Raw genomic sequence first — 57,671 nt, 5'->3', positions numbered from 1 at the left:
ATCCTCGGCGGGGACGAGCAGGCGGTGCTGATCGGGCACGACTTCGGCGCGGCCACCGCGTGGGGGGCGGTGGTGCAGGAACCACAGCGCTGGTCCCGACTGGTCGCCTGTGACGTGCCACCGTTCCAGTTCTTCGGTGAGTACCTGCTGGACCCTCGCGGCATCAACATCCAGGCCCACTTCTGGTTCTTCCAGATGGCCGCCGCCGACGAGCTGGTCGCTGCCAACGACCTGGCGTTCCTGGAGTTCATGCTGCACAAGTACTCGCGCGACGGCTACGACGTGACGCAGGATCTGGCCGACGTTCGGGCCTCACTCGGCACCCCGGAGAACCTACGCGCCGCACTCGGGATGTACCGCACCAATTTCCCCGCTCAGACGTTCGGCAGCCCCGAGTGGGCGGCCCGTCACGAAGCACTGTGGGGAGCCCTGCCGACCCAGCCGACGTTGAACATCTTCGGCGTCCAGGACGTCGCGTTCGCGATGGACGAGGCCAAGCTCGCCCGGATCGTCGAGGCGCTCCCGAAGGGGTCGGCCGGTGCGCTGGTCCCCGACTCCCGCCACGTTCCGCTCACCGAACAGCCCGAGATCACCAACGGCCACATCATGCACTTTCTTGCCGAGACCGCGTGACCGGGGCCGGCCGGGCCGGGAGGGCCCATCCCGCCCGGCCGGAAGCTGTTGGTACCCCCGCGATAGGTACCACTGGCACTGTCATACTGAGTCTCATGAATCCGCTGGGCGAGTTTCTCCGTTCGCGACGCGGCGCCCTCCGGCCGCTCGACGCCGGCCTGATCCGCTACGGCGAACGCAGACGCGTCCCCGGACTCCGCCGCGAGGAGCTGGCCCAGCTCGCCGGCGTCAGCGTCTCCTACTACACCCGGCTGGAACAGGGCCAAGCCAACAACGTCTCCGACGAGGTCCTCCACGCGATCGCCCGGGCGTTGCGGCTCGACGGCGACGAGCGGGAACACCTGTTCACATTGGCCCGACCCGGCCGCGACGTCCCTACCCGCCCCGGCCGGGCCACGACGGATCCTCCGGTACTGCATCAGATGCTGGCGATGATGCCGGACGTGCCGGCGATGGTGCTCACTCCCGCGACCGAGGTGCACACCTGGAACCCGCTCGGCCACGCCCTGCTCGCCTGGCATCTCGATCGGGCACCCAACATGAGCAGAGCGGTTTTCCTCGACCCACGGACACGCGACCTCTACGCGGACTGGCCGACCAAGGCCCGCTCCGTGGTGGCCTACCTGCGGATGGCCACCGGCAGGTACCCGCACGACGCGCAGGTCGTCGGCCTGGTCGAGGAGCTGTTGTCGCTCTGCCCCGAGTTCACAGAGATGTGGGCCGAGCATTCCGTCAGCACCTGCGAGACGATGAAACTCGACCTGGTCCACCCGGTGGTCGGGCCACTGACGGTCGACCAGTGCACGCTGCGGCTGGAAGAAGATCCGGCCCTGATGCTGGCTACGTTCACCGTCGAGGCCGGTTCGCCGTCGGCAACGGCACTTCGCATGCTGGCTGGCCTGCCCCGACGACCCGCCGCGCCGATGCCCGTACCCCGGCGCGGCCTCACCGTACGGTAGACCGCCGTGGCGCCATGCCCACGGAAGGTCATACGCGCCGGCAGCCGGTCCCCGACAACGGCGGTGACGCCACATCGGGAACCGGCTACCACAGCAACGGAGCGGCGCCCACCGCCCGTTGTCACTGCTTCTCGGCCTCCGCCGGCTGACGCCGCGTGGGCCCGTCGTGCCTGACCTGCCGGACCTCGAACTTGTCCATACCGGTCCACCAGTTCTCACCCGGGCCGGAACCCTGATCGGCCTCGTACCGGTCGTGGTGTCGCCACCAGTCCCACGGATGCGACAGCCCCTCCTCCTGCCGGCCAAGCGGGGTGACGTCCAGATAGTTGTAGGTGTTGATGAACACCTCGCCGCCCCGGTCGAACACCGAGCTGGCGTGGAAGATCCTCTCGCCGTCGCGAATGAAGGAACTAACCGCCGGCAGCTCACCCTTTTCCATGGTGACGTTGAAGTCGTAGTTGAATTCACTGCCATACGACGAGACCCAGGGAATGTGTGTCCAACCCATGCGCGCCTTGAACCGCTCGATCTTCTCCAACGGAGCGCGGGCGATCATGACGAAGGACGTGTCCCGGGCGTGCATGTGCGACAGGTGCCCGACGTTGTCAGCCTGCATCGAGCAGCCGGCGCAGCCCTCCTCCCACTGTGGATCGAACATGAAGTGCCGGACGACCAGCTGACGCCGGCCCTGGAACAGGTCGAGCAGCGTCACCTCGCCGGTAGGCGAGTCGAAGACGTACCTCTTCTCGACCGGGACCACGGGCATCGACCGCCGCGCGGCGCTGAGCTGGTCACGGGCGCGGGTCAGCGCCTTCTCCTCCTCCAGCAGCCGCTCCCGGGCGGCCTTCCATTCCTCACGCGAGACGATCTGCGGAAAACTCATCGTTCCTCCCTCTGGGGTCACCGGCCAGCTGAAGGGAGGCCGGGCGGCACCTGCGACTCTGGCACGGGGCCGATCAGCAGACTTCTCCGTTCGTGCCCTGTGCGATCCAGCGATCCGGCAGTCACAACGGCAATCCGGAAGAGGAATCGGCGCCCGGTCTGTGACAGCGTCAGTGGCGTTTGACCGACAGATTCCCGGTCGATCCGGTCACCTCTCGAGGAGGACACGTGTCCACGACCACCGAAGTACCCACCCGCGAGGAGTTGGTCCGGCGCGCCGCGGATCTCGTGCCGTTGCTACGCAAGCACGCGGCGTGGCAGGAGGAGAGCCGCCGCCTCCACGACGAGACGGTCATGGCGATCGAGGACGCCGGCCTGTTCCGGCTCCGTACCCCTCGTCGTTACGGCGGCTACGAGGTGGACGCACGCACACTGGTGGCGGTCGCCACCGAGCTGGGCCGCGGCGACGCCAGCACGGCCTGGGTCACGTCTGTGCTGTGGATCCCCACCTGGCTCGCGGGGCTGTTCCCCGACGAGGCCCAGGACGAGGTCTTCGTCGCCCCTGACGCGCGGGTGTGCGGAACCAACAGTATCGGCGGTACGGCCGTTCCCGCCGAAGGCGGAGTCGTCGTCAAGGGCAGCTGGCACTTCATCAGCGGGGCGCACCATGCCCAATGGCAGGAGATCGCTGTCGTGCTGCTGCGACCGGACGTAGAACCGGAGCCGATCATGGCGTTGGTGCCGATCGAGAGCCTTGAGATCGTCGATGACTGGTACACCACCGGCCTGACCGCCACCGGCAGTGTCACCACTGCCCTGCAGGACGTGTTCGTGCCGAACAGCCATGTCATTCCGATGAGCGCGGCGATGATTCCACAGGGCCTGTCCATCGGTAACGCGAACTCGCCGGTGTGGCGTACCCCGGTGGCGTTGACAGCTGCCGCCTCGGGTGTGGGCGCGGCGGTCGGGGTGGCGATGGCCGCCCGGGACGAGTTCTTCGACCGGCTCCCCGGCCGGAAGATCACCTACACCGAGTACGAGGAACAGGCCGAGGCACCGATCACGCACCTCCAGGTCGGCACCGCTCTGATGAAGATCGACCAGGCAGAGTTCCACGCCTATCGTGCCGCCGACACGGTCGACGCCAAGGCGGCCAGCGGCGCCGAGTGGACGATGGAGGAACGGGCGCGAGTGCGGGCCGACCAAGGCTGGGCGGTCCGGCTGGCGAAGGAGGCGGTGGGCATCTTCGCCGCAGCCAGTGGTGGCACCTCCATCTACCGCGACGTGCCGATCCAACGGATCGCCCGGGACATCAACGCCATGAGTCTGCACGGGCTCCTCAACCCCGACACCAACACCGAACTGTACGGCCGGGTCGTCTGCGGCCTGCCGCCGAACACCCTCTTCGTCTAGACCCGCACACCGACTCGGCGGGTCGCCCGGCACACCCCCCGGCCGGGCGACCCGCCGCACCCGTCGCGGGGTCGGCACGGGCAGGTGTCGACACCCGTACCGCGGAAGGAGCACCATGAACTACACGGACATCGTGCACCTGGTCAACACTGACCCGGTAGCTCAGATCCTGATCGAGTCGCCGGTGGCGATGCGGTTGGGGTATGTGGGACTGGACGGGCACCCGCGCACCGTACCCGTCGCCTACCTCTGGAACGGCAAGGCGTTCGTCTTCGCCAGCCCCACGACCGCCTACAAGGTCAGGGCGATCGCGGCGCACCCGCAGGTGTCCTTCAGCGTCGACACCTACTCGGCCGAGGTCCGTGACAAGGTCGTGGCGAGACTCGGGCCGACGGTCAGCGCCTACACCCCCGTCGTCATGCTGGTGCGCGGCACAGCGTCGATCGAGGTCCGGCCTGGCGTTCCGGACGAGCACGTCCAGGCGTCGTGGCGGATGTTCGCGGACAAGAGCCTGGCGCCGGGTTGGGAACAGCAGAAGCGTGCGCACACCACGGACATGGCGCTGATCACGATCATCCCGACTCACGTCACGCTGTGCGACTTCGTGACACGCTTCCCCCCGCCGGTAGAGGTCAACGCCCCCGCCCACGATCCCGCCCACGGTGCGAACGACAGTTGCAGCCGAACGTCGAGGGCAAATTCGGCGGTGTCATCCACTACGACCGGCGCCGACCGCAATCGCGGCTACTGACGGCCGCGCGACCAGAGGAGCGAGCACGTGACCGATCTGGCAGCCACCGCCGACCGCCTCCGGTCGATGCACGTACGCGGCAACCCACTCGTTATCATCAATGCCTGGGACGTCGCCAGCGCCCAGCGCGTCGTGGCGGCCGGCTGCCGCGTCGTGGCGACCTCCAGCGCGGCGATCGCCGCGTCCATGGGGTTGCCGGACGACGCGTCATTCCCCGTACCAGCCATGTTCGAGACACTCGGACGTATCGCCGACGCTGTCGAGGTCCCGGTGAGCGCCGACCTGCTCGACGGATACGGCCTCGACTCGGCCGAACTCGTCGACCGCCTCCTCGCCTCCGGCGTGGTCGGTTGCAACCTTGAAGACTCCGACCACAGCCGGCCCGGCAAGATGCTCGACCCCGTTGACGCCGCCCGGCGGCTCAGGGCGGTGCGGGTCGCAGCCACCCGAGCCGGGGTCGACATCGTGATCAACGCTCGCGTGGACACCTACCTGCACCGTGGCCCCGGCGCCACCGACGACGTCCTGGAGCGCGGGCACCGCTACCTGGAGGCCGGCGCCGATTGTGTCTACCCGATCCGGCTGCGGGACCCCGCCGTCGTCGGCGACCTCGTCGAGCAACTCGACGCCCCGATCAACGCCAATCCGGGCGGCGGTGCGACCGTCCCCGATCTGGCGGCGGCCGGGGCCAGCCGCCTCTCCATCGGCCCGATGGCGTTTCACTCCAGCCTCGCCGCACTGGACCGCACTGCCGCTGACCTGCTGACTCCCACCGTCGCTGGGTAAGATACCAGCTGGATCGCCGGCCCACGGCGATTGGCCTGCCCGCGTGGTGGTCCCGGCCGCCACCGTCACCGACCGGAACTGACGGTCCATGGCGGACACATGGTCCCACCGGCGCTCGCCGTTGTGACCGGGTCGATCACGTCCGGATGGCTCTGCCCTCGCCGACCTGGGCCGAACACCGCCGCGTACGCCGCCTGTAAGGAACTCGTAAGGCCGCCCGGGCGGCGACCGGGCTAGCATCCGCTCATGCTCGGCATCCGTACCGCCCCTGCCGTCGCCGCCCTCGCCGCGGCCGTCCTCGCCCTGACCGCCTGCGGTGACACAGCGCCGCCCGCCGCCCCGAAGAGCACGACTGCCGGGCCGAGCGCGGCGGCTCAGCCGACACCGTCGGGTCCCGCCGCGTCGACGGCGAGCACCGGCGAACAGACGATCCCGCAGACGCTCTCGTTCAGTGCCCGGACTGTCGACGGTGACAGCTTCGCGGGAAGCACCCTCGTCGGCAAGCCGGCGGTGTTGTGGTTCTGGGCGGCCTGGTGTAGCCGGTGCCGTGCGGTGGCCGGCGAGGTCGCCGCTGTGCAGCAGGACAACGCAGACCGGGTCAACGTGATCGGCGTGGCCGGGCTCGGCAGCGGCGACGAGGCGATGAGACGGTTCGCGGAGCAGACCGGGATCGACCGCTTCCCCAACCTGGCCGACGACGACGGTCAGGTGTTCCGCCGCTTCGAGGTGACCAGCCAGGAGCAGTATGTGCTGCTCGACTCCGCCGGCACTGTCGTGCACTCGGGACCGCTGTCGCAGCAGGACCTGCGCAAGCGGGTCACCGGTCTGAGCTGACCATGACAGACACTCCGTACGGCCTCGCTGTCGGGGCCGGGCTGTTGGCTGCGGTCAACCCCTGTGGCTTCGCACTGCTACCGGCGTACCTGTCGATGCTGGTGCTGGGTGACGAGCCGTCAGCCGAGCGGGACGCGCTTGCCTCCGTCGGTCGGGCGGTGGCGTTGACCGGTGCCATGACGCTCGGGTTCGTCGCGGTGTTCGGCGCGTTCGGGCTGCTCGCTGCCCCCGCGGCGGACGCGGTCGCCCGGCACCTGCCCTGGGTGTCGATCCTCATCGGGCTCGCCCTGGTGGCTGCCGGTGGTTGGCTACTGGCGGGGCGCCAGTTGCCCACCTTCACGCCGAAACTGGCCACCGGGCCGGAGGTCCGCCGACGGTTCGGCTCGATGGTGCTGTTCGGTGCGGCCTACGCGATCGCTTCGCTCGGATGCACCATCGGCCCGTTCCTCGCCGTCGTGGTCGCCGCGTTCCGCGCCGGATCCGCCCTGTCCGGCGTCGCCCTGTTCGTGGCGTACGCCTTCGGTATGGGGCTTGCGGTGGGGGCAGCCGCGCTGGCCGTCGCGCTGGCGCGTGAGTCGCTGGTGCGCCGCGCCCGCCGGGCTTACTCGCTGCTCGGGCGGGTCGCTGGGCTGCTGCTGGTCATCACCGGCGGATACGTGGCCTGGTACGGCTGGTACGAGGTGCGGACGTTCTCCGGTCGCGGTGCTGTGGACGACCCGATCATCGAAGCAGCCGGTACCGTCCAGACAGCGGTCAGCACTCGGCTGGCAGAGCTGGGGCCGTGGACGGTCGCAACGGTGGTGCTGACGCTGCTCGCCCTGGCCGTAGGGATCACCCTGTGGCGCCGGCATCGGCGGGGCCGTTGAGGAACGCCCACATTGTGTCGTGTACATGGTCGGCATGAGTCTTGACTTGAACAGGTCTCTGGCCGGTGCTGTGGTCACTCCCGCCGCGCGGCTGATCCTGCTGAGCGGCTGATCCTGCTGAGCGGCCAACTCGTCGCCGCTGAGCCAGGCATCGGCTTTCCTGCTGGTGAGGCCGGCATGGTAGGCGTTCTCCGAGACTGTCGCGCCCGGTGCCTTCCCGTCGAGATCCTGCACCACGATGCCTTGGTGATCGCAGCCCGGGTCGTCGTGCGCCCCGAACCGGTCGCCGGCTGGCGACCGGCCCAGCGCAACGGAGAGCCGTACGTGTACCCGGTTCGATGGCGGCACCGGGTCGTTCGGTTCGCCGGAGGTGTTCGAGGCCCTGACCGATGACGAAGCCCGGGAGGACCTGATCGCCGCTTCCCCCACTTGAGGCAGACGGACGCTACCTGACCTGGTCTGGCTGTACCACCGACGGCGACATCGCCTGTTTCCTCACCGACTTCGGCGACCTGGAGCACCAGGCACGGCACTGAACTGCTTAAACCACCCTCGGTACCCTGCTCGGATTGGGCGGGGCGTAGGCGGAAGGGAGCCGACTAGGCCCACGGTCAGCGGATCAGCAGGCCGATCTCCGGCGAGCCCGGCACGCCTGACCCGCCGAGCGCGCGAGCCGCCATCCCCGATTCGTCCGCCAGTTCCTCCAGACTCAGCGTCGCCCAGTCGTAGGTGTCCTCCACGGTCCTGACGACTTCGCCGCCGGACAGCACTTTCCAGGTTGTCCGCCAGCGCATGAGCTTGGGTGCAGCCACGTCGGCCGAAGTCCACCATTCGTAGGTCTGGGTGCCGATCGTCTCGCGGAGCATGCGGATGGGCGGTAGTGGGCGGGCTTCGTGCCCGCCCATCAGTTCGACGGCCACCGGCGCTCCCACCGGTAGGCGGCTACGTAGCACTTCCCACAGGCGGCCCCGATCGGCGGTGTCCAGGTGGCCGAGTACGCCGAAGATGACGGCGGTGCTGATTTGCTCGGGCAACCGCAAGTCGGGTGCCTGATCAGCGACAACTGTGACCCGCCTGCGCAGGTCGGGATCGTTCAGCACCCGACTGGTCAGGATCGCGCGCATGGGGGCGGAGGGCTCGACGGCCAGGATGGTGGCGGTGCGCAGCCGGTTCGCGATGAGTTCGGTCAGCCGGCCGGTGCCGGCGCCGATCTCGACGACCGGTCCATGCGACGGTTCGACGGACCGTAACGCCGTCACCAACGGGCCGGAGCTGGTCCGGACGTGCCGCTGCGCGACCATGTCGTAGAACTCTGCCGAGGTGCTGTAGAAGTCGGTAGCCATGTGTTGCTCCTCGATCCGATCAGGGGGTGCTGGGCCAGGCATTGAGCGCCGGTAGGCCGAGCCGGGATAGCACCGCCGCGACGACCTCCCGGCGCCGCGGCGTGAGGAAGAAGTGGTCGCCGGGGAACGTGGACACGGTGGAACGGCCGCTGGTCACGGCCGCCCAGCCGGCACCGTCTGCGGCGCTGCATTCAGGGTCGGCATCGCCGACGAGCACCATGATCGGGCAATCCAGCGGTGGTGCGGGCTGCGCGACGTAGGTCTCCGACAGCCGGTAATCGTTGCGGACCACGCTCAGCACGGCACGGCGCAGGTCCGGATCCGCGAGCACCTCCGCTGGCGTCCCGCCCAGGCGCCGCAGCTCTGCGATGAGCACGTCGTCGTCTCCGCGATGCACCTCACCTCGGCGCGGTTCGGTCGGCGACTGCCGTGCACAGGGAACCAGTAGATCCGGACCCGGCTGCCCTCGGCGCCGGAGCTCCTGCGCCACCTCATAGGCGACGGCTGCTCCCATGCTGTGCCCGAGCAGCACGTACGGCCGGCGAAGCCCCTGAGACATCAGTTCGTCGGTGAGCAGCCGAACCAGGTCTGGCATCCGGTCGATCAGTGGTTCACCGAACCGGGACTCCCGTCCCGGGTACTGCAGTACGTGCAAGTCGACGTACGGCGGCATGACCGCACGCCACGGGCGGAAGGCGCTCGCACTTCCACCGGCGTGCGGGAAGCAGATCAGGCGATGCATAAATTTCCATTTCCAGGCAGCATTAAATTGCCCTTCGGGCCGTTCGCGAATGGTGCGTAATTCGTTTTTCAGCGGTAGACTGTGACCTCCAGTAAGGAAAGGTTGGAAATTCCATGGAAGAGGCAAGGGCATTTCCGATGCCCCGCTCCTGCCCTTTTTCGGCACCGGCGAAATACGCTGATCTGCGCGCCGAGGGGGCGGCTTCCCGCGTGGTGCTGCCGACCGGCAGACACGCCTGGGTGGTCACCGGCTACGCCGACGTACGCGCACTGCTGGCCGACCGGCGAATCAGCGCAGACGTACGGCGCCCCAACTTCCCGGCACTGGCCGAGGGTGAGCAGGAGGTGGGCGCACGAACCCGACCGTTCATCCGGATGGATCCGCCGGAGCACACCGCCCACCGGCGGATGCTGCTGCCGGAGATGACCGTGCGGAAGGCCCGTGGGATGCGACGGTCGGTGCAACGCATCGCCGATGAACGGGTGGACGAGTTGCTGCGGCACGGACCGCCGGTCGATCTGCTGCCCCAGTACGCACACACCGTCTCCAGTACGGTCATGTGCGAGATGATCGGCGTGCGCCGGGCCGACCCGTTCTTCCGTCGCATCACCGGGGCGCTGGGGTCTCAGCAGATCGGTGGCGGCGCCAGCGACGCCGGCAGCGCCACCGAGGGCCTCGACGCGCTGTTCGAGGTGTTCGACGACCTGGTCAGCGAGCGCGAACGCGACCTGGGCGAGGACCTGCTCAGCCGGCTTATCGCCGATCAGCTGCACACCGGCGCGGTGACCCGCGACGACCTGCTCGCCACCGTGGCGATCACCGTCGTGGCGGGCCGGGAGACGACCACCAACATGATCGGTCTCAGTGTGCTGGCGTTGCTCGACGACAATCGGCGGCTGTGGAAGGAGCTCGACGCCGACCCCACCCTGATGCCGGCCGCTGTCGAGGAGCTGCTGCGCGCGCTGTCGGTCGGTGACTCCATCGCGTTGCGGACCGCGACGGAGGACATCGCGGTCGGCGACGTCGTGATCCCGGCCGGCGACGGGGTGATCCCACTCCTGGCCGGCGCCAATCACGACCCGTCCGTGTTTCCTGAGCCGTCGGTCATCGATTTTCGGCGGGCCGGCCGTACTCACATAGGCTTCGGATACGGAATTCATCAGTGCGTTGGGCAGAATCTCGCCCGGGTCGAGTTGCAGATCGCTCTTGGCACGCTGATCGACCGCGTTCCCGGTATGCATCTGGACGCGGCGTTGTCCGAGATCGCTTTCAAACACGACGGGATCGCATACGGCCCGGTCCGGGTGCCGGTCACGTGGTGAGTGGGACACGCAGCACCGCGGCGTAGGGCAGGCCGTCGAGTGGCTCGCAGGTGAGGCCGGCCTCGGCCGCGACCTGCTCGACGGTCAGGGTGCGCCACAGGTACGAGTCACGGACCTCCCGCTGCATCTCGCCGTCCCGAAAGACCCGCCAGGCCGTGTCCAGCCGCATCCGGTCGGTGCCGACCGGCTCGCCCGACATCCACCACTCGTAACGCTGGGCGCCGAGTGTCCGGGTGGCCAGCCGCACCGGTGCCATCGCCACCGGCGTCGTGAGGCCCATCAACTCCACCACGATCGGCGCGCCGGGCGTCAGCCGCTTGACCAGTGACAGCAGGAGCTCGTTCCGGGCGTCGGCGTCCAGATGACCGAGTACGCCGCACAGCACCGCCGCCGACAGCCGGTGCGGCAGCGGCAGTTCCTCGGCGCTCGCCGCGACCACCGTCACCCGATCCCGCAGAGCGGGGATGCTGTCGACGCGGCTGGTCAGCACGGCGCGCATTGCCGGGTCCGGCTCGCTGGCCAGAACGGTAGCCGCCGGAAAGGCCCGTGCCACCACCTCGGTGATCAATCCGGTTCCTGCTCCGATGTCGACGATCGGACCATCGGCCACATCGATCCCGGCCAGAGCGGCAACGACCGCAGGGCCGCTGCGCCCGGCATGCTCGCGGGCAGCCAGGTCGAAGAACTCCGCTGAAGCGGTGTAGCCGGAGGCAGCCGGCTCCGGGTTGCCCAGCCGGTCGGCGGTCAGCGGCACGGGCCTCGGCGGGTTGATCAGCTCAGGTGGCCCCAGCAGGGCAGCGAGGTCACGCCACCAGCCCGCCATGGCCAGGTCCGGTTGCCCGCCGCGCAGCGGGTCCGTACCGGCGTTGACGGCCGCCGCGAACTCGGTGAGCGCCGAGCCTATCGCGTCGGGCCACAAATGTTCGAAGGCTTGCAGGTACGTCGGCTGCCGGGCCGCCCCGAGCACCGAAGTGGTGGGCAGGTCCAACGCCGGGTCGGTCACCACGAGCCTACCCTCGGCGTCCCGCGGCGCATGCAGGCGAGGACTCCACAACACCGGGCCGTGCGTGTCGGCCAGGGTCAGCACCCCCGCGTCGCTGCCGAGCGAGATGCGGTGCCAGAACAGGGCGTGATTGTCGCGATCGACCGGGTCGAGCTGGTTCTGCACACGCATCGTGAGCGGAACCCCGGCCAGCTCACCGTGCAGGGTACGGAGCGGCGCCGAGTCCGACACCGGTGAGAACCGGCGAGGACGGGCCGCGCCCAGCGCCCTCACGAGGATGTCTGCCATGGGCTGCAGCACATGCACCGCCGAGGCGGCGTCGGCGAACAGCAGGGCGCGTTGCTCTCGCAATCGGGCGGCGGCGCTCAGGAACGTGCGTACGGCGGGCAGGTGCCGGTAGTGGGTGTTGACGCGGTACTGCACTCCGCCGGCCCGCGCAACCCGCAGGCAGGCCGCGATCTCGTCGGGATGCGCGGGGTGCTCCTGCAACACGTGCACACCCCGCGCCAGGAGCGCTTGCGCGATGTCGGTCCCCGGACCTCCGCTCACCGCCCCCGGCACGACCACACACGCCACCTGGATGTCATCGGGAAGCAGGTCGACCGCGGTGTACGACGGCACGCCCAGGGAACGCGCGTACTCGGTGGAGTACGTGCTCCCAGTCGACAACACTCCGGCGAGTTCGAAGCCGGGGTGCTGCCGGATCGCCCGGACGTAGAACCGCCCGAAGTTCGTGCCACCCACGATGGCCCGCAGCCGTGTCACAGGACACCCTCGTCGACATCGTCGAGGACGGTGATGTCCGCAGCACCGGTCCGGTTGATCTCCTCGACCGCCCAGCCCGGATCGAGGACGTCTCCGCCGAAGTGCAGCCCAGCGGGGAGTTCGCCGTCGACGACGGCCCGGACCGCCAGCACACCGACCGCGGCGGTGAGCCGGTAGCTGGAGCCGGTCGAGACGACGGCCGTGTGCTCACCACCCGGCCCGCCCAGAGTGAACCTCATGCGGTAGTACGGATCCCGGCCAGCCAGATCCACGTCACCGGCCGTGACGATCCGCTGCACCAGGTCACCGCGTCCCTGCGCAGCAAGCGAGGGCAGCTGCGCGAACAGGGCCCGGACCCGTGGTCCGGGATACACGTTGAAGAAATCGAGTTCGTCGAGCCTCAGCATGACCGCCAGCCGTTCGGACTCGGCGGTCAGGATCGGCTGCAGCATCGCCCGGTCGGGGAAGTCGGGCAGCTGCTCGTCCTCGATGGTGCGCAGCACCCGCAGCGCCCGCCGGCCGTTCCGCCACGCCGCCAGTGGCCTGCCGAACGGTTCGCCGTACGCCCCGCCCACGGAGAGCGAGAGCAGGATCTCCTCGGCCACGGTCGGGGTGCATTTCTCCAACCCGCCGGCAAGACACACCAGACGGTCGCCGTCCGGCCAACGGGCCGCCAGCCACCGAGGGACCAGAGCTGACAATCCCGGCAGCGCGCCGGCGGACAGCACCACCGTCGCATCCCCGGTGACCGCCCCCGCCGCGGTCAGTCTCTCGTGGACCGGGTCGTCACCGCCCACGTCCACGTAGTGCGCGCCGGCGGCCAGGGCGGCCAGGGCCATCCGTTCCTGCAGCGCGTACGTCGGCCCCGCGCAGTTGAGCAGCACGGTCAGCCCGGCACAGAACTCCTTCAGAGAACCGGCGTCGTTCACGTCGACCGTCCGCACCTCACCATCAGCAGCGGACAACGCTGAGGTACGCCGGGCGCCGAGGCGCAGCGGGCCGGTGCCGCTGTCCCGCAACGCCCGTACCGCCTGCCGTCCCACTGCGCCGGAGGCGCCCAGTACGCCGATCATGCGTTGTCCAGCCCGTCGACGAGCTGGGTCAGGTGACCGAAGACCGTCGAGACATGCGTACCGGTCATGCAGGTGAAGTGCTGGCCGGGGATATCGCGACTGGACAGGTCACCCAGGCACAATTTCGCCCAGTGCTCGGTGATGGTCGCCGCGCTTCCCGGGAACGGATACGCACCGTTGTGCCGCAGGAACGTGATGTCCCCGGCGTACGGCTCGGTCTTGTGCCTACTCAGCGCGAAGATGCTCTGCTGGTAGGTACGGAGGGTACGCAGCAGGCCCTCCGGCTCGTACGACCCGGACAGGTCCGGCGGCAGCGCCTCGACCATCCGCGCCACCCGCCGCATGCGCGGCACGCTCTCCAGCGCCGCGAAGGCGGCGGCCACGTCCGCGAACTCGCCCTCCAGGTCTGCCAGGGAACCGTTGGCGATGGCGCCGGGTGAGGCTGCGAGCACCGCTCCGGCGGCCGCACCGACCCGCGCCTCGTCGGTGGGAAACCCGATCGTCGCCAGGTCCATACCCATCATCAGCGCGAAGCTGTACTCCGACAGCAGGTCGTCGTCGATGCGGAAACTCGGACTGTGACTGGAGATGACGGTCAGGCTACGCACCACGGCGCCGAACTCGGCCAGGCCGCGGGCCACCTCGGTGGCGATGATTCCACCGACGCAGTAGCCGACCACGTCGAACTCCCGCGCCCCGGTGTCGAGCAGTGCCGTGGCGTACTGGGCGGCCAGCCGGTCGACGAGGCCGTCCGGGTCGGCGTTGAGGAACTCGTCCAGGGCCGGGATCTCCAGTCCCAGCAGCCCGTTGCGGCCTCCGGCACGGCGGATCTCGGTGATCAGTGGCCGATACGGCAGCAGCGTTCCCGTGCCGGCATGGACCAGCACCGTCACCGGTCCGGACAGCTCATCGATGAGCCGGACCACCGGAGACACGATGTCCTGGCCTCCCGCCGCCCCGCTGGCCGCGTTGTCCCGCAGATAGGCGGCCAGCCCCGCGACGGTCGGCGTGCGCAGCAGGTGGCGCAGCACGATCTCCCACTCAAGGTCCCAGTCGCCGGGCAGGCCGTCGAGTCCCTCCCGTAGTTGCCCGACGAGACGGGCCACCAGTAGTGAGTCGCCGCCCAGCGCGAACAGGTCGTCATGACGGCCTACCCGCTCGATGCCGAGCAGTTCCTGCCACAGCTGGGCGAGGCGGATCTCCAGCTCGTCCACCGGCTGCTCGTCCGCCTGCGGTGCGGTGCCGCCCGGGGCCAGCCAGGACAGCAGTGCGGCACGGTCGACCTTGCCGTTGGCGGTCGTCGGCAGGGCGTCGACCACCTGCCACACCGCCGGCACCATGTACTCCGGCAGGCGCTCCACGGCGTGGCGGGTGAGCGCGGCCAGGTCGACGGGCGACCTGTCAGCCTTGAGACGTACGGCGAACAGTCGCTGCCCGGCACGGGCCAGCGGTTCATCGTCTGCCGGCAGTTGGGCGACGACCTCACCACCCACACCGTGCAACGCATCGATCCACTGAGCGGCGTGGAGGAACGACTGGCCGGCGGCTGCACGGGCGTCGGTGAACGGCCCGGCGTGCTCGGCCAGGAACTCGGTGGAGATGCGCACCGGCGGTGAGGCGTCGTCGGTGTTCTCCACGATGAGCAGCCATCCGCCCGGCGCCACCAGTTCCCGCAGCCTGGCCAGGGCCGCGTCGACGTCGGCGCTGTTGTTGAGCACCGAGGCGCAGATCACGACGTCGGCGGAGCCCGGCTGGAATCCCTGCTGTCGTAGCTCCCCGTCGAGGTCCAGGGTCACGAACCGAGCGTCGTCGCCGAGAAGGTTCCGCGAGGCAGCCAGTCGCAGGGGCGAACTGTCGGTGCACACGTAGTCGATGTCGTGTCCGGCGAGCGCGGGCAGCAGTTCGGCCGCCGCACCACCACCACCGCGGACACCCACCTCCACGATGCGGAGGGTTCCGGAGTGCGCGTCCGCCAACGCCCGGACGGTGTCGGTCAGGGTGCCGTGGAGCACCCGGGAGACAGCGTTCCCGCGGTACGCATCCTCGAGCGCCTCGGGCGACAGCAAGGCGTCGACCTCGATCTCGGCACGCAGCAGTGGCAGCAGTTGCTCGGAGCAGGCGCGGACCGCGCCGAACAGGGCGTGGCTCCAGCCGCACTCCTTCTCCAGTACCTCGGCCCGGTCCCACGCGGTGGTGAGCTCGCCGTCGGACGGTACCGGGCCGGCCGGGACAGCCGCGACCCAGCGATGCACCAGACGGCGGTGCCGTTCATGCACCCCGAGGTCGTCGCAGAGCTGGTCGGCGGAGCCCGTCCGGCCCGCCACGATCCTTGCCACCGACATCAGCGCGGCCCGGTGGAAAGCGTCGTAGAAGGCCACGAGTCGCTCGGTGTCGTCGTTGGGCACCGTCAGCCGCAGCGCCGCCGTGACTGCCGCCGGCACCGGAGCAGGCGGGATCCGGGCCGGTTCGACGAAGGCGGCCAGCCGGCGGAGCGCGGCCGGCGCGACCGCGCCGGACTCGCCCTCGACCACGACCGCGCTCGCACCAACCGCCGGTACGGCGTCGAGGACCGCCTGAATCTCTCCGAGTTCGATGCGGTAGCCACGGATCTTCACCTGGTGGTCGGCCCGGCCGAGGAACTCGATGATCCCGTCCGGCCGGTACCGGCCCAGGTCACCGGTGCGGTAGAGCCGCCGTCCGTCCGGGTGGGTCACGAACCGCTCGGCGGTGCGCTGCGGATCACCGAGATACCCGTCGGCGAGTCCGAGACCGCCGATGTACAGCTCGCCGACGACGTGCTCCGGGCAGGGGCGCATCGCGGAGTCCAGTACATCGAACGTCTGGTTGAGCAACGGGGTGCCGTAGGGGATGCTCCCCCACCCGGGATCCACCTCCCCGATCGGGAAATGGATCGACCAGATCGACGCCTCGGTGGCGCCGCCCAGTGAGTGAATCTCCAGCCCGGGCAGAAGCGCCCTGATCTGGCCGGGCAGTTGCAGCCCAATCCAGTCGCCGGACAGCATCGCCAGCCGCAGGCTCGGCAACCGGTCCGGGGTGCTGCTCAGGTAGTCGTACAGCATTTGCAGCTGGCTGGGCACGGAATTCCACAGCGTGATGCCTTCGGCGGCCACCGTCTCGGCCCACGCGGAAGGATCGCCGCGCCGGGCCGGATCGGGCAGGACGACTGTGCCACCGGCAGCGAGCACACCGAAGATGTCGTACACGGACAGGTCGAAACCCAGCTGTGCCAGCGCGAGGACCCGGTCGCCGGATCCGACGGCGAAACGGTGGTTGATGTCAGCGATGGTGTTCAGCGCGGCGCGATGGCTGATCATCACGCCCTTCGGCGTGCCGGTGGACCCGGAGGTGTAGATGACGTACGCCAGATCGGCCGGATCGGTGACCGGGGCGGGAAGCGGGGCGCCGGTCGGCGGCAGGGTGTCCACTGCGATCGGCTGGACCTCGGCAGGCAGTTCCAGTGCGGCGGTAAGCCGGCTCTGCGTCAGCGTGACGCGGACCGCCGCGTCACGCAGGATCGCCTGCCGGCGTAGCGGTGGCTGGGTCAGGTCCACCGGCAGGTACGCGCCGCCGGCGAGCAGGACACCGAGCACTCCGGCGACCTGTTCCCAGCCTTTCTCCATGGTCACCGCGATGAGGTCGCCGGGGCCGATGCCGTGCGCGTCCAGTGCCTGTGCCACCACCGCGGCACGGTCGAGCAGTTCCCGGTACGTCAGCGACGCGTCAGCCGAACGGACGGCGACCGCGTCCGGCGTTCGCGCTGCCGTCGCCACCACGGCGTCGGTGAGCAGCCCTGCCGGTGCCGGTGCCTCGGTCGCGTTGACCTTGGCACGCACCCGTGCGGTGCGCGTCGGCAGCCGAACCGCGGCCGGTGCCGTCCAGGTCGCCTCGTCCGCGAGCGTACGGACCAGGACGACGAACGCCTCGAACATGTCGGTGGCGGTGTCACCTGCAAGGACTCCGTCGCGCACGTCCCAGCTCAGCGACAGCCCACCGGCACGTTCCATCACCTGGCAGTCAAGCCACACCTGTGGTGTGCGGCTGACGGCGTGCCGAACGGCAGCCCGAGTCTGCCGGGTGGTCGCCGAGCCCAGAGTGCTGGTGAACACCACGGGCATCAGGACGGTCTCCGACTCGCTGCGCCGGGTCAGCTCGGCCAGCACGTCGCTACCTGCGAACAAGGGGTGCGCCAGGTCCTCCAGGAGGGTGCCGTTGATCTCACGGACCCGGTCGGCAAACGGGCGAGCCGTAGTCAGATCGACCTCGAGCAACTCCACTGCGGTGAAGTCGCCGACGAGACGGCCGACATCCGGATGCAACGGCAGCCGGTCGAACACCGGCACGTTGAGCAGGAACCGGGGGTTGCGGCTCCACCGGCCGACCACCTCCGCGTACGCCGTGAGTACGGCCGAAGACACCGAAACGCCGTGTGCGGCCGCCCGGTCTCTGATGGCCGCCCAGGTCGGCGGGTCTATCGCCGCCGCCAGGTGCGCGAAGGTCGCCGGTCCGTACGGGTCGCCGGTGACCGGCAGGTCAGGTGCTTGCGGCAGGGCGTCGATGCGGCTCAGCCAGTAGTCACGGTCGCGGGCGTACGCGGCGGTCTGCCGCTGTCCGCGCCGGGCCAGGACGTAGTCACGGAAGGTCGCATCGAGGGTCGGCAGTTGCTCACCGTGGTATAGGTCCTCCACCTCGGCCAGCACCCGCTGCAGGCTCGCGTAGTCGACGACGAGCAGGTCGACGGAAAGGTGCAGGAGCAGTTCGGTGTCGGTGACGGTGACGCGCACCTCGTGCAGTGGCCAACGGTCGGTGACCGCGACGTGCTCACCCAGTTCGCGGCGCACCCTGTCGACGGCGGCGCCGACGAGGGCGCTGTCCTGCCCCCGCAGATCCACGACGGGAATGTCCGGCGTCGCGGGTTCGGCGAGGACCTGCTGATACCCGTCGCGGTGCACGATCGCACGCAGCATGTCGTGGCGCCGCACGACGGCGTGCCATGCGGCGACGAGCCGTTCGGCGTCGGTGCCGGCCGGAAAGGCCATCTCCACGTAGGTCTGGCAGGGCACGTTGCCGTACGGGTACGCGCCGGTGCGCCCGATCAGGTAGGCGCCCTGGATGTCGGTGAGCGGGAAGGGCTCGTGCCGGTTCTCCGGATCCGGCGTCAGCACGGACCTGTCCCGCTGGTCGCGCAACGCGGCGAGGACAGCTTCCTTGTGGGTCCGCAGCAGGGCTTTACGTTCGTCGGTCAGCGCGCCCTGCACGGCACGGAAGCGCAGCTGACCGTCTTCTTCCCAGAGCCGGATGCCCTTCGCAGCGAGGTCGGCGATGAGGGTGCTGGCGTTCATATGGTCCCGGTCTCCAGAGGGTTCTCGGTGCGGACGTGTGCGATGTGGGCGGCCAGGGCGGCTGTGGTCGGTGCGGACAGGAACAGACGGACGGGGATGTCGACGGCGAAGGCCTCGTTGACTGCCGCTACCAGGCGCAGGGCCAGCAGGCTGTCGCCGCCGACGGTGAAGAAGTTGGCGGTACGGTCGATGACCGGCTCACCGACCTGTTCGGCCCAGAGCCGGGCGACATCGGCCTCGATCGGCCCTTCCGGCGGGCGCACCGGCTCGGCGTCGCCGTCGGCCCGCCCGCTCAGCGCGGCCCGGTCTACCTTGCCGTTCGGGGTCAGCGGCAGCGCGTCGATCCGGGCGATCCGGTGCGGGATGGCGTGCGCTGGCAGGCGGTCGGCGAGATGGGCGGCGAGACCGTCCAGCGGGCCGTCGGCGACAACGAATGCGTGCAACCGGCGGGTGCCCCGGCCTCCGGGAGCCAGCACCACCACGTCGCTCACCGGGCCGTACGCGCGGAAGGTCGCCTCGATCTCACCGAGTTCGACGCGGTGCCCACCGATCTTGACCTGGTGATCGGCCCGTCCGAGGAACTCGAGCGTGCCGTCGCTCCAGTAGCGGCCCCGGTCTCCGGTGCGATACCAGCGGGTGCCGTCCGCGGTGACGAACCGTTGCACGGTGCGCTCCGGGTCGCCGTGGTAGCCGACAGCCACCCCGGCCCCGCCGATCCACAACTCACCGGCAACCAGGTCTGGGCAGTCCTGTCCGAAGTCGTCGACCACGCGGTAGCGCTGGTTGGTCAACGGTAGCCCGTACGGTATGGACGTCCAGTGCGCCGGCACCTGCTCGACCTCGTAGGCGTTGGACCAGATGGACGCCTCGGTGGCGCCGCCCAGCGCGGTGAACCGGCAGCCGGGCACCCGGTCGCGTAGCCGGCCGGGCAGGTCGACACCGACCCAGTCGCCGGACACCAGCACCGCCCGCAGCCCGCTGATCCCCTTGTCCGGGGCGTCCGGCTGCTCGGCTGCGGTGAGCAGCATGTCCAGCAGGACCGGCGCCGAGTTCCACAGCGTGACCGGATGCTCGACGGCCAGCTCCAGCCAGGCGGCCGGGTCCCGGCGGTCGGCGTCAGCCGGCAGCACCAGTGCTCCGCCGGCGCCGAGCAGTCCGAAGATGTCGTAGACGGACAGGTCGAAGTCGAGCGCGGAGACCGCGAGAACCCGGTCGCCCGGCCCGACCCGCCAGCGGGAGTTCACGTCGGCGACGGTGTTGAGCGCGGACTCGTGGGTGATCGCCACCGCCTTGGGTTCACCGGTCGACCCCGACGTGAAGATCAGGTAGGCCAGCTCGCCGGGGGACCGCTCGACGGGCCTCGGCAGTGGCGTGTGTGCCCGTGCGGCCGCGACATCGACGTCGTCGCCTATCACCGCGCGCACGCCGGCGACGTGGTGCATCCGCGCACGGCGTAGCGCCGGCTGATCCACGCCGATCGGCACGTAGACACCACCCGCGGCGAGCACACCGAGCACGGCGGCGATCTGGTCGGGACCCTTCGGCAATGTCACCCCGACGGTGTCACCGGGAAGCACGCCACGGTCGGCCAGTGCCCCGGCGATACGCAGCGCCGCGTCGGCCAGTTCTCCCCGGGAGAGGCGGCCACCGTGCCACAGCAGCGCCTCGGCCTCTGGTTCCTCGGTGGCCAGGGCGAAGAAGCGATCGTGCAGCAGGCCCGCCGGAAGGTCGCCGGCGGTGGCGTTGACGGTGCGGCGCACCGCGGCTTGGCTCTCGGGCAGCACCAGCGGCGGCGGAGCGGTCCAGTCCGCGTCGGCCAGCCGGTCCACCAGCGTGGTGTAGGCGCCGAACATGGCGTCGAGAACCCCGGGAGCGAAGAGCTCCTCGACGGCGTCCCAGGAAATCTGTAGACGTCCGTCGGCTTCGATGACCTGGTTGTCGAGCAGCACCTGGGGTGACTGGGAAACTCCTTGGACCTGCTCCCCGAAGGCCGGGGACAGCAGGGTACCGGCGTCGTCGCCGACACCGATCGCGCTGGTGAAGATGACTGGGACGCCCGTACCGACCGATCCGGTACGCCGGGCCAGTTCCCGCATCAGCCAGCCCGCGGTGACCGCGCGGTGGTCCAGGTCCTCGCCCATCGTGCGCTGGAGGCGCTCGGCTAGGTCCAGGAAGGAGTCGCTGTCCGCTCGACGGTGCCCGATGAGGGACAAGGAGGTGAAGTCGCCGATGACCCGGTCGATGTGCGGGTGCAAGGGCAGCCGGTTGAACAGGGTGAGGGTGACCGCGACGGCGGGCTGACCGCTCCAGGCCCGCAGGATCTCGGTGTAGCAGGCCAGCAGAACGGTGGACGGGGTGACCCCGTGCCGGCGGGCTTTCTGCCGGATCGCCTGCCAGCGGTCGCCGTCGAGCACACGCCGGCGCCGGGTGAACCGGGGCCGCAGCAGCATGGCCGGGTCGCCCGCGAGGGGAAGCGCCGGTGCCGGCGGAAGATCGTCGAGCCGCCGGGACCAGTGTTTCCGGGAGCGTTCCACCGCCTCCGGGCTGGGCTCGGCGGCCCGCACGTAGTCGCGGAACGACACGTCGATCGCGGGCAGGCGCGTACCCGGATCGGTGTAGAGGACGTCCAGCTCCCGGTAGAGAAGCATGATGGACAGGGCGTCGAACACGACGTAGTCGAGCCCGACGGCGATCCGGGTCCGCCGGTGTCCGCCGTCCTGATACCGCACCGCGCGCACGTCGAACAGCGGCCAGCGGGTCACGTCGAGCCGCTGGTGCGACATGTCCTCGTAGAGTCGCGCCAGCTCGTCCGCGCCGTCACCGGCGGCGTCCACCACGGCCACGGTGAACTCTGGTACGGACGGCAGGATCCGTTGCCGGCCGTCGTCGTCGAAGACCGCGCGCAGCATCTCGTGCCGATCGATGAGTGTGCGCCAGGCGTTCTGGAAGCGTGTGAGGTCGACGTCGACGCCGTCGAACTCGGTGTAGTGGTAGGTGCCCACGCCCCCCAGGGACAGCCTTTCGTCGCGGCCGATCAGGTAGGCGGTCTGCACATCGGTGGCGGGGAACGGCTCGTACCGGTGCGTGAGGTCGGCGACCAGCCGGCCGTCCTCGGCGGCGTCCTGGCCGGTCAGCGTGGCGGCGAAGTCCCGCAGTACCGGAGCGGTGAACAGGGCCGCGACCCGTGCACCACCGATGCCCCGCTCCCGGAGCCGGCTCACCAGCCGGGTCGCCAGCAGGGAGTCACCGCCGAGAGCGAAGAAGGAGTCGGCGCGGCCGACTTTCTCGGTGCCCAGCAGCTCGGCCCACACCTCGGCGACCAGACGTTCCCGGTCGTCGCGCGGCGGGTCGACCGGTGCGGGCGCGGCCACCGTCGCGGCGAACGTGGCTGCGACCGCGGCCCGGTCGAGTTTGCCGTTGGCGGTCAATGGCATGTCGTCGGCGACGATCAGGTGCTCGGGCACCATGTAGACCGCGAGCCGGTCGGCCAGCCACTGCCTCAGCGCGGCCGGTTCCAACACGGTACCGCCGGTCGCCACGTACAGGCCCAGTTGCCGGGTGGCACCGGTCATCACGGTCGCCACGGCGTGCTTGACCGCGGGATGGGCGTCGGCGGTGGCTTCGATCTCGCCGAGTTCGATACGGTGGCCACGAATCTTCACCTGGTGGTCGGCGCGGCCGAGGAACTCGAGCAGACCGTCGCCATGGAACCGGGCCCGGTCGCCGGTGCGGTACCAGCGTCGGCCGTCGTACTGGACGAACTTCTCCGCGGTGCGCCCCGGATCGCCCCGGTAGCCGTGCGCGACACCGGGTCCGCTGACCCACAGTTCACCGGGAACGAAGTCGGGGCGGTCACGGGCCCGGTCGTCTGCCACCCGCAGGCGCATGTTGCGCAGCGGTCCGCCGTACGGGATGGAGCGCCACGCCGGGTCGACGTCACCGACCTCGAAGACCGTGGAGTGGATGGCCGCCTCGGTCATGCCGCCCAGCGCAGCGAACCGGGCTCCGGGTACGAGTGCACGAAGCCGGGCAGGCTGGTCCAGGCCCACCCAATCGCCACCCAGCATCACCAGGCGCAGGCTCGGCGGCAGGCCCTCGTCGGCCGCCGCGGTCACCAGCATGTCGAGCAACGCTGGTACGCAGCTGACGACGGTGACCTGGTGAGCGCGGATCAGCTCGGCCCAGCGGTGCGCGTCGCGGCGCCCCGGTTCATCCACGACGACGACCGATCCACCGGTTCCCAGCAGTGCGAACATGTCGTACGCCGACAGGTCGAAGTCCAAGGAGGACAAGGCGATCGTGCGGTCGGCGTGGCCGACGTCGAACACGTCGGCGACCGCGTCGAGGGTGTTGACGACGGCGCGGTGCGGAACCTCCACGCCCTTGGGCTCACCGGTCGATCCGGACGTGAAGATGACGTACGCACAGGTCTCCGGGTCGGCACCGGTGACCTCGGCCGGCGCTTCCCCTGCGGCGTGGCCGACGTCGACCACCGGCGGCCCGTCGTCCAGCAACTGGTGGGCGCCGTCGGTCAGCACGGCGGAGACCGCGGCGAGGCGGTACAGCCGCTGCTGACGGGCCGGCGGATGGTCGACGCCCACGGGTACGTAGGTGGCGCCGGTCGCGAGCACACCGAGCACCGCCACGATCTGTGCGTTGCCTTTGGGCAGGGTGATGGCGACGCTGTCGCCCGGTGTCACTCCGTGGCGGCGCAGCAGGGCGCTGACGCGGCGGGCGGCGGTGGCGAGTTGCCCGTACGTCATGTCGCCGTCGTGTCCCCCGAGCAGCGCCACCCGGTCGGGGTGCCGCTCGGCCCACGCGAAGAAGCGGCCGTGCAGGGTGTCGACGGGCACCTCGTCGCCGGTGTCGTTGATACGTTCCCGCACGGCGAGCTGCGCGGCCGGGATGAGTTGCCCGACCGGTCTCGTCCAGACGTCCGGGTGGTGGAGCAGGTCGTCGACCAGTGTCGTGTACGCCGTGAAAGCGGCCTGCACCACTGCGGGTTCGAAAACGTCACACCGGACGTCCCAGTTGAGCAGCAGGCCGCCGTCGAGTTCGGTGACCTGGGCGTCGAGCCATACCTGCGGGCCCTGCGAAATGATCCAGACCGGTTTGCCGAAGCGGCTCTGCACCTGTTCGTCGTAGATCTCACCCAGCCCCAGTGCGCTGGTGTAGACGACCGGGGCGAGTACCGGGCTGCCGTCGCCGAGTCGTGACAGGTCTCGTAGCACCTCGACACCGGGGTACGCGCCGTGGGTGATCGCCTGGCGCAGCGTGCCCTGCAGCCGGTGTGCCTGCTCGGCGAAGGGCAACGCCTCGGTGACGTCGACGTCGAGCAGGACGGAGCTGCTGAAGTCGCCGACCAGACCCGCCGCCCCGGGGATACCGAGGTCACGATCGAACAGCGGCAGGTTGAGCAGGAAGCGTTGCTGGCCGCTCCAGCCGGCGAGCACTTCGGCGAAAACCGTGGCCAGCACCGCGGCGGCGGTGAGCGAATGCTGCCGGGCCAGTTCGCTCAGCCGGGCACGTCCCTCTGGCGAGATCGTGTGGTGCCATCGGGCGGTGCGGTGGTACGGCGGGTTCGCGGAGTCCGGGTGCAGCGCCGCGATCCTGGTGGGAAGTTCAGGTGCCCGGCTCAGTTCGGGCAGTCGCCGCCGCCACCACTCCTGGGCCACCGCGCGGTCACCGGCGCGCTGGGCGGTGCGACGTGCCAGGTATTCGGCGTAGCTGCCGACGACAGCCGGCAGCGTGGTGTCCGGTGCGTCGTAGAAGTGCCGGAGGTCGTTCATGAGCAACCGCAGACTCGCCGCGTCTGCCGCGATCATGTCCAGGTCGATGTGCAGACGGGTGGCGCCGTCGGGTAGCAGGGACAACTCGACGATGAGGACCTCACCGTCCTCGACCCGCATCCGCCGGTGGGTACCGGTCTCGCGCAGCTGGTCGAGCCGGATCCGTACTTCGTCGTCGCCGAGCGTACGCAGATCGTGCACGACTAGGTCGTCGGTGGTCTCGGCGGGCGGCCGGATCCGTTGGGTTCCGTCGTCGAGAATGAGTGTGCGCAGCATGGCGTGGCGTCGCCGCAGCAGGGTGAGCGCGGCGCGCAGCCGGTCGGGCGCTACCGCGTGACCGTCGAACTCGACGTAGAAGTGCGCCCCGACTCCGCCCAGCGGCTGGCCGTCCTGGCGTCCGATCCAGTAGGCGTGCTGCATGAGACCGAGTGGGAAGCGTTCGTCGTCGACCGGCGAGGCGGCGGCCGGCTCGGCGGCGGCCGGTGTGGTCGCTTCGGTGGTGAGTAGACGGTGCCAGGCGCCGACGGTCGGTGTCTCGGCGAGGGTGTCGAACCCGACGTCCAGGCCGAGCCTGCGCCAGGCGGACGTGAGTTTGATCAACCGGAGAGAGTCCAGGCCGAGCTCGAAGAGGTCGTCGTCGGGGGCGATCTCCTCCGCGGGTAGGCCCAGTTCAGCTGCCGTGGCGGCACGGATGTCGGCCTCGGTCAGGGAGGCCGTTCGAAGATGTGGTGCCTGAGGCACGATCCGGTTCACCCTTCTACCTTTGCAAATGAACATCATTTCCCACTAGCGTCACTGTAAAGGTCGCAACGGTTGTTACGCCACCCTCGGGCGGCGCTAGGGAGGATCCATGTCACGAGACACTGTGGACTGTCCAGACTGGCCTGCGGATGTCGCCGAGCGTTACCGGGCAGCCGGATGGTGGCGCGGCGAGACGTTCGGCCAGCAGCTGGCCACATGGGCGGAACGCTTCGGCTCCCGTACGGCCTTGATCGACGGCGAGGAACGCCTGACGTACGCCGAGTTGAACGCGACTGCGCGCCGACTCTCCCATGCCCTGCACGAGCTCGGACTGCGCCGTGGCGACCGGGTCGTCGTCCAGTTGCCGAACCGGGCCGAGTTCGTTGTCCTGTGGTTCGCCCTCGTGCGCCTCGGAGTCGTTCCGGTACACGCCATGCCCGGACATCGGCGCTCCGAGGTAGGTCACCTGGTAGCCCAGTCGCACGCCGTCGCGTACTTCGGCCCGGATCGACACGCCCGTTTCGATCACCGGCAGCTCGCCGCCGAGGTGCGGGCGGAGTTTCCTCACCTCGCACACGTGGTCATCGACGGTGACACCGCCGGCTGGGACGAGTTCCGATCACTGCGGGAACTGCTCGCGACCGAGCCGGCTACCATCGACCGACCCGACCCTCCCGCCGCGTCGGACATGGCCCTGCTGCTGCTCTCGGGCGGCACCACGGGGACACCCAAGCTCATCCCGCGTACGCACGACGACTACGCCTGCAACGCCCGGCTTGCCGCGGAGATCTGCAAGCTCGGGCCACACAGTGTCTATCTGGCGGTGCTGCCGATGCCGTTCAACTTCACCATGAGCTGCCCGGGAATTCTCGGAGTGCTGCAGGCCGGCGGGACCGTCGTGGTCGCGCGCGACCCCAGCCCCACCACGGCGTTCCGGCTGATAGAGCGGGAGCGGGTCACGATCACCGCACTCAACCCGCCGCTGGTGCCTCTGTGGCTGCAGGAGCGCACGGAGTCGGCAGCGGATCTGTCCAGCCTGGAGCTGCTCCAGGTGGGCGCCGCACGGTTGAGCGACGACCTCGCGCGCCGGATCCGTCCCGAGCTGGGATGCCGGCTACAGCAGGTTTTCGGCATGGCCGAGGGACTGCTCAACCTCACCCGGGCCGAGGACGGCGAGGATCTCGTCTGCACGACACAGGGACGGCCGATCTGCCCCGACGACGAGGTGCTGGTGGTGGACGAGGCCGGCGCCGAGGTGCCGCCCGGAGAGGTAGGTGAACTGCTCACCCGGGGGCCGTACACGATCCGGGGCTACTACCGGGCGGAGGAGGTGAACCGCACAGGCTTCACCCCGGACGGCTACTACCGCACCGGCGATCAGGTGCGCCGCCTGCCGTCCGGACACCTCAGCGTCGTCGGCCGGATCAAGGATCAGATCAACCGGGGCGGCGAAAAGATCGACGCGACCGAGGTGGAAGGGCACCTCGCCGCCTATCCGGGGGTACTGGCCGCCGCGCTGGTCGGCGCGCCCGATCAAGACCTGGGTGAACGACCGGTCGCTTTTCTTGTCTGCGACGGGGAGCCTCCCACGGTTCGCGCAGTCGGCTCCTTCCTCCGCGAGCGGGGCCTCGCCGCATACAAGCACCCCGACCGGGTCGGCACGGTCTCGGAGATGCCGCTCACCGCAGTCGGCAAGATCGACAAGAAGGCACTCGTCCGTCTACTGTGAACCCCGTTATTGAGGACGACAACAATTTTCGTTTAGGCTTCGACCAGCACCAGCGCCGGTCCGTACGTGCCGAGGAGAAGACCGATGCGGGTTACCGCCAATGCCGACATCTGCGTTGGTGCGGGGCAGTGCGTACTCGCCGCACCGACGGTCTTCGACCAGTCCGACGAGGACGGTCGCGTACTCGTCATGACGGTCGAGGTCACAGACGAACAGGCCGAGGCCGTACGGACCGCCGCCGACTGGTGCCCGTCCGGCGCCGTCGTACTGATCTCCCGGTGATTCCGCCGGTAGAGTTCCCACATCCCGAGGAGCCCTTGCGTGTCCACACCCCCGACCGCCCCGAGCCGGCAGGTGCTGTTCGACGGCGACCGTTTTGCGGCGGCTGCCGCGCTCGCGGCCACTGCCCGGGACCCGTACGTGGCATACGAGTACCCCGAGGCGATGTGCTTCGCCGAGGGCGAGCAGGCGAGCATCACCGTGTCCGGCGGGTTGACGACCCTGACCACGGGCGAAGGGCAACGAACTTTCACGGCGGGTTCCAGCCTGTTCGGCGGTGTGCGTCAGGCGATCGAGGCACTACCGGGTGGCGCCCGGCGCGTCTACGGCTGGGCCTCCTTCGAGCTGACCGGTGAGCCGGGAGCCGGCGAGGTCGTGCATCTGATGGTGCCGCGCCGAGAAGTCCGCATCCACGACGGTTTCGCCCTTCTGACGGCGGACTCCGAGGCCGCGCTGGACGAGCTGGACGCTCGGCTGGTGACAGCGACTACCGGGAACGGGCAGGTCGTGCCGCCGCGACGCGTCGAGGTCGAGTTGGCGGGGGAAGAGGCGGTGCTCTACCGCAAAGCGGTCACCGAGGCGATCGAGTCGATCATCGAGGGGACTCTGGAGAAAGTGATTCTCTCACGTGTCGTACCCGTACGTGACGAGATCGATCTTCCGGCTACCTATCTCGCGGGCCGTGGAGGAAACCGCCCCGCACGGTCCTTCCTGCTCAACCTGGGCGGCTGGGAGGCGGCGGGCTTCAGCCCGGAAATCGTCGCCCGGGTCACGGCAGACCGCACCGTCGTCACCCAACCCCTGGCCGGCACCAGGGCGTTGGACGGACACGCCGTCGACGACGCCGCCCGCCGCGAGGAGCTCTATCGCGACGCCAAGGAGGTGTACGAACACGCCATCTCCGTACATCTCGCCGCGACCGAGATGACCCGGGTCTGCGCCCCCGGCACCGTCCAGGTCCGCGACTTCATGTCCGTCAGGGAACGCGGCAGCGTGCAGCACCTAGCCTCAGAAGTCGTCGGCAGGTTGGCGGACGGCTGCTCCGCTTGGGACGCTTTGTCGGAACTCTTTCCGGCCATCACGGCCTCCGGCGTCCCGAAGGCACCTGCCTGTGGCCTGATTCGCAGCGCCGAGCCGGAAAGAGGGCTCTACAGTGGGGCGATCCTGACCGCGGACACGGACGGCACCCTTGACGCGGCTCTTGTCCTGCGCAGCGTGTTCCGCCATGGCGGACGGACCTGGCTACGAGCAGGGGCCGGCATCGTTGCCCAGTCGAACCCGGAGCGGGAACTGGAGGAGACCCGGGAGAAACTGCTGAGCGTGTCGCGGTTCCTCGTCCCGGTCGGTGAGAAGCAAGTGACGCTCCCGTGAGATCGCGGCACCGCGGCCTGATGAGGACGGGGCCCGCCCCTGGCCCGTCGGCACAGGCGCGTGCCGGATTGTCTCGGCGAGCCGGCGCTGTCGGTGAAGGCTCAGGTCAGCGCCGACCGACACCCCGACCAGCGGTGGAGAAGGGCGGCCGGGACCAGCCGGCTCGGCAACGGGCCGGAGCAGTCCTGACGAGTCATCGCAAATGCCCCTGATGAATGGTCAGGATTCGATCCGTCCGGGTCGCGACCCGATCGGAGTGGGTGATGAGCAGGACTGCGGTGCCGTCACGCCGGAGGCCGTCGAGACTATCGAGTACACGGCTCTCGGTGTCCCGGTCGAGGGAGGCCGTGGATTCGTCACAGACGAGCGCCGTGGGGACGGCGGCGACCGCCCGGGCCAGCGCAGCTCTGTGGCGTTGGCCGCCGCTGAGCCGGTCGGGCGTTCGGTCGAGTAGTTCCGGCGCCAGCGCGAAACGTTCGGCGATCTCCTCGACGGACCAGGTCGCGCGGGCCCGGCCCTGCCGTGCCGCCGCGACGAGCGAGCGGGCGATCGCGCGGCGGACCGTCTCGCGCGGGTTGAGCGCCGCCCGGGCGTCCTGCCCGACATAGGCGACATAAGGCTCTCCGGCCCGTACCCGTGCAACGGCGTCCCAGCTGACGGGCATGCCGCGCACCAGCAGACGCCCGGTGGCGGGCGGGGCCAGACCACAGAGCGCTCGTGCGAGCGAGGTCTTCCCGCTACCGGACGCTCCTCTGATGCCGACCATCTCTCCGGCGCCGACCCTTCCGGAGACGTTACGGAGGATACACAACGGACCGTGACGGACCGTGACATCCTCGAAGGACAACGCCGTCATGCGATCGCCTGTCGCGGAGCGCCTGGCTGGCGCGGACGCCATCGGCGCGCCGATGCCCCGGCCGGCAATGGACAGCCGTCCATTCCGCATCGAGTGGGTCACATCGGCGACGTCATCGACGAGGGCGACGTCGTGGCTGATCATCAGCACCGCCGGCTGCCAGGGAAGTGTGCTGAATCGTCGACCGATCCGGTACGCGGTACCCGCGTCCAGTCCGCTGGTGGGTTCGTCGAGGACGATCAACTCCGGTTGGGTGACCAGGGTCCATGCCAGCACCGCCCGCTGGGCCTGTCCGCCGGACAACTGTCCCGGGTAGCGGCGAAGTAGGGCCAGGTCCAAAGCGGCGTCGTGAGCGGCCTGCTCGACCCGGGCGCGGCGGGCGGCACGGTCTTCCTGGGGCCGGGCGATGCGTGCCGCGGTGCCCAGTTGCGCCGCGACCGACCGGCGGGGATCCAGCGCACCGAGCGGGTCTTGGGGCAGGTAACCGGTGACTCGGCCGCGCAGGCGTCGCCGCACGGCGGGCAGAAACGGATCGGCACCGGCTACCTCCACCGCGCCGGCAGTGCGGCGCAGCCCACGGCCGAGGTGCCCGAGCAGGCACAGCGCAAGCGTGGTCTTGCCGGATCCGGAGGGCCCTACGAGGCCAGTCACCCTACCGCGGACCACGTCCAGATCGACGGCGTTCAGCACCGCGGTACCGTCCGCGGCGGTGACGGTGAGCCCACGGACTTCGACGATGACGGTCATCGGGTTACTCCCACCAGGTCGGGTCCAACCCGATCGCGTTCACCCAGGAGCGGTCCGGTGATGTGGTCGAGGAGAAAAGTGACCCCGACGGCGAGCAGGACGAGCAGGGTCGCCGGGACCAGCACCGGCAGCGGGTTCACGGTGATGCCCGCGCTGTTCTCCTGGACCATGCGCCCCCAGTTGGCCGCCGGTGCGCTGGCTCCGAGTCCGAGGAAACCCGCGGTCGCCGCCAGTTGGACCGCCGCCACGAAACGGATCCCGGCCTCGGCGAGCGCGGCCGGGGCGAGCGCGGGTAGGACATCGTGCCGGAGACGGACCATCAGAGCATCACCCCTGGCCCACGCTGATCGGGCATGCTCGGTAGCGATGATCGCGGTGGTGCACTCCCGGATCACCCGGACCGAGAACGGCACGCTCACCACGACACTGGCCGCCACGACCGCCGCTCCACCTCCGGGTAGACCGGCGGCGAGTACGAGGAGCAGCAGTATCGCCGGAAACACGGCGATAGCGTCGACTCCTAGAACCGCGAACCGGGCGACCGTGCGGCGTCGTGTCAACGCGGCCCCGAGGCCCACGGTGAGGCCGATCACGCTTCCCAGCATGGTCGCCACGGCCGCCTGCATGATCAGCGCACGTCCGCCGTCGAGTACGCGGGCCAGAGTGTCCCGGCCCAACACGTCCGTACCGAGCGGGTGCGCGCCGGACGACGGTTCGAACGGTCCGGCGACAGGCGTGTTCGGATCGACCGCCGACAGCCACGGACCGCAGACGGCGATGACCAGTACAAACGACGACATCATCAGGACCGCCAGGCGCCGCGGAGTCATCGGGCGCCCCCCGGCGCAGACGCCTGGTGCCGCCCGAGCATCGCAGCGCACAGATCACCTGCCAACAGGATCGCCAAGGTCGCCGCGCCGAGGGTCAGACTGAGGCCCTGCACCAGCGGCACGTCCCGCTCCGCCACTGCTTGGGAGAGTTCGAAACCGACCCCAGGAACATTGAACAACGTCTCCACGACGATGCTTCCGCCGAGCAGACCGGCAAGCACGATCGAGAGGCCGTGCAGGGCCGGTGCGGCGGCATTCGACACCATCATCCAGACGTAGCGGACGCCCCGGACACCGTTGAGCCGGGCGAACTCGGCGAAGCCGGTGCCCGTCGTCTGCGCCACGGAGGCGCGCAGCAACCGCATCGCCGCGCCGAACCCGCCGAGGGCCAACGCAATGGCCGGCAACGCCACGAGATCCGGATGCTGCCAGAGTTCGTCACCGGCCGGCACCAGCGCCACCGCCGGAAGCACCGGCCACCATGCGGTGAACACCACCAGCAGACCTGTAGCCAGTAGGAAGTCCGATGAACCGACCAGGCCGAGCGTGATCGCGCTCAGTGCACGATCCCACCGGCCACCGGCCCGAAGGCCTGCGGCGGAGCCCAGAACGACGGCGAGAACCACGATCATCACCGCAGCCGGGAGCAGTACGGCAACGCTGGCCAACAGCCGGTCACCGATGACCTCACTGACCTTTCGGCCGGTGAGCAGCGATTCGCCGAGGTTGCCCTGCACGGCCTGTCCGATCCACTCGAGGTAACGCTCGCCCGCCGGGCGGTCGAGTCCGAGCGAGACACGGATCGCGGCCCGCTCGGCGTCTGTGGCGTCCGGGCCCGCCGACGTACCCACTGCATCGCCGGGAAGCACCTCGGTCGCCCAGAAGACGACGGCAGAAAGAACGATGAGGGTCGCCGCGGCAGCGGCGACCCTCATCGTCAGCCAACTGGCCAATCGCACCGGTCAGTTCCGCAGAGTGACGCGGGACAGATCGGGGAACTGCAGTTCCCGCACTCCGTCCACCCGATCAGAGGCGGCGCTGATCGTGGGCACGAACACCGGAGCGATCTGGTTGCCCTTCTCCCACAGCAGCTTCTGCGCCTGGTGCGACGCGGCGAGTCGCTCCTGCTCGGTCGCCGCACTCCGAGCGGTCAGCACCAGAGTGTCGACGTCGGTGAAGACGCCCGGCGTGTGGTTGATCTCGAAGTACGCCGCGGGGGTGTAGCCCGCCTTGAACGGCCAGGACAGATAGGCGGGGTAGTCGGCGAACAACTGGCCGGCGGGAAGCTCCCGCAGAGCGGCCTGGACACCGATCGCTTTGAGATCCTCGACGATCAGCGTGGCGGTCTCCACCATGCCGGGCAGTTCCGGGCCGGCAGTCAGCTCGACCTTGATTCCGGCAGCCCCGGCCTCGGTGAGCAGCTGCTTCGCTCGCTCGGGATCATGGCTGCGCTGGGCCAGGGTCGTGTTGTAGGAGGGGAAGCCCAGCGCGGGAACGTCGTTACCGACGAACGCCCGCCCGTAGTAGACGTTCTGCACGATCCGTTCCCGGTCGACCGCCAGCCGGAAGGCTTCCCGGACCCGGGGATCGTCGAATGGTGCGGCCTTGATGTTCATCGTGTACTGCAGATAGGAGGCGTACGGCAGATCGCTGTTGGTGACCTTGATGCCGTCGCTGGTCTCCAGGGTCTTCGCCTCGGCGGGACCGACCGCGCTGATGAAGTCGACCTGACCCTGCCGCAGTGCGTTCACCCGTGCTGCGCCGTCAGGAATCGAACGCAGCTCGATCTTCTCCAGCTCCGGCGCCTGTCCGTAGTAGCTGTCGTTGCGCTTGAGCAGCGTCGACTGTCCCGGCTCGAAGGACTCGATGGTGAACGGGCCGGACGAGGGTGTGTTGGTGGTGAACTCGGTCGTCTTGTCCGCGATGGCGAGCGTCGTCTGACAGATCACCTCTCGTCCATCGGCGATCGGCGACTTCGTCGGCAGGACCACCGTCGACGCGTCCGGGGCGGTGGCCGCCTCCATGTCGAAGTTCCGGGAGATGAGCATCGTGAAGGGAAGGCCCTTCAGCAGCATCGGCGCACGCAGCGAGTACAGCACGTCCGCTGAGGTCAACGCCTTGCCGTCGGTGAATTTGACGCCGTCGCGGACACGCAACGTGTAGGTCTTCAGATCGTCGGAGGCGGTGATCGCCTCGACCACGCCGTACGAGACACCGTCGGGTGCCTTCGGGTCCAGCTCGCACAGCGGAGCGTGCACCAGCTTCGCCCGGACGAAGTCGAGTGCGGTGGGGCCGGTCAGGTAGTTCAGCGTCTCACTCGATCCGCCGCCCGCGAATGCCGCGCGCAGGGTCTTCTCGGCGGACGTCGCACTGCCCGCAGGCTCGTCTCCGGAGCACCCCGTCGCAGCAAGGAGGGCCCCCGCGGTGACGGCCGCGGCCAACTTACGCGCCGTGGTCGATTTCATCCAACATCATCACTTTCCGCCATCAGGGCATCCATTCGTACCAGAGGTTTACTACGTATACCAGTTCTTGAAGATGATTGTCACCTCCAACTGGTCAGGCGTGCGGATGCGAACCTCGGCGTCATCGGCCCGTGACGCCACCGTCGTCACCCGGCTCCGCAGGCCCGGGGGAACGTACCTCCTGACGATCCTGGTTACTCGTTCCCCCGAGGGTGTGGTGTCGACGTAGGCGCGGTCGCCGGTGTCCTCGCCGTTCTCGGTGTGGTGGAGCCCGGTGGGGTCGATGTCCCCGCCGACGAAGCCCTTGCTGTTCACCCACACCGGGTTGGAACCACGTACTGCCCCTGTACGGGGTCTTGCGGCGGACGGACACCGCGTGGGTGCCGGCGAAGCTGTAGTAGCGGGTGCCGTTGTCGACGCCACCTTCGCGGCGGATCTCCTGCCCTGGCAGTCGAGGGTGGTGCCGGTACCGTCACGGCGGGAGATCGGATTCTGGCCGTTGACCCACGCGGCGAACAGCGCGTTCTGCATGGTCGACGTCGACGTGGTCAACCGGGGGCCCAAGGGGGTCATCGTCTGGCCGCCCAGCCAACGGCTGATCGACGCCGATAAGCGTGGTCACACGCCCGACACCCGCTCGCTGCTCTACTATACGGACACGCAGTCTACGACACGCCGGCCGGCACCGAGCTCCGCCAACTCGTCGTCCACGAGACGCCGCTGAGCGCGGGCACCCACCATCGAGCTGCCGTGAACGGGGTTCTGGAGGACATGGACGCCATCGCCATCGCCAACGCCCATATTCGGCCGGCCCTGTCGCGCGCACTGCAGGCCACCGGACGGGGCGTGGTGCTCGCCGCCGCAGCCGTGCTCAGCCTGGCCCTCCTCGTCGCCACCACCCTCGCCACGGCGTTCATCCTGCTCGGTGTCGGGGTGCTGCTGCTGCCACTGCTCACTCCGCTGGTCCGCCGACTCACCGGGCTGTGCCGGGAACTCGCCGCCCACTCCGGGGTCGCGATCGCCACCCCCTACCTTCCCGAGCGACCGTCGGAGCCGGGGGCGGTCGGCTGGGTACAGCGCTGCCGGTCCATCCTCACCGACCCGGCAAGCTGGCGTGACCTGCTGTTCCTGCTACTCAACGTCTTTGTCGGCTTCGTGCTAGGGCTGTTGCCGGCCACTCTGCTGGTCTACGCGGTGGAGGGTTTGGTGCTCTCCTCCGGGTTCTGGATGCTGATACGGGAGTCCGGGGTGGACTTCTGGTACGGCTTCACCCCGATGAACACCTGGCCGCGCGCGGCGCTCGGGGCGCTGGTCAGCCTGGCGGTGTTCGGCATCTGGGTGGTCGCCGCCCCTGGGGTGGTCGCCGGACACGCACACTTCGCGAAGGCGCTGCTCGGGCCGGGCGAACGGGCACTGATCGCCTCCCGCATGCGGCACCTGTCGGAGACCCGGTCGGACGTCATCAACATCCAGGCCAGCGAGCTGCGCCGCATCGAGCGGGACCTGCACGACGGCGCGCAGGCGCGACTGGTGGCGATCGGCATGAAACTCGGCGCGGCCACCCGTCAGCTGCGCACCAATCCGGACGTCGCGGAGACGCTGCTGGTCGACGCGCGCAACGCCACCGCCAACGCGCTGGAGGAGTTACGCTGCCTGATTCGCGGCATCCACCCGCCGGTGCTCGCCGAACGGGGCCTGGAGGACGCCGTCCGGGCCATCGCGTTGGAGAGCCCGATCGACGTCGACATCACCGCCGACGTACCCGGCCGGTTGGCCGCGCCGGCGGAGTCCGCCGTCTACTTCGCGATCTCCGAACTGTTGACCAACGTCGTCAAGCACGCCAACGCCGACCGGGCGAGCATCGACCTGCGCCATGAGGACGACGCCCTGCGCGCAGTGGTGATCGACAACGGTCAGGGCGGCGCGGATGCCAGCGTCGGCACCGGGCTCCGGGGCATCGAACGACGTTGTGCTACGTTCGACGGGACGTTCGTCCTCAATAGTCCCGAAGGTGGACCGACCGTCGCGATCCTGGAGCTGCCGTGCGCGTTGTACTCGCCGAGGACCTCTTCCTTCTGAGACAGGGATTGGTCCAGCTCCTCGAGTCGTACGACTTCGAGATCGTCGCTGCGGTCGACAACGGTCCGGCACTGCTCGACGCGCTGGTGACCCTGAGCCCGGAGGTGGCGGTGGTCGACGTGCGACTGCCGCCGACGTTCACCGACGAGGGTCTGCAGGCCGCCCTGGAGGCGCGTCGCCGCTGCCCCGGCCTGCCCATCCTGGTGCTCTCCCAGCACGTCGAGCAGTTGTACGCCAAGGAACTGCTCGCCGACGCCAGCGGCGGCATCGGCTACCTGCTGAAGGACCGGGTGCTCAACAGCGATCAGTTTGTGGACGACATCCGGCGGGTCGCCGACGGTGGCACCGCGATGGACCCGCAGGTGATCTCGCAACTGTTGGCTGGCCGGTCCCGCCGGGAACCGCTGTCCATGCTGACCCCTCGCGAGCGGGAGGTGCTGAAGCTGATGGCCGAGGGATGTTCCAACACGGCCATCGCGCAGCGGCTCATCGTCAGTCAGGGCGCGGTCGCCAAATACACGACGAGCATCTTCGGCAAGCTCGATCTGGCCCCGGCGGACGACAGCAACCGTCGGGTACTGGCCGTGCTGGCGTACCTCAACGGCACCCGCGTCGACGTCTCCTGACGCCACACCGGCCCCGCCCGAACCGGGCCGAGGGCCCCGATGGCGCCGCTGACCCCGGCACGCGGTGGTGCCCCGGCGGACCGGGGGCACCACCGGTCGTTTCGCTACTCGACGGCGACGGCGGCTTCCGCCGGCCGGACGCGCATCACCCGGCGTCCGGGCAGCAAGGTGGCGGCAAAGGCGAGCACCGTGGCACTTGCCACCACGGCCAGGTAGATCCAGAACGGCCCGGACGGTACCGGTCGCCCCAGCACCACGATGCTGAACGGCATCAGCGTGGCAATGGAGGCGATGGTGCCCAGCACCACCCCGATGACGGCGACCATGCCCGCCTCCACGGTGAGCATCTGCAGCGACTGCCGCCGGGTAGCGCCGATGAGGCGCTGCATGCCCAACTCCTGGCGACGGCCGGCGGTCGCCACGATCAGTGTGTTGGCCACCGAGATCATGGTGTAGCCAGCGACCAGCGCGACGAGAAGATAGTTGACCCATGCCTGGGTCTTGGTACGTTCGGCGAAGGTGGTGATCGCCTCGCGTCCCTCGATCATGGTGCCGGGGTGATCCGCGACTTTTTCCCGCAGACTGGCCACCAACACGTCTCGATCGATGCCGGGCGCGGCGGTGACCAGGATCTGTCGGGACAGTCCGCTGGTGCTGTGTACGGCGAGCAGCTCGGCGGGGAGCAGGATCGTCTCGAACCCCTCCTTCGCCGGGTAGAGCGCCACCACCCGCAGATCCACCGCCGACCGGTCCCCGAGCCGCAGGGTGATCTGGTCGCCGACGCCGACGCCGAGGTTCTTTCCGGCGACCTCGGGCAGTGCCACCGTGCCGCCGGTGAGGTCGCCCAAGTTGCCCGCGACGGTCCGTACCCCGGTGATGCTGGCGGCGCTGGCCCCGGTCACCCCCTGCAACGGCCACGGCGACTCCACGTGCGACCCGTCGTACGGCTTGTTGATCCAGCCGGCGCTGGTGACGTACGCGGACGCCGCCTCGACGCCAGGTGTGGAGCGGACCGTCTCGATGGTGTCGGCGGGGAATCCGCCGGTGGTGGAGCTGAGCACCACGTCGGCGCGGAGGTTGTCGGAGTAGTAGCGCTCCGCGGCCTCGTTCTGCGTGGTCTGGAGGTAGAAGTTGGCTACCGCCAACGCCACCGCCAGCATGATCGGGGTGACCGCGGCGGCCACCCGGACCGCGCGGGTCCGGACGTTGATCGTGCCAAGATAGCCGGCGAGCCCGAAGAACGCCCGCACCGGCAGGCTCAGGACGGCCGCGAGGAGCCGGGTCAGCCCCGGGCTGATCAACGCGATCGAGATCGCCCAGCACATCACCGCCGGCCCGGCGGTGGCCGAGGCCACCGGACCGTCCATCACGATCGCCGTCACCAGAATCAATGCGAACCCGCCGGCGAAGAAGAGGAGGGAGAACACCACCCGCGGCCAGCTGACCCACTTGCGCCCGAGCGCCGCCTCGGCGATGCCGGCCGTCGGACGGATCTTGGAGGGGCGCCGACCGGCGACGTAGGCGGCCACTAGAGCGGCGGAGATCCCGATGGCGGGCGCGGCGAGGTAGGGGATGAAGCCCTGGTGGAACTTGACCACCGGCGAGATGACCCCGGCTTCCGAGACGAGGTGGTAGAGCATCGGGCCCAGAAACACTCCCGGGACGCAGCCGAGGATCGCCGCGCCGCCCGCGACCACGAGCGCCTCGCGGCGCACCATCGTGCGGATCTGCCGGGGCGTCGCGCCGATGGAGCGCAGCAGGGCGATCTCCCTCTGCCGCTGCTGCACCGACAGGCCCAGGGTGCTGGCGATCACGAAGATCGCCACGAAGACGGTCATCCCGGCGAAGACGCCGGAGAGCGGGATGAGCTGTGCCTGCCCGCCGACGGCCTCGGGGAACTCGGCCGTGCCGCGGTCGTCGCCGGTGAGTACCACCAGCTTGCGGTCGGCGAGGGTCTGCTCGATCCGGTCGCGCAGGGCCTCCACGTCGGTGCCAGGCTTGGCCAGCACCCCGATCGCATCGGCGGTGCCGGTGTGCGGGTTGAGCCGCCGCTCGTCGTCGCCGGAGAAGAACAGCGCCGACTGGCTCATCTCGCCCGGAGGGGCGGCGATGCCGGTCACCTGGAAGGAGGAGCTGAGACCGCCGGCCACGACGTCGACCCGGTCACCCACCTGGACGCGCGCCAGCCGCGCCACCGCCCGGTCCAGGACGACCTGACCGGCCTGGGTGGGTGGCTGCCCATCAAGCTTGTACGGCCCGAGCTCAGCTGACTCCCAGCCGTGGCCCAGCGACTCGGTCCCGACCATCACCGGCGCGCCGTCACGGACGACGGTGGCGGCGAAGGACGACTCGGCGACGGCCCGTTCGACCCCGGGCACCCCCTGGATCTTGCTTACCAGACCCGGATCGATCCAGTACCGCTCGGCCAGCGGCACCGACTTGATGTTCTTGGTGTCCTGCGGGTCCTTCTTGGGCACGCCATAGGTCTGCTTGCCGCTCACCACGATGTCGGCCGCCGCGAGCCGCTGCGGCGGGACCGCCAGCCGGATTCCGGTCTCCATCAGCCCACCACAGGCGACGATCAGCGCCACGCCGAAGAAGACCGCGATGAAGGTCGCCACGAACGCCAGCCTGCGGTAGCGCAGGGTGCACCACGCGAGGTACATCATCAGAAACCACCCCTGCCCGTGTACTGCGTGGGGCGGGTCTGCTGCCATGCGGTCAGGTGCGTCATCCGCTCAGCCACCACGTCGGCGGTCGGAGCCTCCAGCTCACCGATGAACTGCCCGTCGGCCAGGAACAGCACCCGGTGCGCGGCGGAGGCTGCGACCGGATCGTGGGTCACCATGATGATGGTCTGGCCGCCGTTGGTCACCGTCTCGCGGAGCAGTTGCAGCACCTCGATGGTGGTCTGGGTGTCCAGCGCGCCGGTCGGCTCGTCGGCGAAGATGACCGCCGGTCGCATGATGAGCGCGCGGGCGATCGCGACCCGCTGCTGCTGACCGCCGGAGAGCTCGCTCGGCAGGTGCTTGCGCCGCTCGACCAACCCGACCCGGCTTAGCACCTCCATCACCGAGGAGCGGTCGGGCCGGCGACCGGCCAGCCGGAACGGCAGACCAACGTTCTGCTCGACGTTCAGTGCCGGCATCAGATTGAACGCCTGGAAGATGAAGCCGACCCGCTCGCGGCGCAGTCGGGTGAGCTGGTTCTCGTTCATGCCGCCGAGTTCCTTGCCGTCCAGCACCACCGAGCCGGACGAGGAAACGTCGAGCCCCGCCGCGCAGTGCAGGAAGGTGCTCTTGCCGGAGCCCGAAGGCCCCATCACCGCGGTGAAGCTACCCCGCGGGAAGCTCATCGTGACGCCCCGGAGTGCCTCGACCCGGTTCTCGCCGCGCCCGTACGTCTTGCGCACGTCGTCGAGCCGCACCGCGTCGGCGCCGTTGACCGACGTCCACCTATCCTGGTTCTTGTTCACCTCGTGCTCCCCGCAGAAGAACGTCGCCGTACGGCGGTGGGTACATGTTCACGGTATGGATCGAGCGGGCGCCGCTCTATGGATCTGATGACCCGAAGAGGTGGGCCTAGGCCCACCCCCGGATCGGTACCCGAGCCGAACACAGCGGTTCAGCTCGCCTGGACCGCCGCCGGCTCCCACTGCGACCAGGACCGTTCGGCGCCGCTCGACGTCACGGCCAGCAGGCCGGCCCCGGGGGCGTCCATCGGCAGCCCCAGCGACAACTCGGTGCGGCGCCGGACGTTCAGCTTCCGGTAGACCCGGGTGAGGTGCTGCTCGACGGTGCTCACCGTGATGTACAGCTTCTTGCCGATCTCCCGGTTGGTGTGGCCGAGCGCGGCCAGGGTGGCGACCCGCTGCTCGGCGTCGCTGAGCCGGGACATCTCCTCGTGCTCCGGCGGGGGATCCGCCTCGTCGCCACCAGCCGCGTCGCCGCTGGGCAGCAGGCGGCGGCACAGCGCCTGCGCCTGGATGTCCTTGGCGAGCTGCTTCGCGCTGCGAGCCACCACCCGCGAGGTGTTGAACTCGCCCCGGCCGTAGTGCGCGCTGCTGAGGGCGGCGAGGGCGAGGGCGAGTTGGAACCGGTCGCCGGACTCCTGGAGGAGGTTGGCCGCCTGGCGCAGCGTGTTGACCTGCTGTTTGACGTCGAGCGCGGAGCCGAGCAGCCGCAGGGAGATACCCCTGGTGCGGGCGTTGTCGGCGCCTGGCCGGGAGAGTTGCTCGGTCACCATCTCCCGGGCCATGTCGGGTCGGCCGGAGCGCAGGTAGACCTGGGCCAGGTCGCCCCGCCAGGGCAGTAGGGTCGGCAGGTCCATCCCCCACTGGGCGGCCAACTGCCCGCAGGTCTCGAAGTCGGCGAGCGCGGCGTGCACCCGTCCTCCGGCAAGATGCAGGTGGCCCCGGGCCCGCAGGTACAGGGGCCAGAACCAGGTGTCCCGCATGGCGTCCGGGATGACGTACTTGAGCAGCGCCTTGGTCTCGTCGAGCTTGTCCATGCCGATCTTGGCGAGCAGCAGGTTGGACAGCGGGGAGCCGATCGCGACGCCCCAGTTGTGCGGCGACATCGCGTCCAGGGCCTCGCGGGCGAACCGTTCGCTGAGTGGCAGGTCACCCTGCCGCAGTGCGATGTGCGACCGGACGTCGGACAGGACAGCGTGCCACGTGGTGGTGCCCCGGGCCCCGGCCTCCGCCCCGAGCACGTCGCACCAGTGCACCGCCTGGTCGAGCCGGTCGGCGTGGACCAGCGTCTGCAACGCGCACAGCGCCGAACCGGGGCCGATGTCGACCAGCATGTGACTGCCGAGCACCTGCTCGGCGCGGGCGATCACCTCGTCGGTCACCCCGTCGGTGAGTACGGCCGTCAGGGATGGCGTGGCCCACGCGAGCGCGCCGTCCGCGCGGGACAGGCTGAGGGCCGGCGTGGTCGCCGCCGTGGCGTCGGGCGTGGCCTCGAGCTCGGCGAAGGCGACCGGGAAGTACAGCCGCAGCCATGGGGCGCACCCGTCCAGCTCGGCGACGGTCGTGGCGTCCAGTTGCTGCCGGGCGTCACGCAGGTACCGCAGGGTTTCCCGGGCGTCCTCGGGGTGGCCGTGCCAGAGCTGGTAACGCAGCAGCGCGGCGGCGTGCCGCTCGGAGAGGTACCCGGCCCGCAGGGCGTCGCGCTGGGACTGGAGGTACTGTTTGACCGCCGCCGGGTTGACCCGCCACTGGCAGTCGGCCAACATCGCGGTCAGTGTTGCCCGGCGCGCGGCGTCGTGGCACATTTCGTGGGCCAGTTTGAGCGACTCCACCGCGTCGTCGACCCGGTCCTCGGCGAGCGCGTGGGTCGCCGAGTCCTGCAGGAGGGCGATCGCCCACGGCTCGGCCAGACCGCCCGCGGCGAGCAGGTGACCACCGATCGCCGGGGCGGGGGCGCCCTCGGAGTGCAGCAGTTCCGCCGCACGGGCGTGCATTCCGGACAGCGCGTCCGGGTCCGGGTCGTGCAACACCGCCGCGCGCGCCGCCGGGTGCCGGAACCGCCCCGCGTCCAGCAGGCCGGACGTCGTCAGCGCGTTGAGTACCCACCGGACCCGGGCGGGCTTGCTGCCCAGCAGCCGCGCCAGCAACGCCGGGGTGGCGTAGTCGTCGAGCAGGGCCAGCCCCTGCACCGTCTCCAGGATCGCCGGGTCCCACCGACGCAGGCAGGCCAGGACCGCCTGACGGAACTGGTCGCCGACGACCGCCTCGGTGGCGTCGGTCGGCCCGGCGGCACGCCGGTCCTCGCTGAGCGCGTGCAGCAACAGTGGGTTGCCGCCGCTGATCCGGTGGTAGGCCGGGGTGAGCGCCAGGGCCGTCTCGTCATCGGTCCAGCCGCGCAGCAGCTCGGTGACTCCAGCCTCGGACAGCGGCGACAGTTGGATGTTGCAGAAGGATGCCTGCCGGGTGAGCTCGGCGCGGAACTCGGGGTTGAACGGCTGAGGTTGCGGCGACTCGGTGAGCACCACCAGGATCTGCGCGGCGCTGAGCCGGCGCTGCAGGTAGAGCACGGTCTGCAGGGTGGTCTCGTCGGCGAACTCGACGTCGTCGACGAGCAGGACGAGCGGCCGGTTCCGGGCGATGTCGAGCAGTTCGACACCCATGCCGTGCACGGCCCTGATGTCGGCGTCGCCTCCGGTCGTGGCGACCCCCAGGTCGATGAACGCGCCGATGCGTCGCATCACCTCGGTCGGCAGCGGCACGCTGTTGAACAGTTGCCCCATCACGGCGGCCGGCAGCATCCGCTCCGCCCGTGAACAGGCGGCACTCAGCACCTGCCCGCCCGCCGCGCCGACATGATCGGCCACGGCCCGCAGCAGTTCGGTCTTGCCCGTGGCACCTGGACCGCTGATCAGCGCGACCCGCCCCTTGCCCGTGGCGCTTTCGGCGTAAAGGTCCCGCAACATGTCAAGCTCGCGGCTTCTCTCTACGAAATCCACCCGTCTCCCCCAGGTCAGCGATAACGCATCGAGCGGGGCGCGGCCGCCTACCCGGGTAGGCCTTCGACCACACCGTTCGGCTCGGTGCCACCCGTTCCACCGAGCCCGACCCGGTCACTGAACACGCCGGACCGCAAACCACGAATAACAGGGATAACCGTCTATTCGTTGATAGTCCCATCGCGCCCCGACCGCGGGTACAGCATACATAGACACCCGTACAAGACGAAAGTGTGGACACGATTGTTCCGTCACCGACACCACACGCAGGGTGGCGTCCCGTCGGTTGGTGGACCCGCGCCGCGAATTACCACTCAGCAGCAATTGCATGATCGGACAACCCACCCACGCACGGCTCCCGCCTGCGCAGATCCTGCACGGGCGACTGCGAGATCGACCACGCCGACGGACACCGCCACCCGAACCGGACTCCGACAGAGGGTCCCTTACCGGCGTCTATCCTATGGTTGCCGGCCAATTCCGCATCGCTCTCACAGATCAGTCGACGTCGTCATACCATCACCGACCGGACAGGGATCGGCGAATCCGGCAATCGACTGCGAGGAAAAAATGAGTGTTAACAGGAAGGCAATGCTATTACAAAAACAATTCACGGTGCCGAGTTTCCTGTCGGTCTTACGACATCAAGTTTCACAAAGGCCGCTCACCAGGACCGAAAGTGGCCGCAGGTCGACCAGCCGCTGAAATCTGGTTGCCGGCCCGGGGATCAGGCGTTCTTCCGGGTATGCCCGGGCCCGCTCCGCCGGCGAGGCCGAAGTCGTCGGAGAACAGTGATGCACCACGACCGGTCGCACGCGTCTCCGCGTCGGCCGGGGACAAAAGCCCCTGCGACCGGCCGAGCAGCGCACGGCGCTCCAGCGCCGTGCGCGACGACTACCCGGTGGACGTCGTGCTCGACGACCGTCCGGTGGGTCTGCCGGACACCCGCGGACACGCAGCGTCCCGACCGGCGCCCGCCGCATCGGCGGCGGCGACCACGAGCACGTCCAAGGCTCGGGTGACCACGACGGCTTCGGCAACGCCTCGCGGGCCGTGGTCCATCGCTGGACCTATCGTACGAAGATCGCCGGACCCGGCGCCGTGATAGGGCGCCTACGACCGGTGCCCCTCTTCACCGTCGTCCCGGTCATCCGGTCGACTCTCTGGGCAGCACCCGCTCCAACTCGGCGCCGATCAGCCGGATCACGTCGTCGGCGTGGTCGTTCAGATAAAAGTGCCCGCCGCGGAAAATTCGGACGTCGCACTCACCAGTGGTATGCCGCCGCCAGTCGTGCGCCTCGTCCAGGGTGGTCATCGGGTCGGCGTCCCCGGTGAGCACGGTGATCGGAGCGTCCAGCCGCTGATCCGGATCGGCCCGGTAGGTCTCTATCGCCTTGTAGTCCCCCCGCAACGCGGGCAGGATCATCGGCAGCAACTCCGGATCGCTCATTATCCGCGGGTCCGAGCCGCTGAGCCTGGCCAGTTCCCGCAGCACCCCGGCGTCGTCCCGGGTGTGCACGTACCGCTCCTCACGGACCCGGGACGGCGCGCGGCGCCCGGACGCGAACAGGCGCAGCGGCGGCCGGCCCATCCGCAGTTGCAGCCGCAACCCCACCTCGTACGCGAGCACCGCGCCCATGCTGTGGCCGAAGAGCGCCACGGGCCGGTCCAGCCACGGCCGTAGCGCGTTGAACACCCCGTCGGCCAGGTCGGCGACCGAATCCAGTACCGGCTCGTGCCGGCGGTCCTGCCGCCCCGGGTACTGGATCGCCAGCACGTCCATGGCGGGCGAGAGGGCCCGGGAGACCGGGAACAGGTAACTGGCCGAACCGCCGGCGTGCGGCAACGCCACCAGCCGGATCGCGCTGGACGGCGCCGGATGGAACCGCCGCACCCAGAGGTCGTTCTCAAGCGTTTCCGTCATCACTGGTCCTCTTCGGATCGGCGCTGCTGGAGTGCCTCACAGCGGTACGTCTGGAGCCGTCTGTTCCCGTGGCGGCCCCGCCCAGCGGCACCATCGAGTCGGCGTCCAGCAGAGCGCCCAGACGTACCGTGGGCGAGCGCGGGTCGAGATCCACCGGTGCCCCTCCGACGAAGCGAGCGTAGGAACGCCCGGAACACCGGGACAACCCCTAGACGGAACACCGGCCCCCTAGCCCCACAACCGCGGCAAGCTGCGACCCCAGGCGCGCACTCGTTCCCGCACGGAGCGGGAACGTCACCGGCTGTTGGGGACTGCCCGGTCAGGCCACCGGGGGAGCCGGCCGGATGGTGAACGGGGCGGCCGGCTCCGGACCGATCCGGACCGCCGGGTCCAGCTCGGCGTCGGAGGTCGCCTCGGCCGGTACGGGATCGGTCGCCGTCGGCGCCAGGTCCGTCGAGGTGGCATCGGTGGTGGGCGGTGGCCCCTCGCCGAGGGTCGCGTCGTCGACGGGTGGGTCCCCCGACCCGTCGGACGGACCCAGCGCCGTCACCGACGCGCCCACGTTACGCAGCAGCACGGCCGCCACGATCGCCGTCACCAGCAGGATCCCGGCCGCGACGATCGCGGCGGCCCGCAACTCGTCGGTGAAGGCCGCCCGAGCGAGCGTCACCAGCGTGTCCGCCGCGGCGGCGGAGAGCGTCCGGCTCTCCTCGACCGCGCCGCCCAGGGTCTCCCGGGCGGTGGCCCAGCTCTCCGTCGGCACCCCGTCCGGTGCCGCGCCGGAGAGCTCACGACGGTAGACGTACGCGCCGATGCTGCCGAGGATCGCGACGCCGAGCGCCGCACCGAACTGGCTGCCGGCCTCGGAGAGTCCGGCAGCGGCGCCCGCCCGCTCCGGGGGCGCGGTGGAGACGATCAGCTCCGCACTCAACGTCAGCACCATGGCGATGCCACCCGCCATCAGCGTCTGGCCGAGCACCGCCAGGGCCAGGCCCGACTCGTCGCCAACCCGGGCGAGCACCACGCAACCGGCGGTCGCCACCAGCAGGCCACCGGCGGCGACGTAAGCGCGCTTGAAGCGCTGCGCCAGCATCGGGGCCAGCACCGCCGCGCCGATGCCCGCCGCGCCGGCGGCAGGCAACGACCACAGGCCGGCGGTGAACGGACGCAGCCCGAGCACCAACTGGAGGTACTGGCTGATGAAGAACATGAACCCGACCAGCGCGAAGTTGGCGAGCACGTTCATCACCGCCGCCGCGCTGAACGCCGGGGCACGAAACAGCCGGACGTCGATCACCGGGTCGTCGAGACGCCGCTGACGCAGCACGAAGACGGCCAGGAACATCAGGCCGGCGACCACGCCGGCCACCGGCGGCCAGCCCACCCCGTCCTCGGCGAACAGCTTGATGCCCCAGATCATGGGCAGCACTGCGACGAACGCCAGTACCGTGCTCAACAGGTCGGGCCGCCCGGCGTTCGCGTTGCGGAACTCCGGTAGCAGCAACGGTGCCAGGACCAGCAGGAGCAGCATGATCGGCACGTTGATCTCGAAGACGGTGCCCCAGGAGAAGTACTGGAGCAGCGCGCCGCCGGCCACCAGGCCGATGACACCACCGGCGGAGAAGCCGGCCGCCCAGACCCCGATCGCGGCCCGCCGCTCGTTCTCGTCGTGGAACATGTTGCGAATCAACGACATGGTCGACGGCATGAGCGTCGCACCGGCGGCACCCATCACCGCCCGGGTCCCGATCAGCATGCCGGGACTGTTGGACAGAGCCGTGGCCACGGACGCCACCCCGAAGACCGCCGCACCGATCATCAGCAGTCGGCGGCGCCCAATCCGATCCCCCAGCGTCCCCATCGGAATCAGCAGGCCGGCCAGCACGAAGGCGTAGACGTCCGTGATCCAGAGGAGTTGGCTGCTGGTCGGCTCAAGGTCCGCCGTGATGAACGGCAGAGCGTACGACAGCACGGTCATGTCCATGCTGATGATCAGTGTCACCATGACGAGTACCGCGAGACCGATCCACTCGCGGCGGCCGGCCTTTGCCTGCGCTGCAGCCATGCCCGAAAGCTACACCCGATCTATACATCCGTATACATCCGTGGATGATTTAGGGGGTGGTTCCGAGTAGGGTGACGCTCGTGGGTCATCGGGAACGCCTGCTGGCAGGGGCCAGGAACTGCCTATACGAACGCGGTTACACGCGCACCACCGCCCGCGACATCGTCGCCGCTTCGGACACGAATCTGGCGTCGATCGGCTACCACTTCGGCTCCAAGGAGGCGCTGCTGACCGCAGCGCTGGTCCAGGCCTTCGAGGAGTGGGGTGTCGAGATCGACCGGGTGCTGCGCGATGGCACCCAGCCCGATCTGATGGACCGGTTGGAGTCCATGTGGACCGGCCTGGTCGAGTCGTTCGGCACGCACCGGCCACTCTGGGTAGCGGGGATCGAGGCGTTCGCGCTGGCCGAGCACCTGCCAGTGCTGCGGGAGCAGTTGGCTGAGAGCTACACCCGCGCCCGCCCGGCCCTGGCCACCTTCGTCATCCGCAACGGTGGCGGGAACGTCACCGACGAGACCCGCAAGGCGATCGGCTCGATCCTGCTGGCGCTGATGACCGGGCTGACGGTGCAGCGGCTGCTCGATCCCGAGGCGGCTCCGTCCGGCAAGGAAGTGGCGGAGGCGCTGCGCCTGATAGTCGGCGCGGTCAACGATTCCGGCGGCGCCTGACTCCGCCGGGGACAGGGGTTCCGGCCCCACCTGACCAGACGATCGCCCCGGCACAGGGGCCCGATAGGGGGCATCCGCCGCCGGGCGCCCCGGGCGACCGGATCACTCCACCCGGACCAGGCCGGCGCGGAGCATGTCCTCCATCCAGACGTCGAAGTCCCGTCGGGTCGCTGCCGGATCGGCCGACCACTGGCGGGCCAGGACGGCGGCCGCCTGCTCCAGCGAGCCGCCCTGCTGCTGCAACGCGATCCACATCGCGGCGGCGGTCGCCCCGAACCGGTATCGCAGTCCGCTCCGTTCGAAAACCAGCTCGAGTTGTCCGTTCCGAGTGACTTCGGCGACGATCCCCTGTTCGAGTCGCACCCGCATCCTCCCTACCTCTCCGTAACCACCCTGATGGCACCTACGGCGAACCTCACGTTCACCAGGTCCGTCCATTACGGTATGAGGTCGGACGGTGACGCGATACGGTCATGGACCCACGCCGAAGGTGGACAAAAGTCCACCCGTTCGCAGGTAGGGAACCCAAGGTCCGCCGAACACCCGTGGGCGTCGGCGAACCTCGGTACCCCTGGACGGATGGTCAGTCCGACGTCTGCAGCTCGTCGTCGAGGATGTCGAACAGCTCGTCGGCGGTGACCGACGTCAGGTCCCGGGCGGTAGACTCCGCACCGGCCGCTCCGTACGCGGCGTTCCACCGGGACATCAGCGCCTGGAGTCGGACGGTGATCCGGCCCCGCTCCGCCTCGTCCGGCACGGTGCCGTCCATCAGCGCCTCGAACCGGGCCAGCTCGGCCTCCAGGTTCGCGGCGTCCGGCACGTCACCGGTCAGCTCCGACCGGACCAATCGCGCCACCGCCGCCGGGCTGGGGTGGTCGTAGATGAGCGTCGCCGGCAGGCGCAGCCCGGTGGCCGCACCGAGGCTGTTGCGGAACTCCACCGCAGCGAGGGAGTCGAAGCCCAGCTCCAGGAAGCCCTTGTCCATGCCGACGACATGCGGGCGGTCATGGCCGAGCACCTCGGCCGCCCGACCCTGGACCAGCTCGGTGACCACCCGGTCGGCCTCCTCCGCCGGCAGCCCGGCGAGCCGGTCCGCTAACGTCCGCTCCCCGGCCACCACACCGGCCACCACACCGGCCGCCACCCGACGCGCCGGAGCGCGGACCAGACCACGTAGCAACGGTGGCACCCCCTCGGCCCGGGCCCGCAACGCGGCCAGGTCGAGGCGGACCGGCAGCGCCAGGGCGGACGTGGACTGAGTGGTGGCGTCGAACAGCGCCAACGCGTCGACGGTGGACAACGCGCCCACCCCGGACCGGGCCATCCGCCGCAGGTCCGCCTCGCCCAGGTGTCCGGTCATCCCGCTGCCCGGCTCGGCCCACAGACCCCAGGCCAACGAGGTGCCGACCAGGCCGTGCGCCCGACGGTGCTGGGCTAGGGCGTCCAGGTAGGCGTTGGCCGCGGTGTAGTTGGCCTGCCCGGCCGCGCCGAGCGTGGCCGCCGCCGAGGAGAACAGGACGAACCAGCGCAACGGCAGGTGCAGGGTGAGTTCGTGCAGGTGGCGGGCGGCCTCGGCCTTGGGGGCCACCACCCCCGCCAGCCGTTGCGGGGTCAGCGCGGGCAGCAGACCGTCGTCGAGCACGCCGGCCGCGTGGATCACCCCGGTGAGCGGGTGCGCGGCGGGCACCCCGTCGAGTAGGGCCGCCACCGCCGACCGGTCGACCAGGTCGCAGGCGACCAGCGTCACCTCCGCACCGGCCGCCGTCAGGCGGGACACCAGTTCCTCGACGCCGGGGGCGGCCGGGCCACGCCGGCTGGCCAGCAGCAGCCGCCGGACGCCGTGCCGGGTCACGAGGTGTTCGGCGACGAGCCGGCCCAGCCCACCGGTGCCGCCGGTCACCAGCACCGTGCCGCCCGGCTCCGGGCCGGCGGGCAGCTCACCGGCAGCCACCGGCAGCGGAGCGAGCCGGGGCACGAACAGCCCGCCGGAGCGTACCGCCAGTTGCGGCTCGGCAGCGGCGGCGAGGGCCGCCCGCAGCCCAGCCGGGTCAACCCCGTCGACGTCGACCAGGACGAACCGGCCCGGGTGCTCCTCCTGGGCGGCCCGGACCAGACCCCAGACGGTGGCGTCGGCGGGCAGGGGTACGTCCTCGCCGTCGCCGGTGGCGATCGCGCGGGTCGTCACCAGGGCCAGCCGGGCACCGCTGAACCGGTCGTCGGCGAGCCACCGCTGGACCAATTCCAGCGCCCCGGCGGCGGCCGGAACCGGCGAGTCCGACATGGCCCGCCAGGGCAGCACCACGGTCTGCGGCACGACGCCGGTCCGCGCGATGTCGTCCGCGAGGGCGGCCAGGTCCGGGTGGTGGGGCACCCCGAGGCCGAGGTCGCTGTCCCCGACCACCACCGTCAGGTGGACCGGCCCGGCGTCCCCGGCCGGCACCGGGACCCAGTCGAGCTGGTACAGCGCTGAGCGGTGGGCGGTACCCGCCACACCGAGCTGGTCGGTCGCGAGCGGCCGGACCACCAGCGCGGCGACCGAGGCGACCGGGACGCCATCGGCGTCGGCAAGATTCAAGGCGACCTCCTCCGGGCCGGTCCGCGTCAGCCGGACCCGCAGCGCCGTGGCACCGGTGGCGTGCAGGGCGACGCCGCGCCAGGCGAACGGCACCTGGAGCCGCCCGTCGTCAGGGTGATCCGCCTCGGCCAGGTTGAGGGCGTGCAGCACCGCGTCGAAGAGCGCCGGGTGCAGACCGAACCGGGCGGCCGAGGACCAGGCGTCCTCGGGGAGCGCCACCTCGGCGTACACCTCGTCGCCGCGTTGCCAGGCGGCCCGCAGCCCCTGGAACAGCGGGCCGTAGTGGTAGCCGGCATCGGCGAGCCGAACGTAGCGCCCGTCCAGGTCGACCGGTTCGGCGTCGGCCGGCGGCCAGGTGTCGCCGGCCGCCACGGCCGGCACGGTGGCCGCCGCCGGAGCCAGCACGCCAGTGGCGTGCCGGGTCCACCCGTCACCGCCGTCCGCCGGGCGGGAGTGAACGGTGACCGAACGACGGCCGGCACCGTCGAGTGCCCCGACCACCACTTGCAGGTCCACACCGCCGCGCGGGGGTACGGTCAGCGGGGCCTCCAGGGTCAGCTCCTCCACCAGGCCACAGTCGACCTGGTCACCGGCGCAGACGGCCAGCTCCACGAAGGCCGTCCCGGGCAGCAGCACCGTTCCGGCGAGGGCGTGGTCGGCCAGCCACGGATGGGTCCGCAGGGAGAGCCGGCCGGTCAGCACGGTGCCCTCGACGCCAGCCAACCCGACCACCGCGCCGAGCAGCGGGTGGCCGGCCGGGCGCTGGCCGAGGCCGGGCACGTCACCGTCGACCTCCGCCGGGGCGTCCAACCAGAGCCGGCGACGCTGGAACGGGTACGTCGGCAGTTCGGTGACGCGGGCGCCGGTCGGCGCGAACCAGGCCCGCCAGTCCACCGGCACTCCCCGGGTGTGCAGGGTCGCCAGGGCGGTGAGCAGGGTCGTCGCCTCGTCCCGGCCGTTGCGCAGCACCGGCACCAGGGCGACGCCGTCGGTGCCGGTGACACACTCCCGGGCCAGCGCGGTGAGCACCGCGTCCGGGCCGACCTCCAGGTACGTGGTGACGCCCTCGGCCACAAGTGTGGTGATTCCGTCGCTGAACCGGACCGCCTCCCGGACGTGGCGCACCCAGTAGCCCGGGTCGCGGATCTCGTCGGGGTCGGCGAGCCGGCCGGTCAGGTTGGACACCACCGGCACCTGCGGCGGGTTGAAGGTCAGGCCGGCGAGAACCTCGTGGAACTCGGCCAGCATCGGCTCCATGTGCGGCGAGTGGAAGGCGTGGCTGACCCGCAGCCGCTTGATCCGGCGGCCTCGCCCCCGCCAACCGTCGGCGACCGCGCCCACGGCGTCGTGGTCACCGGAGATGACCACCGCCTGCGGACCGTTGACCGCGGCGACGCCCAGTTCGGCCTCGCGGCCGGCCAGGTCCCCGCGTACCTCCGCCTCGGACGCCTCGACGGCCACCATCGCGCCGTCCTCGCGCATGCTCTGCATCAGCTGGCCACGCGCGGTGACCAGGGTGGTCGCGTCGGGCAGCGACAGCACCCCGGCGACGTGCGCCGCGGCGACCTCTCCGATGGAGTGCCCGGCGACCAGGTCAGGTCGGATCCCCCACGAGTCGAGCAACCGGAACAGGGCCACCTCGATGGCGAACAGCGCGCTCTGGCTGTAGACAGTCTGGTCGAGCAGGGCGGCGTCGGCCACTTCCGGCTTGTTGTAGAGCACCTCGCGCAGCGGTCGGTCGAGCTTCGCGTCCAGGTGGGCGCTGACCTCCTCCAGCGCCTCGGCGAAGGCCGGGTACGCGGCGGCCAGCTCGCGGCCCATGCCGAGTCGTTGGGCACCCTGACCGGTGAAGAGCATGGCGAGTTTTCCGCCGACGGGGGTGCCCCGGACGACCTCGCTGCCGTCGCCGCCCCGGGCCGTCTCCCGCAGCGCGCGCACGGCGTCGTCCCCGGCGGCGGCGACCACGACGGCCCGGCGTTCCAGCGCCGCCCGGGTGGTGGCCAGCGAGTACGCCACGTCGAGGCTGGCACCGGTGGCGGCGACCAGGTCGGCTTGGGCGCGCAGCGCCTCGTCCGACCGCGCGGACAGCAGCCACGGCAACACCGCCGGGACCACCGACGCCGTCACCTCGGCCGGTGGCTCCTCGACCGGGGGTGCCTGTTCGAGGATGACGTGGGCGTTGGTGCCGCTGATACCGAACGACGACACCCCGGCCCGCCGGGGCCGCTCCAACACCGGCCACCGCTGCGGCTCACGCAACAACTGCACATCCCCAGCCGCCCAGTCCACCTGCGAAGACGGCTCGGTCACATGCAAGGTACGCGGCAGCAAATCATGACGCATCGCCAGCACCATCTTGATCACCCCAGCCACACCGGCCGCGCCCTGGGTATGACCGATGTTCGACTTGATCGACCCCAACCACAACGGCCGATCCCCGGAACGGCCCTGACCGTACGTGGCCAGCAACGCCTGCGCCTCGATCGGATCACCCAACGCCGTACCAGTACCGTGCGCCTCCACCACGTCCACCTCGGTCACCGACATACCCCCCGCCGCCGCCAAAGCCTGCCGGATGACCCGCTGCTGCGAAGGACCATTCGGCGCCGTCAGACCATTCGACGCACCATCCTGGTTGACCGCCGAACCCCGCACGACCGCCAACACCTGATGCCCGTTGGCCCGAGCATCGGACAACCGCTCCAACAGCAGCATGCCGACACCCTCGGACATCACGGTGCCGTCCGCGCCCGCCGAGAAGGACTTCACCCGGCTGTCAGCGGCCAGGCCACGCTGAAGGCTGAAGTCGAGAAACGTGTCCGGGGTGGACATCACCGTGACACCACCGGCCAGCGCCAGGGAGCACTCCCCCGCCCGCAACGCCTGCACCGCCAAATGGATCGCCACCAACGACGACGAACAGGCCGTGTCGACACTGACCGCCGGCCCCTCCAACCCCAACGTGTACGAGATCCGACCCGACGCCACACTGGACATGCTGCCGTTGCTCAGGTAGCCGGCCAGCTCGTCCGGGACGGACGGTAGTCGGCTGGCGTAGTCGTGGTACATCACCCCCGCGAACACACCCGTCGGGCTCCCCTTGAGCGTCGTCGGGTCGATCCCGGCCCGCTCCAACACCTCCCACGAGGTCTCCAACATCAACCGCTGCTGCGGGTCCATCGCCACCGCCTCACGCGGACTGACCCCAAAAAAGTCCGCGTCGAAGTCAGCCGCGTCGTAAAGAAAACCACCCTCCATCGAATACGTCTTGCCAGCCTTACCAGGCTCCGGGTCATACAAGCCCGCCAAGTCCCAACCCCGATCGACGGGAAACGCCGAAATCGCATCCCCACCATCAACGAGAAGCTGCCACAACTCCTCCGGATCACGCACCCCACCCGGAAACCGACAACTCATCGCAACGATCGCGATCGGCTCATCGGCCACCGGACGGGACGGTTCGTCCGGTGGCCGGACCTCGGCCGGGCTGCCGACGATCGTGTGGTGTAGATGATCGGCGAGCACGGCGGGGTTCGGGTAGTCGAAGACGAGCGTCGCGGGCAACCGCAGCCCGGTAGCGGTGTTCAGCTTGTTCCGCAGCTCCACGGCGGCCAACGAGTCGAAGCCGAGTTCCTTGAACGCCCGGGTCGGTTCGACGGCAACACCGCTGTCGTGCCCGAGGACCCCCGCGACGCTGGTACGGACCAGATCGAGCAGCATCCGGCGCTGGTCGTCCACACCGAGGGTGGCGAGTTGCCGCTGTAGTCCGGAGCCGGTGACCGGGGCGGTCCCGGCACCGGCCACTCGACGGGCGGGCAACCGGACCAGACCCCGGAACAACGCCGGCATCTGCTGCCCCTGGGCACGCAGCGCGGCGGTGTCCAACCGGATCGGCACCAGCGCCGGCTCACCCGCTGCGACCGCCACGTCGAGCAGGGCCAGGCCCCGCTCGGAGTCGATTGGCAGGACACCGGAGCGGGCCATCCGAGCCACGTCGGCATCGCCGAGGTGGGACGTCATGCCGCTGCGCTGCTCCCAGAACCCCCAGGCCAACGACGTGGCGGGCAGGCCGAGGGCATGACGGTGGGCGGCCAGGGCGTCCACGAAGACGTTCGCGGCGGCGTAGTTACCCTGCCCGGCCCCGTCGATGGCACCGGCGGCGGAGGAGAACAGCACGAACGCGTCGAGGTTCCGGTCGAGGGTCAGCTCGTGCAGGTGCCAGGCCGGTTCGGCCTTGGCCCGCCACACCGAGTCGAGCTGCGCCGGGGTCAGGGTGGCCAGCAGCCCGTCGTCGAGGACACCGGTGGTGTGCACGACCGCGGTCAGCGTGGAGATGCCGTCGAGCAGTGCGGCGACGGCGTCCCGGTCAGCCATGTCACAGGCGACGATCCGGACGGTCGCGCCCAGCGCGGTCAGCTCGTCGGCCAGCTCCGTCGCGCCGGGCGCGTCGGGCCCCCGACGCGAGGTGAGGACCAGGTCGCGGACGCCGTGGCCGGCGACCAGGTGCCGGGCCACCAGCGCGCCCAGCACACCGGTGCCCCCGGTCACCAGCACGCTGCCGTCGGCTCGCCACACCTTGCCGGAGCCGGCGAACCGGGCCAGCCGGGGCACCCGCACCTTTCCGTCCCGCAGGGACAACTCCGGCTCGCCGGTGCCCACCGCCGCCAGGATGTCCTCCACTGGCGTCTCCGGGTCGGCGTCCACCAGCACGAACTGGCCCGGATTCTCCGCCTGCGCGGCCCGCACCAGGCCCCACACCGGGGCGTGGGCGAGATCGGTGCCGCCGTCGACGGCGCCGTGGACGACCACCACCAGTTGGGCGGCAGCCTGCGCCGGATCGGCCAGCCAGGACTGGAGCAGGGTGAGGGTCTGCCCCACCGCCGTCCGGGCGGCGGTCGCCGGGTCGGTGTCGTCGCCGACCGGGGTGAGCGGGGCGAGCACGACGTCGGGAACACCGAAGCCGATTCCCTCCAGGTAGCCCCACGACTCGGTGGCGGTGCCGGTGGGGACCGTCGTCCAGTCGATGCGGTAGAGGTCGCCGTCGGCCGGGGCGGCGGTGGTGAGTTGGACCGGACGGGAGACGAGGGCACCGACGACGGCCACCGGGGCCCCGTCGGGGTCGGCGAGATGCAGGGTGGCGGACTCCGGCCCGGTGGCGGTGATCCGGACCCGCAGGGCGGTCGCCCCGGTGGCGTACAGGGTGACGTCGGTCCACGCGAACGGCAGGTACGGCGGCCGACCGGCAGGCACCGGCTCACCGATCCCCACCGCCTGGAGCGCGGCGTCCCACAGCGCCGGGTGCAGTCCGAACCGGGCTGCGTCCGCGTGCGCCTCCTCCGGCAGGGCCACCTCGGCGTACACCACGTCGCCGGCCCGCCACGCCGCCTGCACGCCCTGGAACATCGGCCCGTACTCGTAGCCCTGGGCCATCAGGTCGTCGTACAGGCCCGCCGTCGGCACCGGCACCGCACCCGGCGGCGGCCACGCGGTCAGCGTGAACGCGGGGTCGGGGGTGTCGGCCGAGAGGATGCCGGTGCCGTGCCGGACCCAGCTTGCGGTGTGCTCCGGGCGGGAGTGCACCGTGACCGTGCGCCGGCCGGCCTCGTCGGGGGCACCCAGCAGGAGTTGCACCTGGACGGCGCCCTGCGCGGGCAGGAGCAGCGGAGCGTGCAGGGTCAGCTCGTCGAGGTGACCGACGCCGGCGTGCTCACCGGCGTGCAGCACCAGCTCGACGAGGCCCGTGCCGGGCAGCAGCACCGTGCCGTTGACGGCGTGGTCGGCCAGCCACGGATGGGTGTCCAGGGAGATCCGCCCGGTGAAGAGCACCTCACCCGACCCGGCCATGCCGACCGCGGCACCCCACAGCGGGTGGCCGGCGGAACCGAGCCCGGCGGCGGCGAGGTCGGCGGTGCCGCCGGTGGCGTTGATCCAGTACCTGCGGCGCTGGAACGGGTACGTGGGCAGCGGCACCTCGCCACGGGGACGCGCCGGCAGCGCCGGCGACCAGTCCACCGCGACGCCCCTGCTGAACGCCTCACCCAACGAGGTCAGCCAACGGCGCAGACCACCCTCGTCACGGCGTAGCGAGCCGACGGCGGCGACCTCGACACCCCCGTCGGCTGCGGTCTCCTCGATGCCCATGGTCAGCACCGGGTGGGCGCTGCACTCCAGGAACACCCGCATGCCGGCGGCGAGCAGGACGCGGGTGGTCTCCTCGAACCGCACCGTCTGCCGCAGGTTGGTGTACCAGTACCGGGCGTCCAGGTCGGCGGTGTCGAGCACCCCCGCGGTGACCGTCGAGTAGAACGGCACGCGGGAGGTGCGGGGAGTGATCCCGGCGAGGACGTCGAGCAGCCGCTGTTCGATCAGCTCCACCTGGGCGGAGTGCGAGGCGTAGTCCACGTTCACCCGCTTGGCCCGGTGGCCCTCGGCGCTGAGGGTGGCGACCAGGTCGTCGACCGCGTCGGGATCGCCGGAGACGACCACCGAGGAGGTGCCGTTGACGGTGGCGACGGAGATCCGCCCGGCGTAGCCGGTCAGCCGCTCGGCCGTCTCCCGCTCGGGTAGGCCGACGGAGGCCATCGCGCCCCGCCCCGCCAACTCCTCCGCGATGGCCAGACTGCGCATCGCCACCACGGCCGCGCCGTCACGCAACGACAGGCCACCCGCCACGACGGCCGCGGCGATCTCACCCTGCGAGTGACCGATCACCGCGTCCGGTTCGACGCCGTACGCGCGCCACAGCCCGGCCAGCGACACCATGACCGCCCACAGCACCGGCTGCACCACGTCAACCCGGTCCACCGGCGGGCTGCCCTCCACCTCACGCAGCACGTCGGTCAACCGCCACGGCACGAACTCCGACAACGCCGTGCCGCACTCGTTGATCCGCTCGGCGAACACCGGCGACGAGTCGATCAACTCCACCGCCATGCCCAGCCACTGCGATCCCTGCCCGGGGAAGACGAAGACGGTGCCGCCCTGGAGAACCCCGGGGGCGGTGCCGCTCTCGGCGAAGGCCCGCGCCCCGGCGACGAACTCGGCCCGGTCGCCGACGACCACCGTCCGCCGGTCCAGCAGCGCCCGCCCGATCGCCAGCGTGTGCGCGAGGTCACTCGCCCGTGCGGTGTCGCTTCCGGCGACGGCCGCCACCCGCCCGGCCTGCTCCCGCAGGGCCTGGTCGGTACGGGCGGACAGCACCCAGGGCAGGATCTCCGGCTCGGGGGCGTCGGCCGGTGGCTCCTCGACCGAGGGTGCCTGTTCGAGGATGACGTGGGCGTTGGTGCCGCTGATACCGAACGACGACACCCCGGCCCGCCGGGGCCGCTCCAACACCGGCCACCGCTGCGGCGCGGTCAGCAGCCGCACATCCCCGGCCGACCAGTCGATCTGCGGGGACGGCTCATCAGCGTGCAGAGTGCGCGGCAGCAGGCCATTGCGCATGGCCAGCACCATCTTGATCACCCCAGCCACACCGGCCGCGCCCTGAGTATGACCGATGTTCGACTTGATCGACCCCAACCACAACGGCCGATCCCCGGAACGGCCCTGACCGTACGTGGCCAGCAACGCCTGCGCCTCGATCGGATCACCCAACGCCGTACCCGTACCGTGCGCCTCCACCACGTCCACCTCGGTCACCGACATACCCCCCGCCGCCGCCAAAGCCTGCCGGATGACCCGCTGCTGCGAAGGACCATTCGGCGCCGTCAGACCATTCGACGCAC

Annotated in this window: 32 protein-coding genes and 1 pseudogene (1 of these 33 running past the window's edge); 14 read left to right on the top strand and 19 right to left on the bottom strand. The window is 70.2% G+C overall.

Going from position 1 to position 57,671, the window contains the following annotated elements; all coding sequences use genetic code 11:
- Both HCA58_RS12360 and HCA58_RS12355 read left to right on the top strand, forming a co-directional pair.
- A protein-coding gene (locus HCA58_RS12360) for an alpha/beta hydrolase (protein ID WP_169597945.1) crosses the window boundary here: on the top strand, nt 1-633 show its 3' portion. It extends 252 nt beyond the left edge of the window; only the last 633 of its 885 coding nucleotides appear in the window; the start codon falls outside the window, past its left edge; its stop codon occupies nt 631-633.
- Nucleotides 634-728: 95 nt separating this feature from the next.
- A complete protein-coding gene (locus tag HCA58_RS12355) occupies nt 729-1,592 on the top strand; it encodes a helix-turn-helix transcriptional regulator (RefSeq protein ID WP_205808455.1) in 864 nt (287 codons plus the stop codon).
- Nucleotides 1,593-1,713: 121 nt separating this feature from the next.
- Here HCA58_RS12355 and HCA58_RS12350 read toward each other — a convergent pair whose 3' ends face one another.
- A complete protein-coding gene (locus HCA58_RS12350) occupies nt 1,714-2,475 on the bottom strand; it encodes a DUF899 domain-containing protein (RefSeq protein WP_169597944.1) in 762 nt (253 codons plus the stop codon).
- 227 nt (nt 2,476-2,702) lie between these two features.
- On the opposite strand from HCA58_RS12350, the gene HCA58_RS12345 reads away from it, so the two are divergent.
- From HCA58_RS12345 to HCA58_RS12325, 5 genes are all read left to right on the top strand, one after another.
- A complete protein-coding gene (locus HCA58_RS12345) occupies nt 2,703-3,887 on the top strand; it encodes an acyl-CoA dehydrogenase family protein (RefSeq protein WP_169597943.1) in 1,185 nt (394 codons plus the stop codon).
- Between the two features lie 115 nt (nt 3,888-4,002).
- Nucleotides 4,003-4,638, top strand: a complete 636-nt coding sequence (locus tag HCA58_RS12340; protein WP_169597942.1) for a pyridoxamine 5'-phosphate oxidase family protein — start codon at nt 4,003-4,005, stop codon at nt 4,636-4,638.
- A 27-nt stretch (nt 4,639-4,665) separates the two neighbouring features.
- Nucleotides 4,666-5,424, top strand: coding sequence for an isocitrate lyase/phosphoenolpyruvate mutase family protein (locus HCA58_RS12335; protein WP_169597941.1), 759 nt, complete (start codon nt 4,666-4,668; stop codon nt 5,422-5,424).
- 246 nt (nt 5,425-5,670) lie between these two features.
- Nucleotides 5,671-6,258 carry a redoxin domain-containing protein gene (locus HCA58_RS12330; RefSeq protein WP_169597940.1) on the top strand — a complete coding sequence of 196 codons (588 nt, stop codon included), beginning with the start codon at nt 5,671-5,673 and terminating at the stop codon, nt 6,256-6,258.
- Between the two features lie 2 nt (nt 6,259-6,260).
- Nucleotides 6,261-7,124 (top strand): cytochrome c biogenesis protein CcdA, encoded by an 864-nt coding sequence (locus HCA58_RS12325; RefSeq protein WP_169597939.1) that lies wholly within the window; start codon nt 6,261-6,263, stop codon nt 7,122-7,124.
- A 611-nt stretch (nt 7,125-7,735) separates the two neighbouring features.
- On the opposite strand, the gene HCA58_RS12320 is transcribed toward HCA58_RS12325, so the two are convergent.
- Together HCA58_RS12320 and HCA58_RS12315 are read right to left on the bottom strand one after the other, a co-directional pair.
- Entirely contained in the window at nt 7,736-8,467 is a 732-nt protein-coding gene (locus tag HCA58_RS12320; protein WP_169597938.1) for a class I SAM-dependent methyltransferase, read from the bottom strand.
- A 19-nt stretch (nt 8,468-8,486) separates the two neighbouring features.
- On the bottom strand, nt 8,487-9,209 hold the full coding sequence (locus HCA58_RS12315; RefSeq protein ID WP_169597937.1) for an alpha/beta fold hydrolase: 723 nt from the start codon (nt 9,207-9,209) through the stop codon (nt 8,487-8,489).
- Between the two features lie 113 nt (nt 9,210-9,322).
- Here HCA58_RS12315 and HCA58_RS12310 point away from each other — a divergent pair, with 113 nt between their 5' ends.
- A complete protein-coding gene (locus HCA58_RS12310) occupies nt 9,323-10,531 on the top strand; it encodes a cytochrome P450 (protein ID WP_240956118.1) in 1,209 nt (402 codons plus the stop codon).
- On the opposite strand, the gene HCA58_RS12305 is transcribed toward HCA58_RS12310, so the two are convergent.
- From HCA58_RS12305 to HCA58_RS12290, 4 genes are read right to left on the bottom strand one after another with little or no spacing between them, the layout of a single operon-like run.
- Nucleotides 10,521-12,299 carry a Gfo/Idh/MocA family oxidoreductase gene (locus tag HCA58_RS12305; RefSeq protein WP_169597936.1) on the bottom strand — a complete coding sequence of 593 codons (1,779 nt, stop codon included), beginning with the start codon at nt 12,297-12,299 and terminating at the stop codon, nt 10,521-10,523. The genes HCA58_RS12310 and HCA58_RS12305 overlap by 11 nt on opposite strands.
- Nucleotides 12,296-13,372 (bottom strand): saccharopine dehydrogenase NADP-binding domain-containing protein, encoded by a 1,077-nt coding sequence (locus tag HCA58_RS12300; protein WP_169597935.1) that lies wholly within the window; start codon nt 13,370-13,372, stop codon nt 12,296-12,298. The genes HCA58_RS12305 and HCA58_RS12300 overlap by 4 nt, the downstream gene beginning before the upstream one ends.
- Nucleotides 13,369-18,732 carry a non-ribosomal peptide synthetase gene (locus tag HCA58_RS12295; protein ID WP_169597934.1) on the bottom strand — a complete coding sequence of 1,788 codons (5,364 nt, stop codon included), beginning with the start codon at nt 18,730-18,732 and terminating at the stop codon, nt 13,369-13,371. The genes HCA58_RS12300 and HCA58_RS12295 overlap by 4 nt, the downstream gene beginning before the upstream one ends.
- Nucleotides 18,729-25,274, bottom strand: coding sequence for a non-ribosomal peptide synthetase (locus HCA58_RS12290; protein ID WP_169597933.1), 6,546 nt, complete (start codon nt 25,272-25,274; stop codon nt 18,729-18,731). Before HCA58_RS12290 ends, HCA58_RS12295 begins: the two co-directional genes overlap by 4 nt.
- Nucleotides 25,275-25,371: 97 nt before the next feature.
- On the opposite strand from HCA58_RS12290, the gene HCA58_RS12285 reads away from it, so the two are divergent.
- The 3 genes from HCA58_RS12285 (at nt 25,372) to HCA58_RS12275 (ending at nt 28,641) form a co-directional block, all read left to right on the top strand.
- Nucleotides 25,372-26,991 (top strand): (2,3-dihydroxybenzoyl)adenylate synthase, encoded by a 1,620-nt coding sequence (locus tag HCA58_RS12285; protein ID WP_169597932.1) that lies wholly within the window; start codon nt 25,372-25,374, stop codon nt 26,989-26,991.
- 84 nt (nt 26,992-27,075) lie between these two features.
- Nucleotides 27,076-27,273: a ferredoxin gene (locus HCA58_RS12280; RefSeq protein ID WP_169597931.1), complete on the top strand. Its 198-nt coding sequence runs from the start codon at nt 27,076-27,078 to the stop codon at nt 27,271-27,273.
- A 39-nt stretch (nt 27,274-27,312) separates the two neighbouring features.
- Complete coding sequence (locus HCA58_RS12275) at nt 27,313-28,641, top strand: salicylate synthase (RefSeq protein WP_346775973.1); 1,329 nt, start codon at nt 27,313-27,315, stop codon at nt 28,639-28,641.
- Between the two features lie 193 nt (nt 28,642-28,834).
- On the opposite strand, the gene HCA58_RS12270 is transcribed toward HCA58_RS12275, so the two are convergent.
- The 5 genes and pseudogenes from HCA58_RS12270 to HCA58_RS23530 form a co-directional block, all read right to left on the bottom strand.
- Entirely contained in the window at nt 28,835-30,244 is a 1,410-nt protein-coding gene (locus HCA58_RS12270) for an ATP-binding cassette domain-containing protein (RefSeq protein ID WP_169597930.1), read from the bottom strand.
- Entirely contained in the window at nt 30,241-31,074 is an 834-nt protein-coding gene (locus HCA58_RS12265) for an ABC transporter permease subunit (protein WP_169597929.1), read from the bottom strand. The genes HCA58_RS12270 and HCA58_RS12265 overlap by 4 nt, the downstream gene beginning before the upstream one ends.
- Nucleotides 31,071-32,033 carry an ABC transporter permease gene (locus HCA58_RS12260; RefSeq protein ID WP_346775972.1) on the bottom strand — a complete coding sequence of 321 codons (963 nt, stop codon included), beginning with the start codon at nt 32,031-32,033 and terminating at the stop codon, nt 31,071-31,073. Before HCA58_RS12260 ends, HCA58_RS12265 begins: the two co-directional genes overlap by 4 nt.
- Nucleotides 32,034-32,036: 3 nt before the next feature.
- Nucleotides 32,037-33,539, bottom strand: coding sequence for an ABC transporter substrate-binding protein (locus tag HCA58_RS12255; protein ID WP_169597928.1), 1,503 nt, complete (start codon nt 33,537-33,539; stop codon nt 32,037-32,039).
- A gap of 165 nt (nt 33,540-33,704) precedes the next feature.
- Nucleotides 33,705-34,025: pseudogene (locus HCA58_RS23530) on the bottom strand (hypothetical protein); the annotation flags it as partial.
- Between the two features lie 285 nt (nt 34,026-34,310).
- On the opposite strand from HCA58_RS23530, the gene HCA58_RS12240 reads away from it, so the two are divergent.
- Together HCA58_RS12240 and HCA58_RS12235 are read left to right on the top strand one after the other, a co-directional pair.
- Nucleotides 34,311-35,618: a sensor histidine kinase gene (locus HCA58_RS12240; protein WP_169598064.1), complete on the top strand. Its 1,308-nt coding sequence runs from the start codon at nt 34,311-34,313 to the stop codon at nt 35,616-35,618.
- Nucleotides 35,582-36,244, top strand: coding sequence for a response regulator transcription factor (locus HCA58_RS12235; protein ID WP_169597925.1), 663 nt, complete (start codon nt 35,582-35,584; stop codon nt 36,242-36,244). Before HCA58_RS12240 ends, HCA58_RS12235 begins: the two co-directional genes overlap by 37 nt.
- 104 nt (nt 36,245-36,348) lie before the next feature.
- Here the strand turns inward: HCA58_RS12235 and HCA58_RS12230 are convergent, their stop codons facing one another.
- The 5 genes from HCA58_RS12230 to HCA58_RS12210 form a co-directional block, all read right to left on the bottom strand.
- Nucleotides 36,349-38,913, bottom strand: coding sequence for an ABC transporter permease (locus tag HCA58_RS12230; RefSeq protein WP_169597924.1), 2,565 nt, complete (start codon nt 38,911-38,913; stop codon nt 36,349-36,351).
- Nucleotides 38,913-39,719 (bottom strand): ABC transporter ATP-binding protein, encoded by an 807-nt coding sequence (locus HCA58_RS12225; RefSeq protein WP_169597923.1) that lies wholly within the window; start codon nt 39,717-39,719, stop codon nt 38,913-38,915. Before HCA58_RS12225 ends, HCA58_RS12230 begins: the two co-directional genes overlap by 1 nt.
- 149 nt (nt 39,720-39,868) lie before the next feature.
- Nucleotides 39,869-42,712 carry a LuxR family transcriptional regulator gene (locus tag HCA58_RS12220; protein WP_169597922.1) on the bottom strand — a complete coding sequence of 948 codons (2,844 nt, stop codon included), beginning with the start codon at nt 42,710-42,712 and terminating at the stop codon, nt 39,869-39,871.
- A gap of 1,147 nt (nt 42,713-43,859) precedes the next feature.
- The gene (locus HCA58_RS12215; RefSeq protein ID WP_169597921.1) at nt 43,860-44,636 is read right to left on the bottom strand and encodes an alpha/beta fold hydrolase; all 777 of its coding nucleotides are present in this window, start codon (nt 44,634-44,636) and stop codon (nt 43,860-43,862) included.
- 319 nt (nt 44,637-44,955) lie between these two features.
- On the bottom strand, nt 44,956-46,701 hold the full coding sequence (locus tag HCA58_RS12210) for an MFS transporter (protein WP_169597920.1): 1,746 nt from the start codon (nt 46,699-46,701) through the stop codon (nt 44,956-44,958).
- An 80-nt stretch (nt 46,702-46,781) separates the two neighbouring features.
- Between HCA58_RS12210 and HCA58_RS12205 the strand changes: the two genes are divergently transcribed.
- Nucleotides 46,782-47,369: a TetR/AcrR family transcriptional regulator gene (locus HCA58_RS12205; protein ID WP_169597919.1), complete on the top strand. Its 588-nt coding sequence runs from the start codon at nt 46,782-46,784 to the stop codon at nt 47,367-47,369.
- Nucleotides 47,370-47,471: 102 nt separating this feature from the next.
- On the opposite strand, the gene HCA58_RS12200 is transcribed toward HCA58_RS12205, so the two are convergent.
- Complete coding sequence (locus HCA58_RS12200; protein WP_169597918.1) at nt 47,472-47,738, bottom strand: PqqD family protein; 267 nt, start codon at nt 47,736-47,738, stop codon at nt 47,472-47,474.
- A 214-nt stretch (nt 47,739-47,952) separates the two neighbouring features.
- Nucleotides 47,953-57,657, bottom strand: coding sequence for a type I polyketide synthase (locus tag HCA58_RS12195; RefSeq protein WP_277351247.1), 9,705 nt, complete (start codon nt 57,655-57,657; stop codon nt 47,953-47,955).
- Nucleotides 57,658-57,671: the final 14 nt, after the last annotated feature.

Origin of the sequence: Micromonospora sp. HNM0581 (assembly GCF_012726175.1) — a bacterium.
GTDB lineage: Bacteria > Actinomycetota > Actinomycetes > Mycobacteriales > Micromonosporaceae > Micromonospora.
The sequence above is the reverse complement of the archived record's forward strand: the minus strand, read 5'-3'. Positions and strand labels throughout refer to the sequence as shown.

Coding starts and splice junctions, on each gene's coding strand:
- HCA58_RS12355 (WP_205808455.1), top strand. CDS start 729: ATGAATCCGCTGGGCGAGTTTCTCCGTTCGCGACGCGGCGCCCTCCGG.
- HCA58_RS12350 (WP_169597944.1), bottom strand. CDS start 2,475: ATGAGTTTTCCGCAGATCGTCTCGCGTGAGGAATGGAAGGCCGCCCGG.
- HCA58_RS12340 (WP_169597942.1), top strand. CDS start 4,003: ATGAACTACACGGACATCGTGCACCTGGTCAACACTGACCCGGTAGCT.
- HCA58_RS12330 (WP_169597940.1), top strand. CDS start 5,671: ATGCTCGGCATCCGTACCGCCCCTGCCGTCGCCGCCCTCGCCGCGGCC.
- HCA58_RS12325 (WP_169597939.1), top strand. CDS start 6,261: ATGACAGACACTCCGTACGGCCTCGCTGTCGGGGCCGGGCTGTTGGCT.
- HCA58_RS12320 (WP_169597938.1), bottom strand. CDS start 8,467: ATGGCTACCGACTTCTACAGCACCTCGGCAGAGTTCTACGACATGGTC.
- HCA58_RS12315 (WP_169597937.1), bottom strand. CDS start 9,209: ATGCATCGCCTGATCTGCTTCCCGCACGCCGGTGGAAGTGCGAGCGCC.
- HCA58_RS12310 (WP_240956118.1), top strand. CDS start 9,323: ATGGAAGAGGCAAGGGCATTTCCGATGCCCCGCTCCTGCCCTTTTTCG.
- HCA58_RS12300 (WP_169597935.1), bottom strand. CDS start 13,372: ATGATCGGCGTACTGGGCGCCTCCGGCGCAGTGGGACGGCAGGCGGTA.
- HCA58_RS12295 (WP_169597934.1), bottom strand. CDS start 18,732: ATGAACGCCAGCACCCTCATCGCCGACCTCGCTGCGAAGGGCATCCGG.
- HCA58_RS12285 (WP_169597932.1), top strand. CDS start 25,372: ATGTCACGAGACACTGTGGACTGTCCAGACTGGCCTGCGGATGTCGCC.
- HCA58_RS12280 (WP_169597931.1), top strand. CDS start 27,076: ATGCGGGTTACCGCCAATGCCGACATCTGCGTTGGTGCGGGGCAGTGC.
- HCA58_RS12270 (WP_169597930.1), bottom strand. CDS start 30,244: ATGACCGTCATCGTCGAAGTCCGTGGGCTCACCGTCACCGCCGCGGAC.
- HCA58_RS12265 (WP_169597929.1), bottom strand. CDS start 31,074: ATGACTCCGCGGCGCCTGGCGGTCCTGATGATGTCGTCGTTTGTACTG.
- HCA58_RS12255 (WP_169597928.1), bottom strand. CDS start 33,539: ATGAAATCGACCACGGCGCGTAAGTTGGCCGCGGCCGTCACCGCGGGG.
- HCA58_RS12240 (WP_169598064.1), top strand. CDS start 34,311: ATGGACGCCATCGCCATCGCCAACGCCCATATTCGGCCGGCCCTGTCG.
- HCA58_RS12230 (WP_169597924.1), bottom strand. CDS start 38,913: ATGATGTACCTCGCGTGGTGCACCCTGCGCTACCGCAGGCTGGCGTTC.
- HCA58_RS12215 (WP_169597921.1), bottom strand. CDS start 44,636: ATGACGGAAACGCTTGAGAACGACCTCTGGGTGCGGCGGTTCCATCCG.
- HCA58_RS12210 (WP_169597920.1), bottom strand. CDS start 46,701: ATGGCTGCAGCGCAGGCAAAGGCCGGCCGCCGCGAGTGGATCGGTCTC.
- HCA58_RS12200 (WP_169597918.1), bottom strand. CDS start 47,738: ATGCGGGTGCGACTCGAACAGGGGATCGTCGCCGAAGTCACTCGGAAC.